At 68.3% G+C, this 54,852-nt stretch carries 62 protein-coding genes, 1 other RNA gene and 3 pseudogenes (2 of these 66 running past the window's edge); 54 read left to right on the top strand and 12 right to left on the bottom strand.

Annotated features, from left to right (window positions below; all coding sequences use genetic code 11):
* The 7 genes and pseudogenes from BEP68_RS08460 to BEP68_RS08430 all read left to right on the top strand — a co-directional run.
* Positions 1 to 224, top strand: the 3' end of a protein-coding gene (locus tag BEP68_RS08460; protein WP_053099140.1) for a sodium-dependent transporter. Its footprint begins 1,414 nt before the window's first position; the window shows 224 of its 1,638 coding nt (coding positions 1,415–1,638); its start codon lies off the left edge, out of view; its stop codon occupies positions 222 to 224.
* The gene (locus BEP68_RS08455; protein WP_072591348.1) at positions 221 to 355 is read left to right on the top strand and encodes a methionine/alanine import family NSS transporter small subunit; all 135 of its coding nucleotides are present in this window, start codon (positions 221 to 223) and stop codon (positions 353 to 355) included. Before BEP68_RS08460 ends, BEP68_RS08455 begins: the two co-directional genes overlap by 4 nt.
* A 100-nt stretch (positions 356 to 455) precedes the next feature.
* Positions 456 to 2,834 (top strand): glycoside hydrolase family 65 protein, encoded by a 2,379-nt coding sequence (locus BEP68_RS08450; protein ID WP_187249710.1) that lies wholly within the window; start codon positions 456 to 458, stop codon positions 2,832 to 2,834.
* Positions 2,835 to 2,907: 73 nt separating this feature from the next.
* A pseudogene (locus BEP68_RS18370) lies at positions 2,908 to 3,479 on the top strand (DUF6766 family protein).
* 204 nt (positions 3,480 to 3,683) lie between these two features.
* Complete coding sequence (locus BEP68_RS08440; RefSeq protein WP_187249709.1) at positions 3,684 to 4,391, top strand: GAF and ANTAR domain-containing protein; 708 nt, start codon at positions 3,684 to 3,686, stop codon at positions 4,389 to 4,391.
* Complete coding sequence (locus BEP68_RS08435; protein WP_187249708.1) at positions 4,388 to 5,116, top strand: GAF and ANTAR domain-containing protein; 729 nt, start codon at positions 4,388 to 4,390, stop codon at positions 5,114 to 5,116. The genes BEP68_RS08440 and BEP68_RS08435 overlap by 4 nt, the downstream gene beginning before the upstream one ends.
* Positions 5,117 to 5,219: 103 nt before the next feature.
* Positions 5,220 to 5,567, top strand: coding sequence for a hypothetical protein (locus tag BEP68_RS08430; protein WP_072591346.1), 348 nt, complete (start codon positions 5,220 to 5,222; stop codon positions 5,565 to 5,567).
* A 22-nt stretch (positions 5,568 to 5,589) separates the two neighbouring features.
* Here BEP68_RS08430 and BEP68_RS08425 read toward each other — a convergent pair whose 3' ends face one another.
* From BEP68_RS08425 to BEP68_RS08405, 5 genes and pseudogenes are all read right to left on the bottom strand, one after another.
* Entirely contained in the window at positions 5,590 to 5,877 is a 288-nt protein-coding gene (locus BEP68_RS08425; protein ID WP_056278844.1) for a DUF6510 family protein, read from the bottom strand.
* Positions 5,877 to 6,602 carry a ferredoxin reductase gene (locus BEP68_RS08420; protein ID WP_056278843.1) on the bottom strand — a complete coding sequence of 242 codons (726 nt, stop codon included), beginning with the start codon at positions 6,600 to 6,602 and terminating at the stop codon, positions 5,877 to 5,879. Before BEP68_RS08420 ends, BEP68_RS08425 begins: the two co-directional genes overlap by 1 nt.
* The gene (locus BEP68_RS08415) at positions 6,599 to 7,189 is read right to left on the bottom strand and encodes a sulfite oxidase-like oxidoreductase (protein WP_053096353.1); all 591 of its coding nucleotides are present in this window, start codon (positions 7,187 to 7,189) and stop codon (positions 6,599 to 6,601) included. Before BEP68_RS08415 ends, BEP68_RS08420 begins: the two co-directional genes overlap by 4 nt.
* Before the next feature lie 170 nt (positions 7,190 to 7,359).
* Positions 7,360 to 7,956: pseudogene (locus BEP68_RS08410) on the bottom strand (alpha/beta hydrolase); the annotation flags it as partial.
* A 49-nt stretch (positions 7,957 to 8,005) separates the two neighbouring features.
* A pseudogene (locus tag BEP68_RS08405) lies at positions 8,006 to 8,176 on the bottom strand (manganese catalase family protein); the annotation flags it as partial.
* Between the two features lie 217 nt (positions 8,177 to 8,393).
* Between BEP68_RS08405 and BEP68_RS08400 the strand changes: the two are divergent.
* The 35 genes from BEP68_RS08400 (at position 8,394) to BEP68_RS08230 (ending at position 36,647) form a co-directional block, all read left to right on the top strand.
* Positions 8,394 to 9,251, top strand: coding sequence for a sigma-70 family RNA polymerase sigma factor (locus BEP68_RS08400; protein WP_261987778.1), 858 nt, complete (start codon positions 8,394 to 8,396; stop codon positions 9,249 to 9,251).
* Between the two features lie 117 nt (positions 9,252 to 9,368).
* The gene (locus BEP68_RS08395) at positions 9,369 to 10,193 is read left to right on the top strand and encodes a flagellin (RefSeq protein WP_053096345.1); all 825 of its coding nucleotides are present in this window, start codon (positions 9,369 to 9,371) and stop codon (positions 10,191 to 10,193) included.
* 102 nt (positions 10,194 to 10,295) lie between these two features.
* Positions 10,296 to 11,657: a flagellar filament capping protein FliD gene (fliD, locus tag BEP68_RS08390; RefSeq protein WP_187249706.1), complete on the top strand. Its 1,362-nt coding sequence runs from the start codon at positions 10,296 to 10,298 to the stop codon at positions 11,655 to 11,657.
* Positions 11,658 to 11,698: 41 nt separating this feature from the next.
* A complete protein-coding gene (fliS, locus tag BEP68_RS08385) occupies positions 11,699 to 12,112 on the top strand; it encodes a flagellar export chaperone FliS (RefSeq protein WP_187249705.1) in 414 nt (137 codons plus the stop codon).
* Between the two features lie 6 nt (positions 12,113 to 12,118).
* On the top strand, positions 12,119 to 12,397 hold the full coding sequence (locus BEP68_RS08380) for a hypothetical protein (RefSeq protein WP_056278839.1): 279 nt from the start codon (positions 12,119 to 12,121) through the stop codon (positions 12,395 to 12,397).
* A gap of 109 nt (positions 12,398 to 12,506) precedes the next feature.
* Positions 12,507 to 12,854 (top strand): flagellar basal body rod protein FlgB, encoded by a 348-nt coding sequence (gene flgB, locus BEP68_RS08375; protein WP_053096341.1) that lies wholly within the window; start codon positions 12,507 to 12,509, stop codon positions 12,852 to 12,854.
* The gene (flgC, locus tag BEP68_RS08370; RefSeq protein ID WP_053096340.1) at positions 12,851 to 13,243 is read left to right on the top strand and encodes a flagellar basal body rod protein FlgC; all 393 of its coding nucleotides are present in this window, start codon (positions 12,851 to 12,853) and stop codon (positions 13,241 to 13,243) included. Before flgB ends, flgC begins: the two co-directional genes overlap by 4 nt.
* Complete coding sequence (gene fliE / locus BEP68_RS08365) at positions 13,243 to 13,560, top strand: flagellar hook-basal body complex protein FliE (protein ID WP_056278838.1); 318 nt, start codon at positions 13,243 to 13,245, stop codon at positions 13,558 to 13,560. Before flgC ends, fliE begins: the two co-directional genes overlap by 1 nt.
* Positions 13,561 to 13,562: 2 nt before the next feature.
* The gene (gene fliF / locus BEP68_RS08360) at positions 13,563 to 15,203 is read left to right on the top strand and encodes a flagellar basal-body MS-ring/collar protein FliF (RefSeq protein ID WP_187249704.1); all 1,641 of its coding nucleotides are present in this window, start codon (positions 13,563 to 13,565) and stop codon (positions 15,201 to 15,203) included.
* Positions 15,200 to 16,282: a flagellar motor switch protein FliG gene (fliG, locus tag BEP68_RS08355; RefSeq protein ID WP_230100771.1), complete on the top strand. Its 1,083-nt coding sequence runs from the start codon at positions 15,200 to 15,202 to the stop codon at positions 16,280 to 16,282. The genes fliF and fliG overlap by 4 nt, the downstream gene beginning before the upstream one ends.
* A gap of 134 nt (positions 16,283 to 16,416) precedes the next feature.
* Positions 16,417 to 17,055 (top strand): FliH/SctL family protein, encoded by a 639-nt coding sequence (locus BEP68_RS08350; protein WP_187249703.1) that lies wholly within the window; start codon positions 16,417 to 16,419, stop codon positions 17,053 to 17,055.
* Positions 17,055 to 18,380 carry a FliI/YscN family ATPase gene (locus tag BEP68_RS08345; protein WP_056279097.1) on the top strand — a complete coding sequence of 442 codons (1,326 nt, stop codon included), beginning with the start codon at positions 17,055 to 17,057 and terminating at the stop codon, positions 18,378 to 18,380. Before BEP68_RS08350 ends, BEP68_RS08345 begins: the two co-directional genes overlap by 1 nt.
* Positions 18,377 to 18,802 carry a hypothetical protein gene (locus tag BEP68_RS08340; RefSeq protein ID WP_072591340.1) on the top strand — a complete coding sequence of 142 codons (426 nt, stop codon included), beginning with the start codon at positions 18,377 to 18,379 and terminating at the stop codon, positions 18,800 to 18,802. The genes BEP68_RS08345 and BEP68_RS08340 overlap by 4 nt, the downstream gene beginning before the upstream one ends.
* The gene (locus tag BEP68_RS08335; protein WP_187249702.1) at positions 18,799 to 19,164 is read left to right on the top strand and encodes a hypothetical protein; all 366 of its coding nucleotides are present in this window, start codon (positions 18,799 to 18,801) and stop codon (positions 19,162 to 19,164) included. The genes BEP68_RS08340 and BEP68_RS08335 overlap by 4 nt, the downstream gene beginning before the upstream one ends.
* Complete coding sequence (locus tag BEP68_RS08330) at positions 19,161 to 20,597, top strand: flagellar hook-length control protein FliK (protein ID WP_187249701.1); 1,437 nt, start codon at positions 19,161 to 19,163, stop codon at positions 20,595 to 20,597. Before BEP68_RS08335 ends, BEP68_RS08330 begins: the two co-directional genes overlap by 4 nt.
* A 12-nt stretch (positions 20,598 to 20,609) precedes the next feature.
* A complete protein-coding gene (locus BEP68_RS08325; protein WP_072591337.1) occupies positions 20,610 to 21,077 on the top strand; it encodes a flagellar hook capping FlgD N-terminal domain-containing protein in 468 nt (155 codons plus the stop codon).
* Positions 21,078 to 21,107: 30 nt separating this feature from the next.
* On the top strand, positions 21,108 to 22,274 hold the full coding sequence (locus BEP68_RS08320) for a flagellar hook protein FlgE (RefSeq protein WP_187249700.1): 1,167 nt from the start codon (positions 21,108 to 21,110) through the stop codon (positions 22,272 to 22,274).
* A 121-nt stretch (positions 22,275 to 22,395) separates the two neighbouring features.
* On the top strand, positions 22,396 to 22,611 hold the full coding sequence (locus BEP68_RS08315) for a flagellar FlbD family protein (protein ID WP_042541095.1): 216 nt from the start codon (positions 22,396 to 22,398) through the stop codon (positions 22,609 to 22,611).
* 2 nt (positions 22,612 to 22,613) lie between these two features.
* A complete protein-coding gene (locus tag BEP68_RS08310) occupies positions 22,614 to 23,411 on the top strand; it encodes a motility protein A (RefSeq protein WP_187249883.1) in 798 nt (265 codons plus the stop codon).
* A complete protein-coding gene (locus tag BEP68_RS08305; RefSeq protein ID WP_053096330.1) occupies positions 23,408 to 24,217 on the top strand; it encodes a flagellar motor protein MotB in 810 nt (269 codons plus the stop codon). The genes BEP68_RS08310 and BEP68_RS08305 overlap by 4 nt, the downstream gene beginning before the upstream one ends.
* Positions 24,218 to 24,250: 33 nt before the next feature.
* Positions 24,251 to 25,144: a flagellar motor switch protein FliM gene (locus tag BEP68_RS08300; protein ID WP_187249699.1), complete on the top strand. Its 894-nt coding sequence runs from the start codon at positions 24,251 to 24,253 to the stop codon at positions 25,142 to 25,144.
* Positions 25,144 to 25,800: a FliM/FliN family flagellar motor switch protein gene (locus tag BEP68_RS08295; protein ID WP_053096328.1), complete on the top strand. Its 657-nt coding sequence runs from the start codon at positions 25,144 to 25,146 to the stop codon at positions 25,798 to 25,800. The genes BEP68_RS08300 and BEP68_RS08295 overlap by 1 nt, the downstream gene beginning before the upstream one ends.
* A 2-nt stretch (positions 25,801 to 25,802) precedes the next feature.
* Complete coding sequence (locus BEP68_RS08290) at positions 25,803 to 26,234, top strand: flagellar biosynthetic protein FliO (protein WP_072591336.1); 432 nt, start codon at positions 25,803 to 25,805, stop codon at positions 26,232 to 26,234.
* A gap of 128 nt (positions 26,235 to 26,362) precedes the next feature.
* Complete coding sequence (gene fliP, locus BEP68_RS08285; RefSeq protein WP_315985292.1) at positions 26,363 to 27,211, top strand: flagellar type III secretion system pore protein FliP; 849 nt, start codon at positions 26,363 to 26,365, stop codon at positions 27,209 to 27,211.
* Entirely contained in the window at positions 27,208 to 27,483 is a 276-nt protein-coding gene (gene fliQ, locus BEP68_RS08280; protein WP_042541106.1) for a flagellar biosynthesis protein FliQ, read from the top strand. Before fliP ends, fliQ begins: the two co-directional genes overlap by 4 nt.
* Entirely contained in the window at positions 27,483 to 28,244 is a 762-nt protein-coding gene (locus tag BEP68_RS08275) for a flagellar biosynthetic protein FliR (protein ID WP_042541108.1), read from the top strand. Before fliQ ends, BEP68_RS08275 begins: the two co-directional genes overlap by 1 nt.
* A complete protein-coding gene (locus BEP68_RS08270; protein WP_187249698.1) occupies positions 28,241 to 29,344 on the top strand; it encodes a flagellar biosynthesis protein FlhB in 1,104 nt (367 codons plus the stop codon). Before BEP68_RS08275 ends, BEP68_RS08270 begins: the two co-directional genes overlap by 4 nt.
* Positions 29,345 to 29,396: 52 nt before the next feature.
* On the top strand, positions 29,397 to 31,463 hold the full coding sequence (locus BEP68_RS08265; RefSeq protein WP_187249697.1) for a flagellar biosynthesis protein FlhA: 2,067 nt from the start codon (positions 29,397 to 29,399) through the stop codon (positions 31,461 to 31,463).
* A gap of 89 nt (positions 31,464 to 31,552) precedes the next feature.
* A complete protein-coding gene (gene csrA, locus BEP68_RS08260) occupies positions 31,553 to 31,801 on the top strand; it encodes a carbon storage regulator CsrA (RefSeq protein WP_053096324.1) in 249 nt (82 codons plus the stop codon).
* Positions 31,802 to 31,942: 141 nt separating this feature from the next.
* Entirely contained in the window at positions 31,943 to 32,404 is a 462-nt protein-coding gene (flgN, locus tag BEP68_RS08255) for a flagellar export chaperone FlgN (protein ID WP_222839304.1), read from the top strand.
* A gap of 7 nt (positions 32,405 to 32,411) precedes the next feature.
* A complete protein-coding gene (gene flgK / locus BEP68_RS08250) occupies positions 32,412 to 33,818 on the top strand; it encodes a flagellar hook-associated protein FlgK (protein WP_056278825.1) in 1,407 nt (468 codons plus the stop codon).
* Between the two features lie 16 nt (positions 33,819 to 33,834).
* Positions 33,835 to 34,722, top strand: coding sequence for a flagellar hook-associated protein FlgL (gene flgL / locus BEP68_RS08245; protein WP_072591334.1), 888 nt, complete (start codon positions 33,835 to 33,837; stop codon positions 34,720 to 34,722).
* A complete protein-coding gene (locus BEP68_RS08240) occupies positions 34,719 to 35,117 on the top strand; it encodes a flagellar assembly protein FliW (RefSeq protein ID WP_056278824.1) in 399 nt (132 codons plus the stop codon). Before flgL ends, BEP68_RS08240 begins: the two co-directional genes overlap by 4 nt.
* Before the next feature lie 241 nt (positions 35,118 to 35,358).
* Positions 35,359 to 35,673 (top strand): HU family DNA-binding protein, encoded by a 315-nt coding sequence (locus BEP68_RS08235; protein ID WP_053096320.1) that lies wholly within the window; start codon positions 35,359 to 35,361, stop codon positions 35,671 to 35,673.
* A gap of 170 nt (positions 35,674 to 35,843) precedes the next feature.
* Positions 35,844 to 36,647, top strand: a complete 804-nt coding sequence (locus tag BEP68_RS08230; protein WP_053096318.1) for a sigma-70 family RNA polymerase sigma factor — start codon at positions 35,844 to 35,846, stop codon at positions 36,645 to 36,647.
* Between the two features lie 33 nt (positions 36,648 to 36,680).
* Here BEP68_RS08230 and BEP68_RS08225 read toward each other — a convergent pair whose 3' ends face one another.
* Positions 36,681 to 37,769: an AAA family ATPase gene (locus tag BEP68_RS08225; protein ID WP_053096315.1), complete on the bottom strand. Its 1,089-nt coding sequence runs from the start codon at positions 37,767 to 37,769 to the stop codon at positions 36,681 to 36,683.
* A gap of 131 nt (positions 37,770 to 37,900) precedes the next feature.
* On the opposite strand from BEP68_RS08225, the gene BEP68_RS08220 reads away from it, so the two are divergent.
* Entirely contained in the window at positions 37,901 to 38,275 is a 375-nt protein-coding gene (locus BEP68_RS08220) for a hypothetical protein (RefSeq protein ID WP_053096313.1), read from the top strand.
* 29 nt (positions 38,276 to 38,304) lie between these two features.
* Here the strand turns inward: BEP68_RS08220 and BEP68_RS08215 are convergent, their stop codons facing one another.
* Positions 38,305 to 39,138 (bottom strand): zinc-ribbon domain-containing protein, encoded by an 834-nt coding sequence (locus BEP68_RS08215; RefSeq protein WP_187249696.1) that lies wholly within the window; start codon positions 39,136 to 39,138, stop codon positions 38,305 to 38,307.
* 101 nt (positions 39,139 to 39,239) lie between these two features.
* Here BEP68_RS08215 and BEP68_RS08210 point away from each other — a divergent pair, with 101 nt between their 5' ends.
* On the top strand, positions 39,240 to 40,130 hold the full coding sequence (locus BEP68_RS08210) for a TIGR01777 family oxidoreductase (protein WP_187249695.1): 891 nt from the start codon (positions 39,240 to 39,242) through the stop codon (positions 40,128 to 40,130).
* Between the two features lie 27 nt (positions 40,131 to 40,157).
* Here BEP68_RS08210 and BEP68_RS08205 read toward each other — a convergent pair whose 3' ends face one another.
* Positions 40,158 to 40,922 (bottom strand): SDR family oxidoreductase, encoded by a 765-nt coding sequence (locus BEP68_RS08205; RefSeq protein WP_187249694.1) that lies wholly within the window; start codon positions 40,920 to 40,922, stop codon positions 40,158 to 40,160.
* A gap of 100 nt (positions 40,923 to 41,022) precedes the next feature.
* Here BEP68_RS08205 and BEP68_RS08200 point away from each other — a divergent pair, with 100 nt between their 5' ends.
* A complete protein-coding gene (locus tag BEP68_RS08200; protein WP_053096305.1) occupies positions 41,023 to 41,859 on the top strand; it encodes a helix-turn-helix transcriptional regulator in 837 nt (278 codons plus the stop codon).
* Between the two features lie 64 nt (positions 41,860 to 41,923).
* Here the strand turns inward: BEP68_RS08200 and BEP68_RS08195 are convergent, their stop codons facing one another.
* The gene (locus BEP68_RS08195) at positions 41,924 to 42,763 is read right to left on the bottom strand and encodes an aldo/keto reductase (RefSeq protein WP_072591328.1); all 840 of its coding nucleotides are present in this window, start codon (positions 42,761 to 42,763) and stop codon (positions 41,924 to 41,926) included.
* A gap of 22 nt (positions 42,764 to 42,785) precedes the next feature.
* Between BEP68_RS08195 and BEP68_RS08190 the strand changes: the two genes are divergently transcribed.
* The 5 genes from BEP68_RS08190 to BEP68_RS08170 all read left to right on the top strand — a co-directional run bounded on the left by BEP68_RS08190 (position 42,786) and on the right by BEP68_RS08170 (position 46,670).
* On the top strand, positions 42,786 to 43,208 hold the full coding sequence (locus tag BEP68_RS08190; RefSeq protein ID WP_053096300.1) for a YchJ family protein: 423 nt from the start codon (positions 42,786 to 42,788) through the stop codon (positions 43,206 to 43,208).
* Positions 43,209 to 43,242: 34 nt separating this feature from the next.
* Entirely contained in the window at positions 43,243 to 43,974 is a 732-nt protein-coding gene (locus BEP68_RS08185) for a zinc ribbon domain-containing protein (protein ID WP_053096298.1), read from the top strand.
* Between the two features lie 25 nt (positions 43,975 to 43,999).
* Positions 44,000 to 45,697 carry a bifunctional 3'-5' exonuclease/DNA polymerase gene (locus BEP68_RS08180; RefSeq protein WP_315985291.1) on the top strand — a complete coding sequence of 566 codons (1,698 nt, stop codon included), beginning with the start codon at positions 44,000 to 44,002 and terminating at the stop codon, positions 45,695 to 45,697.
* A gap of 30 nt (positions 45,698 to 45,727) precedes the next feature.
* Positions 45,728 to 46,084, top strand: an RNA gene (rnpB, locus tag BEP68_RS08175) — RNase P RNA component class A.
* A 61-nt stretch (positions 46,085 to 46,145) separates the two neighbouring features.
* On the top strand, positions 46,146 to 46,670 hold the full coding sequence (locus tag BEP68_RS08170; RefSeq protein ID WP_187249692.1) for a hypothetical protein: 525 nt from the start codon (positions 46,146 to 46,148) through the stop codon (positions 46,668 to 46,670).
* Between the two features lie 196 nt (positions 46,671 to 46,866).
* Here the strand turns inward: BEP68_RS08170 and BEP68_RS08165 are convergent, their stop codons facing one another.
* Together BEP68_RS08165 and ppgK are read right to left on the bottom strand one after the other, a co-directional pair.
* Positions 46,867 to 48,354, bottom strand: coding sequence for an amino acid permease (locus BEP68_RS08165; RefSeq protein WP_187249691.1), 1,488 nt, complete (start codon positions 48,352 to 48,354; stop codon positions 46,867 to 46,869).
* A 178-nt stretch (positions 48,355 to 48,532) separates the two neighbouring features.
* Positions 48,533 to 49,279 (bottom strand): polyphosphate--glucose phosphotransferase, encoded by a 747-nt coding sequence (gene ppgK, locus BEP68_RS08160; RefSeq protein WP_053096292.1) that lies wholly within the window; start codon positions 49,277 to 49,279, stop codon positions 48,533 to 48,535.
* Positions 49,280 to 49,349: 70 nt separating this feature from the next.
* On the opposite strand from ppgK, the gene BEP68_RS08155 reads away from it, so the two are divergent.
* The 4 genes from BEP68_RS08155 to BEP68_RS08140 are packed head-to-tail and all read left to right on the top strand — an operon-like array spanning position 49,350 to position 54,826.
* Positions 49,350 to 49,562: a hypothetical protein gene (locus tag BEP68_RS08155; protein ID WP_053096290.1), complete on the top strand. Its 213-nt coding sequence runs from the start codon at positions 49,350 to 49,352 to the stop codon at positions 49,560 to 49,562.
* A 2-nt stretch (positions 49,563 to 49,564) separates the two neighbouring features.
* On the top strand, positions 49,565 to 50,902 hold the full coding sequence (glnA, locus tag BEP68_RS08150) for a type I glutamate--ammonia ligase (RefSeq protein WP_187249690.1): 1,338 nt from the start codon (positions 49,565 to 49,567) through the stop codon (positions 50,900 to 50,902).
* A 9-nt stretch (positions 50,903 to 50,911) separates the two neighbouring features.
* Positions 50,912 to 53,887 carry a bifunctional [glutamine synthetase] adenylyltransferase/[glutamine synthetase]-adenylyl-L-tyrosine phosphorylase gene (locus BEP68_RS08145; protein WP_187249689.1) on the top strand — a complete coding sequence of 992 codons (2,976 nt, stop codon included), beginning with the start codon at positions 50,912 to 50,914 and terminating at the stop codon, positions 53,885 to 53,887.
* Between the two features lie 9 nt (positions 53,888 to 53,896).
* A complete protein-coding gene (locus BEP68_RS08140) occupies positions 53,897 to 54,826 on the top strand; it encodes a diacylglycerol/lipid kinase family protein (protein ID WP_053096286.1) in 930 nt (309 codons plus the stop codon).
* Here the strand turns inward: BEP68_RS08140 and BEP68_RS08135 are convergent.
* Positions 54,813 to 54,852, bottom strand: the 3' end of a protein-coding gene (locus BEP68_RS08135) for an AI-2E family transporter (RefSeq protein ID WP_187249688.1). 1,115 nt of this gene lie beyond the right edge of the window; only the last 40 of its 1,155 coding nucleotides appear in the window; its start codon lies off the right edge, out of view — the gene reads right to left on this strand; the stop codon is at positions 54,813 to 54,815. The two genes, BEP68_RS08140 and BEP68_RS08135, sit on opposite strands and share 14 nt — an antisense overlap.

The following is a 54,852-nucleotide window of genomic DNA, read 5'->3' as shown; positions in this document are numbered from 1 at the left end:
GATGGTTCCTCGCCGTCTTCGGGTGGGGCATGGTCATCGCACTCGTCGTGATCGCACTGCTGCTCTCGGCGCTGCCATGGAGCGGTCGCTCCCACGCCAAGGATGATCCCGAGTACGACGAGTTCCTCACCGAGGAAGACTACGAACCGGATGCCGAGACCTCGTCGATCCCGCTGATCGCGACCTCGGAACCGCACGCGACGGAGAAGGGAGCGGGCGCATGACCACGACAGCGGTCGTCATGATGATCATCGCGATGGTCACGATCTGGGGCGGCCTCATCGCCGCCGTCGTGAACCTCGCTCGTCACCCCGAGGCAGCGGATTCGGAGCCGGCGCCGCCCGTCGAGCTCTGACCGTCTTACCTGCACGGGGAGCGGGAATCAACCCGCTCCCCACGTTCCTCGATCCTGACTACTTTCTCTTCCAGAAGCACTGTCGACGGAAGAGGAGCCCATGAGCAGGACGCGGCCGAGATTCGATATCGACGAGTGGAGCATCGGTGCCGACGGCATCGACGTCGAGAACCTCGCCCATGAGGAGTCCGTCTTCGGCCTCTCGAACGGTCATGTGGGCTGGCGGGGGAACCTCGACGAAGGCGACCCGCGCGGCGTCGCGGGAAGCTATCTGAACGGCCTCTTCGAAGAGCACCCGATGCCGTATGCCGAAGAGGGATACGGCTACCCCGAGTGCGGGCAGAGTGTGATCAACGCGGCCAACGGCCAGCTCATCCGGCTGATCGTCGGGGACGAGCCGTTCGATGTCCGTCGTGGATCGCTCACGTCGCACACCCGTCGACTCGACTTCCGCGCGGGAACTCTCGAACGCGAGGTCGAGTGGACCAGTCCGACCGGCCAGCGGGTGCGGATCCGGTCGACGAGGATCGTCTCCTTCGCGCACCGCTCCGTCGCAGCGGTGCACTACCGTGTGCAGGCGCTCGGCGGTCCGGCGGACGTCACCGTCATCTCCGAACTGCTGGCGAACGAGCCGCTGCCGATCACGCACGACGACCCCCGGGTGCAGGAGCTGCTGAGCGAGCCGCTCGAGGGGGTGGCCTCGGCCGCCGGCGCGGGTGCCGCCACCCTCGTGCACCGCACGAGGAAGAGCGGGCTCACGACCGCTGTCGCGATGGACCATCGCGTGAGCGGTTCTCCCCGGAACGAGCCGAGCGTCGAGACGGATGTCGATGCGACGGGCGACCGTGCGCGTACCACGGTGCGCGCATCCCTGGCTGCCGGAGAGACGCTCGAGATCGTCAAGCTCGTCGGTCATGAGTTCTCGTCCGACCTCTCGACCGCCGCCCTGCGGGACCGGGCCGAGACGGCGGTCGGCGACGCGCTGCGGGCCGGATGGGACGCACTGGTCGCCGATCAACGGGCACGGCTGGACGACTTCTGGGAGTGCGCCGACGTGCGGGTCGACGGACCGGCACGGCTGCAGCAGGCCGTGCGCTTCGCGCTCTTCCAGGTGTTCCAGGCCTCCACCCGCATGGAATTGCGATCCGTTCCGGGCAAGGGGCTGACCGGCTCCGGATACGAGGGGCACACCTTCTGGGACTTCGAGGCGTTCGTGCTCCCCGTCCTCACCTCGACCCTCCCGCACGCCGCCGAGCAGGCGCTGCGATGGCGACATTCCGTGCTCGACCGCGCTCGTGACAGGGCGGCGCAACTGCATCTGCAGGGTGCCGCGTTGCCGTGGCGAACCATCGACGGCAGAGAGTCGTCGGGGTACTGGCCTGCCAGCACGGCCGCGTTCCACATCAACGCCGATGTGGCCGGAGCGGTTCTGCACTACGTGCGGGCGACGGGCGATGCCGACTTCGAACGGGAGGCCGGCCTCGAGATCCTGGTCGAGACCGCTCGCCTCTGGGCCTCGCTCGGTCGGTGGGACCCGCACGGCGGCTTCCACATCGACGGCGTCACGGGGCCGGACGAGTACTCGGCCATCGCGAACGACAACGTCTTCACGAACCTGGCGGCTCAGAAGAACCTTCGAGGGGCGGCGGCCGCTGCCCGACGGCATCCGGAGGTCGCGTCGGAGCTCGAGGTCGTAGACGACGAGATCGCGAGGTGGGAACTCGCTGCCGCGGCGATGACGGTGCCCTTCGATGACGAACGGGGCGTGCACCCGCAGTCCGCCGGCTACACCGACCTCGAACGGTGGAACTTCGAGTCGACGGCGCCGGACGAATACCTGCTGCACGACCACTTCCCGTACTTCGACCTCTACCGCAAGCAGGTCGTGAAGCAGGCCGATCTGGTGCTCGCCCTGTTCTTCTCGCATGAGTCGTTCACCGCGGAGCAGAAGGAGCGTGCGTTCGAGTATTACGAGGCGATCACCGTGCGGGACTCATCGCTGTCGGCGGCGGCGCAGGCCGTGGTCGCCGCAGAGGTCGGTCACCTGGATCTCGCGCTCGACTACCTCGCCGAGGTCGCGACTCTCGATCTCGACGACCTTCATGGCAACACCGGTCAGGGGCTTCATGTCGCCGCTCTCGCGGGGGTCTGGACGGCCATCACCGCGGGCTTCGGCGGGATGCGCGACAGCGACAGCGGCCTGCGGTTCTGCCCGCGTCTTCCGTCCGAGATCGACGGGCTCGAGTTCGGGGTGCGCATCCACGGCTGCATCCTGCGTGTCGATGTCCGCCAGGCGGAGGCCACCTATCGGCTCGCCTCAGGCGACCCGGTCACCATCACCCACTACGACGAGCATGTGACCCTCGACGCCGGACATCCCGTCACCAGAGGGATTCCACCACTGCAGTCGCGGGGGCCGCAGCCCCGGCAGCCTCGAGGACGAGCGCCCCGACCGGCGCTCGAGGCGTTCAGCGCCTGAGGTGGCAGAGAGAGGAGACAGTCCTGTCGGATCGAACCATCGGTCGCGCATCGATGCGAATCGCGTTCTGGTCATGGACGCTCCTCATCGTGGTCGGGCTGGCGACCATGATCGCCCTGCCTGTGATGGGGAGGTGAACGAGATGCGTCGCTTCGTCAGAAACGGGGGACTCAGCCTCGTCTTTCTCGCGATCTTCGCGCTCAGCCTGATCGGGCAGTCGATCGCGGGACACGCCTACAACAACCAGGAGCTGGCTCGGCACGGTCAGCCGCCCACTCCGTATCTGGAGTTCATCACCTCCTCCGACTTCCTCGTCGATGTGGCGGAGAACTGGCAGTCGGAGTTCCTGCAGTTCTTCCTCTTCATCCTCGCGACCATCTGGTCATCCAGCGAGGATCACCTGAATCCAAGAAGCCGGGCGACGAGGGAGTGGGGTCGGACGCCGATCAACTCGTCGGAGAGCACGCGCATGTCGACTCCCCGCGCTGGGCGAAGGTGCACGGACTGCGCGGGTGGATCTACTCCAACTCGCTTCTGCTCGCGATGGGAACGATCTTCCTGCTCTCGTGGCTCGCCCAGTCGCTCGCCGGCCATGTCGTCGCCAACGAGCAGAACGCGCAGCACCCAGGATCCACGGCGAGATGAACAGGTATCCGGCCAGGACCTCACGCCTGTTGTACGGATCGCGCTGCCGTCGCTGCCGGTGTGCCGTCTTCATGAGAGGAGAAGTTAGACGCGCGGGGTGAAACCGGCCCGGGGCTTGTCACCGACCGGTTGTTGTGCAACTCTCGGACTTCGTAGGTGCCTCCATCGCGCGGCCAGTCCGGTGGCGGTATCGTGAAGAGCACTATGAGTGAGTCATTCGACGATGCGCTGAGTGATCTGGAGCGCTCCGGTCGTCAGCTGGACGCCCTCAGTGTTTTCTTCGTCGATCGGTTCCCGGTCACCGGTGCCGCGGTCTCGACGGTGGGGGACGTGCTCGGGAGCGAGACGATCTCCGCGTCCGACGACGTGGCGGCACGCCTGGATGAGCTCCAGTTCGACCTCGGTGAAGGCCCGTGCTGGGAGGCCATGCGCACCTCTGCCGCTGTCCTCGAGCCCGACTTCCGGCACCGCGGCGTCTCTCGGTGGCCCGCTTTCGCCTCGGCTGTGGAGGACGACGCGGAGGTCGCGTCGATGTTCGCCTTCCCGCTGTCTGTCGGCGAGATCAAGATGGGAGCCGTCGACCTCTACTCGACAGCACCCGTGGCGCTCACTCCGAGCGAGTGCACGCAGGCGCGCGCCATGGCGGATGTGGTGAGCCGGCATGTGCTGAGGGACGCGCTGTCGGACTTCGCGGACAACGACGCGCAGACGGGCATCTACTCTCGACGAACCGTGCACCAGGCGACCGGCATCGTGCTCGCGCAGCTCGACATCGGTCCGGACGACGCGCTGCTCATGCTTCAGGCGCGGGCGTTCTCGACCGGGCAGCGCGTCATGGAGGTCGCGCAGGCGGTGGTGGACGGCTCTCTCCGCTTCTCGCGCACGTCAGGCGGCATCGAGGCGGGCTCATGACGACGCCTACCCGCGAGGCTCGGTTGTTGGAGCTCTTCGCCACCCTCGCCGACACGATGGTCGACGACTACGACGTCGTGGATCTGCTGCAGACACTCGTGGATGCGTGCCAGGAGCTGCTGGATGCGAGCGACGCCGGAATCCTTCTCGCCGACCCCTCCGGTGAACTCGAACTCGTCGCATCCACGAGCGAGGCGACCGAGCTCGTCGAGGTGATCCAGCTCGCCGCAGAGGCGGGACCCTGCATCGAGTGCTTCCTGACGGGGACAGCGGTGTCGGTTCCCGACATCGCCGCCGGTTCAGAGAAGTGGCCGGTCTTCCGCCAGGCGGCGTTGGAGAACGGCTTCGCGTCGATCGAGGCGATACCGATGCGGCTGCGGAACACGACGATCGGCACCCTCAACCTGCTCCGATCCGATACCGGGTCGCCGCCCCCTGAAGACCTCTCCGCGGCGCGAGCGTTCGCCGATGTGGCAACGATCGGGATCCTGCACGAGCGCAGCCTCCGAGAGCAGGAATCGCTGTCGTCGCAACTGCAGACCGCACTGAACAGCCGGGTGATGATCGAGCAGGCCAAGGGTGTTGTCTCGTTCACGGCGGGGGTGCCGATCCCCGATGCCTTCACGCTCATGCGCGCCTTCGCCCGTGATCGCGGCCTGCGTCTGAGCGAGGTGGCTGAACGCATCGTGCGGCGGGACATCAGGCTTGAAACACCTGAATCCTGAAAGCGCAAGGGGGGTCGACCTCGCACACGATCGGGCCTAGCGTGAAATCGCTGCCCCGGCCCCGGTAGCGGAAATGCAACCGTCGAGAGTTCCGGGAGTGATCATGAAGTCCCTCATCACCCAGGTCGGCACCTACCTGACGGGTGACGCGACCGCAGACGCGGTGCTGGAGTACTGGAAGGCGTTGGCGGAGGAGCGGCGCTCGGATGTCGTGGAGATCCCCGTCGTCGGCCCCGCGGGCGGTCGGTCGAGTGTGCGGGTGACGCTCGGTGCCATGCTGCCGATCGCGGTGGCGCACGCGGAGTTGTCGCCGCAGATCGAGGACGATGATGGCGCAGCTGAGGGGATCCGGGCCCGTGCTCTGGCGCTTGTGCCGACGGCGACCACGGCATTCGAGCCTGACGACGTCCGTGAGGTGTTCGACGCCGAATGCGACTCGGGCCCCGTCTGAGCGCCGGTCGCCGACGAGCGAGCTAGTCGCCGTCGGAGGCCCACTCCAGGCGGGACAGAGCCCCGACATCGAGCGAGTACCGCCCGTCGATCTGAATACAGGTCAACAGGGTGTGTCCGCATCCGCGACACAAGAGGATCACGCCGGCCGGATCCAGTTCTGCGACGGCGTCGCCGAGCACGGCCTTGCGATCGCAGCGCGTGCAGGTGGCCCGAGCACCGGTCATGTCCCTGCCGAACACTTCGATCAGGATCCCGCCAGCGGCGTTGCCGTCGACTCTCGTGCGATGGCCGGGGTGGGCAGCGTTCATCAGGCACCTCCGAAACGCTCGGTACGGATGCGGTCGGGCGGATGCCCCGCCGCGACGAGCAGATCGGCGACCGCCTCGACGAAGCCGGTCGGCCCGCAGACGTATACCGAGGGGCGCTGGGCGGCGGGGATGGTCGAGGCCTCGAGCGTCGCGGCATCCACCCTGCCCGCGGGGCGAGCGAAGCCGACCGGTGCCGAGCGGCTGTACGCCCAGTCGACGCTGAAGGCGTCGTCGGCGAGATCGCCCAGTTCGGCCGCGTAGAACGCGTCGTCCGCGGAACGCACCGCGTACAGGAGCCGCATCGGTGCGGAGCTGGCCGAGCGCGCATGCTCCCGGGCCATCGCGAGGAGCGGCACTATCCCTGACCCGCCCGCGATGAGCTGAACGGGCTCGGGCTGGGCAGGGGTCCACACGAAGTAGGCGCCGATCGGACCGCGGACCTCCAGCTCGTCGCCGGGCCGGACATCCTCGACGAGATACGGAGAGACCTCGCCCTCCGGCACCTCGTCGACGGCCAGCTCGAGCACGTCACCCTCTCCGGACGATGCGAGCGAGTACGACCGCACGGCCTGATAGCCGTCCTCAGCGGTCAAACGCACATCGACGTGCTGTCCGGCGAGATTCCCCGGCCACCCGTCGACCCGGAGGGAGAGCACGCGGCCATGGGGTGTGGCTCGTCGGACCTCGATGACACTGGCGACAAGCCACAGCGACGACGAGGTCACCAGTAACGCTCCTCTTTCCACGGATCGCCGTACATGTTGTATCCGTTCTGCTCCCAGAACCCCGGTTCGTCGTTCTCGAGAAGATCCAGGCCGTGGACCCACTTCGCGGATTTCCAGAAGTAGAGGTGGGGGACGAGGAGCCGGGCGGGGCCGCCGTGCTCTGCGGCGAGCGGCTCGCCCTCGAACTCGAATGCGATCCACGCCTTGCCGCCGGTCAGGTCGGCGCGGGGAACATTCGTCGTGTACCCGCCGTAGGAGAAGACCCGCGTGAAGTCGCCGTCTCCGGCATCCTGCAGCAGATGATCGAGCGAGACTCCGCGCCACTGCGTGCCCAGCTTCGACCACCGCGTCACGCAGTGGATGTCGGTGGTGATCGTATCGATCGGCAGTGCCTGCAGCTCATCCCACGACCAGGTGCGGCGAATGCCGTCGAGCCCGACGACCGCGAACTCCCAGGTGTCGGTCGCGACTCGGGGTGTCGGTCCGGCCGAGAGCACCGGGAAGTCCTCGGTGAGGTACTGACCCGGGGGGAGTCGGTCATCCGACTCGCGTCGCCGGGCGCCGAAGCCGCGGGAGATCACAGCCATGATCGCCTTCTTTCGTTGGTCCCACTCATTCCACCCGATTGAACGGGCGGACGCCTCCTGCAGGTGTCGAACGCGGCACGCGCGGGTCGCCCCGATTCTAGGACCGTGGGGCGCGGTGTCGCACCATTCGAGGGCGGAGAGCGCCGGACGGCGTCTCCGCCCTCGAGAGGTCAGACGACCTCGGCAGCCGCCTCGACGATGAACTGGATGACGTCCTGGGGGAGGGCGCGCATCACGAGGTGCGGTGCGTCGAGTTCGATGACGCGACGGAAGTTGCCGCGGGTGTAGCCGAAGCGCTCGACGTCCGGGTTGATGGTGTGGTCGGCAGCGGACACGATGCCGAAGGCAGGCTTGGTCTTCCATGCAGCGACCGGTGCGGCCTCGCTGAACGCAAGGGCTGCGAGGGGGCGCTGTGCCACGGCGAGGACCTCGGAGATGGCGGGGTCGATGCCGGCAGCGAAGACCTGCGGGAAAGCCTCGACCTTGACCGAGACGTCCGTGCCGTCCTCAGCGCCGGGGTTCGGGAACGGAGTGTAGACGAGGTTGGCGGCCAGCTCGGAGTCGGGGAACCCGCCCTGCAGCTGGCCGAGGCTCTCGCCTTCTTCGAGTGCGTAGCCCGAGAGGTAGACCAGCCCCACGACGTTGTCCGCAGCACCGGCGACCGTGATCACTGCGCCACCGTACGAGTGGCCGACCAGGAGGACGGACCCCTCGATCTTCTCGACGACAGAGCGGATGTACGCCGAGTCGCCGAGCAGACTGCGGTTGGGGACGGCGGGGACGACGACCTCATGGCCGAGATCGAGAAGACCGCGAGTCGCGGTACTTGCCGGGGATGTGCATGTTCCACGCCTGGAACTGGTACTGCATGGCGACCGTGATCTCGCCGTACTGGCCGCCCAGGACCTCCTGGAGCTTTCGGGCGTAGACGGCATCCGGGGCTTCGGGGATGGCGGTGAACTGAAGTTCCTGACGAGGGAAGAACATGGCTGCCTTTCTGGTCGGATCGTGATGGGTGCCCATGAGACCGGTTCTCGCTGCGACGGGATAAGGGCTTCACAGACCGCCGGGCGACGGGGATAATCCGCGACCCGGGTCCGGAGAACTGAACGACTCGAGGATCGAGTTCCGCGTTTTTTGCTCATAAACGTGTTGTTCGTGCTAGCTTCACTCGTAAAACAGTTGTTCTAGCCACGGAGTCACATTGCTGAGTAGTTCTGCTGTTTCCGCTGATTCCACTCAGCCCCCGGAAGCCCCCGCTTCGCCCGAGAAACTCGCACGCGACAACATGCCGCTCGCCACCTTCCTGGCTGTGGAGAAGGCGCGGTCGGCGACGCACGTCGATCTGGACGACCTTCTCTCCGCCGCCCGCCTGGGCCTCGCCCGCGCGGCCATGTCGTATGACGCCGCGCGGGGCATTCCTTTCGGTGCGTTCGCGAGCAGCCAGATCAACTGGGCGATGCTGTCGGAGATGCGTCGCGCCGACCCCGCCGGCGAGCGAGGACGCGACAAGATCGAGCGCGTGAGAGTCGCCGCCGAGACGGTGCTCGCCCGCACCGGCCGAGCCGCGAGCACGGCGGAGCTCGCGCGGGAGTCGGGGCTCACCGCCGAGGTCGTCTCGGAGATGATGAAGCTCGACGAGATGGTGCGCACCGCGATCAGCTTCGAGGAGCACTTCGACGCCGAGACCGGCCGGCAGGCGGTCGATCTCACCGACAGCGTCATCCTCCCCGAGCACGCCGTCGAGCAGTCCGAGACGCGAGCGATGATGAACCGAGTGGTCGACGCTCTGCCCACGGCGATGCAGCAGGTCGTGCGCGGCATCTATCTCGAAGACCGCATGGTCAAGGACATCGCCGAAGAGCTCGCCGTCAGTCATGCCTACGTGTCGAAGCTGCGCTCGCGCGGACTCGAACTGATGCGCGAGGCCATGGAGGCCTGGGAGAACGGCACGACGGGTGACCGATCGACCAAAGCCAGGGCTGAGTTCTTCGAGGCGCTCTTCGGGCCCGTCCGCGCCGAGATCCGCGACCGGTCGAGCGAGCTCCTCGCCGCCGTGTGACGCGACCCGTGGAATCTTCCGGATCCGTGGTTACGCCGGCGGCCGATGTCGCGAATATCGGTTGTGCAGGCCCACGGATGGGCCCGCGTCCAGCCCCATAACCACGGAGGAATTCTCATGGGTCTTCAGATCGCAACCAACGTCGGTGCACTCAACGCGTACCGCAACCTCTCTGTCAACCAGAACGACGTCTCGAAGTCGCTCGAGAAGCTCTCGAGCGGTCTGCGCATCAACCGTGCAGCCGATGACGCCGCCGGCCTCGCCATCTCCGAGGGCCTGCGTTCGCAGGTCAACGGTCTGAACGTCGCAGCCCGCAACGCTCAGGACGGCATCTCGGTCATCCAGACCGCAGAAGGCGCGCTCACCGAGGTCCACTCGATCCTGCAGCGTGTCCGCGACCTCGCGGTCCAGGCCGGCAACGACTCGAACAACACCGAGTCGCGCGACGCCATCAAGACCGAGATCGACTCGCTGGGCGAGGAGCTCACCCGCGTCGCCGCCAGCACGAACTTCAACGGGATCAAGCTGCTCGACAGCGCGAACACCCTGACGTTCCAGGTCGGCGCAGGCTCCGAGGCTGCCGAGGACCAGATCGGCGTCACGCTGACCGACTTCTCGGGCCTGGGCGCCACGATCGGCGCTCTGACGGTCGACACCGCGGCCAACGCACTCACCTCGATCGGCGCGATCGATGACGAGATCACCGCCGTCTCGACCGCTCGTGCGGGTCTCGGTGCGGTGCAGAACCGCTTCGAGTCGACGATCAACTCGCTGCAGGTCTCGGCCGAGAACCTCGCCGCAGCGAAGAGCCGCATCGCGGACACCGACATGGCCGCCGAGATGGTCAAGTACACCGCCTCGAACATCCTGCAGCAGGCCGGCACCGCCATGCTCGCTCAGGCGAACCAGTCGGGCCAGGGCGTCCTGCAGCTTCTCCGTTGAGTCGCTGCGCCTGAGGCGCACAGGGCGCCCGGGCGGAGTCACCTCCGCCCGGGCGCCTTCCTGTAGGACACCCTTGACCGCAACGCACGGAAGACGACCGGGATGAAACTCGACGGACTGGTATCAGGGCTCAAGACCGAAGAGCTCATCAAGGCGCTCATGGACGTCTCGGCGATCCCGAAGACGCTCATCACGAACAAGATCACCGACCGCAACTCGGTCATCACCAACCTGCAGTCGCTGAACAAGACGCTGCAGGAGCTCGTCGACAAGGCCAAGACCGCCGCGGGACCCAGCTCTCTGGCATCCTTCACAGCGACCTCGTCGTCCGAGACGGTCACGATCACCGCCGGCAGCAAGGCGACCGCATTCTCGACCGCCATCGTGGTGGATGCCGTCGCCACAGCGCACTCCGTCGTCACCGCTGCCGCAGGAGGAACAGCGTGGGGCGGCACCTTCACCCTCGTGGGATCCGACGGCGAAGCCGTCGAGGTCACTCCGCTGGGCACCGGTCCGCAGGACCTCGCGAAGGCGATCAACGCGTCGAAGGCCGGTGTGAGCGCGACCGTCGTGCCCGCGGGAACGGATGCCGACGGCAAGCCGCTCTCGCGCATCCAGCTCACCTCCGCCGAGACGGGCGCGGCTGGTGCCTTCACCCTGAACCGCGGAACCGCGGCGGAGGTCACCGCCGGAACCGCGGTCGATCTCGGTGCCGCCCCCGGCGCCGCACTGCTCGCCCAGGGCGCGGATGCCCGCATCCGCCTCTTCGCCGGCACCGACGCCGAGCAGACCCTGAACAGCGCGAGCAACACCATCACCGTCGGAGAGGGCATCGAGGTCACCGTCACGAAGGCCAGTGCCGACCCCGTCACCGTGACCGTCGCACGCGATGCGAAGAAGCAGAGCTCGACGGCGGAGGCGTTCGTCAAGGAGATCGCCGCGCTGCTGGTGCGCATCGACAACGGCTCGAAGGCGACCATCGGCGAGGTCGGCGAGACCACGACCCTCGGCGTCTTCACCGGCGACAGCACGGTGCGAAACCTCCGCGGCGCGCTGGCGACCGCCGTGCAACATCCGATCGACGGCATCTCGCCCTCGACGATCGGCATCACCGTCAGCGACAAGGGCGTGCTCTCGTTCGACGCCGAGAAGTTCGCCGCAGCTCTCGCAGAAGACCCGGAGGGCACGCAGGAGCTGTTCTCCGCCGTCTCGGCGCGGGTGCAGGACGTGACGACCCAGTACTCCGACAAGTACGACGGCCTCCTGACCAAGCGCATCACCGGCCAGGAGGACGAGGTCAAGACGCTCAAGACCCAGGTCGAGCGCTGGGACATCCGGCTCGAACAGCGCCGCGCCACCCTCGAACGCACGTACGCGCAGCTCGAGGTGCAGCTCTCGAAGCTGCAGTCGCAATCGTCGTGGCTGACCAGCCAGCTCGCCGGACTCACCCCGTCGGATTCCTGACCTCGTCCTCGTGACATCGCATCGCATCGGAGCACGTACTCATGGCACTCACCTCACTCGACCGGGCCAAGCAGCAGTATCTGGAGCAGCAGGTGGCCTCCGCCACGCCTGAGCGCCTTCTCGTGTTGCTCTACGACCGCCTCCTGGTCGACATCGAGCGCGCGGACGCCTGCCAGGAAGCGGGGGATTGGGCGGCTGCGGGGAACCACCTCGTGCACGCGCAGCAGATCGTCGCCGAGCTCAACGGCTCGCTCACCGATGAGTGGGACGGCTCCGCAGAGCTGCACGGCGTGTACACCTACCTCACGGGACGCCTGATCACCGCCAACATCGCTCGAGACCGCGCGGCCACCGCGGAATGCCGAGCTCTCGTCGTGCCGCTCCGCGAAGCGTGGCATGCGGCGGCTGCGGCGGTCGCGTCGACCGCGCAGACCCCCATCACGGCCCTGGCCTGAGCGACCGTGCCCGACACTCTCTCGGCCTGGCTGACGGTGCTCGACCAGTTCGAGCGCGCCCTCGACGCCGCCGACGAGCACCTCGACGAGCAGTCCTTCGAGGCGCCGGACGGCCCCGTCCCCGAGGAGCTGCGCGAGCGTGCCGAAGCCGTGCTCGCGCGGCAGCAGCTCATGATCGGCGGACTCGTCACGTCGCGCGCCAATGTGGCTCGCGAGATCGCCGCACTGCGGCGCGTGCCGACCTCCACCCAGAATGTGCCGGCATATCTCGACGTCGAGGGTTGAGCACAGCGGTTACATGGATGCCCGGGTGTCGCGATAGTCGGCGCAGAGCACGGATCGCTCGACGATTGGCCAGGGATCGGCCTCTCCACCAACATCCCGGAGTGCCCCCGTGCTCGAATCCGTCACGTCCTCTGCGCTCATCAGCGCGCTCGACGGGCTGGCCCTGCGCCAACGCTCGATCGCCGAGAACATCGCCAACGTCAACACGCCGGGCTACCAGGCCCAGCGCGTGCGGTTCGAGGATGAACTCCGTTCTGCTGTCCAGGGCGGCTCGGGAAGCGTCGCCGCGACGGTCGAGCGCTCGCTCGAGCCGACCAGGCTGAACGGCAACAACGTCAACCTCGACACCGAGACGCTCTCGAACATCGACACCGTGCTGCGTTTCCAGTTCGCGAGTCAGGCGATCGGCGGTCAGGCGGCCTCGATCACCAAGGCGATCGGGCAGGCCTCCGCATGACCTTCGACGCGATCGGCATCGCCGGCACCGGCCTGACCGCGCACCGCAAGTGGCTCGACGCGCTCAGCGACAACATCGCCAACGTGAACACCGCGACACCCGCAGGCCAAGAGGCGTTCCGGGAGAAGTTCGTGACCGTGCAGGCCGGCACCGACAGCCCCGGCGTGTACGTCGCCGGCGTCGTCGAATCCGAGGCCGACGCGAAGCTCGTGTACGACCCCGAGCACCCCTATGCGAACGAGGACGGCTACGTGCAGTACCCGAACGTCGAGCTCGGCGACCAGATGAGCATGCTGATCCTCGCCCAGCGCGGATACGAGGCGAACGCCGCTGTCGTCGACCGGGCGAAGACGACCTACGAGGCAGCGCTGCAGATCGGCCGCAACTGATGTCGGGCATCGAGGCCATCGGCGCCTCCGGTGTCGCGCCGCTCTCGGCGCTCAGCTTCGAGACGGGCCCGGACGCGACCAGCGCTCCTGCCTCCGGCAACGCCTTCGCCACGACGCTCTCGGGGGCGATGGAGAACCTGCAGCAGCTGCAGTCGACGTCGAACGAGCTCGCCGTGCAGGCGGTCACGGGAGACCTGCAGGACATCCATCAGGCGATGATCGCGTCGACGCGCGCCTCGGTGACGCTCGACCTGGTGGTGGCAGTGCGTGACCGCAGCGTCTCGGCGTTCAACGAGATCATGAGGATGCAGGCCTGACGATGCCCAAGATGCTCACGACCTACTACGACCGCGCCAAGCAGGTCGTCTCAGGATTCTCCCTCGCACAGCGCACGATCGCCGTCATCGGTGTCGCGCTGCTCGTGATGGGCGCCATCGCCCTCGGCGCGTGGCTCACCAAGCCGCAGATGAGCCCGCTCTTCACCGGCCTGAGCGCCGGCGACGCGTCGGCCGTCGTCGAGCAGCTGAAGTCGGCTGGCGTGAGCTACGAGCTCGCCGAGGGAGGCGCGACGATCCTCGTGCCCGACGACCAGGTCTATCCGCAGCGTCTCGCGGCGGCATCCGCCGGGCTGCCCGGCGACACCAGCGAGGGCTACACCCTGCTCGACGAGATGGGTGTGACGGCGAGTGAATTCCAGCAGTCGGTGACCTACAAGCGTGCCATCGAGGGCGAGCTGGCCAGCACGATCGGCGCGATGGAGGGCATCTCGACGGCGTCGGTGCAGCTGGCGATCCCGGAGGAGAGCGTCTTCGTCTCGGAGCAGCAGAGCCCGACCGCATCCGTGTTCGTGAAGACCCGCAACGGCTCAGGGCTCAGCGACGAGAAGATCGAGGCGATCGTGCACCTCACGAGCGCCGCCGTGCCGGGGATGACGCCGGAGGACGTCGCGGTGACCGATCAGGACGGCCGCGTGCTCTCGGCGGTCGGCACCGGGCTCACCGGGAACTCCTCGAAGCAGGCGACGGAGCATGAGGCCAAGGTCGCGGCATCCGTCAGCAAGATGCTCGAGACGATCGTCGGGCCGGGCAACGCGACGGTGACGGTATCGGCCGATGTCGCGAACTCCACATCCGAGCGCATGGACGAGACGTACTCGGCCCCCGAGGGCGAGCTGAGCGCATCGGAGCAGACCAAGACCGAGACCTACAACGGCGGCGAGGGCGGAGGTGCCGGCGTGCTCGGCCCCGACAACATCGCGGTTCCCAACGGCGCCGAGGGGACCGGCGCCTATGAGTTCGAGGAGACCTCTCGCAACAACGCCGTCAACAAGTCGACGGAGAAGACCATCACCCCCGCCGGAGAGGTGACGCGGCAGACCGTCAGCATCGCGCTCAACCGCGGGACGGTCACCGGAGTGACGGCGAACCAGATCGAATCGCTCGTGGCATCCGCGGCAGGGATCGATGTCGAGCGCGGCGACGAGATCGCCGTCGAGTTCGTCGAGTTCAACCAGGCGGGTGCGACGGCGGCGCAGACAGCGCTGCAGGCGGCGGAGGCCGAGCGCGACGCGCAGTTCCAGCAGGAGCTACTGCGCTCTGCGATCATCGGCGGCGCGATCCTGCTCGCGGCGATCATCCTGATCGTCTTCCTCGTCGTGCGCCGCAAGATGAAGCGTCGGGTGATGTACACCGAAGACGGACCGATCGAGTACTTCGCGACGGTCACCGAGAGCGAGGAGCAGAAGCTCCGCTCGCTCAGAGGGCTGAAGGAGGCCGAGGCGATCATCGCCCCGGCGCCGACCAAGCTGCTGCCGTCCGCGTCGGCCGATCTCGACGATGAGCCCGAGCCCGACAAGGTGCTGGTCGAGCGCCGTCGCCGGGAGATCGACGACCTCGCCAAGCGCGAACCCGACACGATCGCCAGCGCACTGGCCGACCTGATGGATGAGGCGACCGTATGAGCGCGCTGACCGAGCTGCTGGACGCGCAGGCCGACACGGTCGAGGTGTCGGCCGTCGAGGCGCCGGCACCCGTGGCTGCGCCGGAGATGAGCGGACTGCGCAAGGCCGCGATCGTGCTGATGAACATGGATCGCGCCGCCAGCGCCGAAGTGCTCCGCCACCTCGGCGAGGAGCGGTCCGAGATGCTCGCGGCCGAGCTGACACAGCTCGGGGGAGTGGACGTGGCCTCGACGGCCCGTGCTCTCGGCGAGTTCCGGCGCATCGCCACCGGCGGCTCGGTGCCGTCGCGGGGCGGACAGGAGCTCGCCACCGGACTGCTCGAGACGGCATTCGGCCGCGAGAAGGCGGTCGGGATGGTCGGCCGAGTGATGTCGCAGGGGTCGGTCTCGTTCGACTTCCTCAATGCGGCGGACCCGGCCCAGCTCGCCACGATCATCGAGGGTGAGCTTCCGACCACCGTCGCCGTCGTACTGGCCAATCTCAGAGCCGATCGTGCGGCGGCGGTTCTCGCCGCCCTGCAGGATCCCCTGCGCACGGACGTCGCTCAGGCGATCGCGACGATGGGCACCGCCACGCAGGAGGCGATCTCGATCGTGGCCGACTCGCTGCGCTCGCGCACCGGCGTCTTCGCGATGCGCGACAACCATGAGTCCATCGGAGGCGTGCAGCCTCTCGTCGAGATCATCAACCGCTCGGACACCGCGCTCGAGAAGTCGCTCCTCGCAAGCCTCGAAGGCCGTGATCTCGCCCTGGCCGAGGACATCCGCAGCCGCATGGTCACGTTCGCCGACATCGCGCGCCTCGAGGATCGCGACGTCCAGCGGGTGATGCGCGGTATCGACCTGCGCATGCTCGCCCTCGCGCTGAAGGGCGCGGACGACCAGATCACCGACAAGGTGAAGAGCAACATGACGGAGCGCAACCAGGAGAACCTCGCTGAGGAGACCCGAGTCCTCGGTCCCGTGCGCATGCGTCAGGTCGATGAGGCCAGAGCCGAGATCGTGCGCATCATCCGCGACCTGGAAGCCGCGGAGGAGATCACGATCTCGCGCGAAGACGAGGATGAGCTCATCGAGTGATCCCTCTGACGGCAGGTGAGTCGGCCGATCCGGTTACGGACGCAGCCGGGTGTCGCGATAGTGGGTCTGGAGCACGGATCGCTCGACCTACGGGCCACGGACAGGCCTCGCCCTTCGATTCCGAGGTTTCCGCCGTGCTCGATTCCGCCTTCACGCCACTGGTCGTGCCGCGCGTCGGCGAGACGCCCATAGACCTCCGCGGCGAGGCCGACAGGGCCCGCACCCGTGGCTATGCCGACGGCTTCGCCGAGGGCCGCAGGCTCGCCCTCGACGAGGGAGAGGTGCAGCACGCCGCGCAGCAGCAGCGGATGCACGAACTCCAGGAGCTGTACCTGCATGAGCGCGGCTCGGGTCTGCGCGCGTTGGAGAGCGCGCACGCGGCCCTCGACCGCCGCATCGACGAGCTGAGCATGCTCGCCGCCGATCGCATCGAAGAGCTCGCCGTCGCCCTCGCCACCACGATCCTCGGAGCAGAGCTGTCGGATCCGGCACGTTCGGCGGCGCATGCGCTGCGCCGGGCGCTCACGGAGATGCCGGCGGAGCGCTGGACAGGGGTCGCCTTCAGCGAGCAGGACGTCGCAGTCCTGCAGGACGAGATGTCGTCGATCGACGCGCTGCGCGGCATCCGGATCTCCGCCTCTCCGGCCGTGGACAACGGCGGCGCCATCGTCGAGATCGAGAACGGGGCCGTCGACACGCGCATCACGTCGGCGCTCGCCCGCGCGGCCGCAGCACTCGACGGCGACGAACAGGATGCCGAGGTGATCGTGTGATCACCGCGACGCGGTCGTGGAACCGTGCGCTCCTGGCAGCGCGCCCGGAGCGCTCAGGAACCGTGAAAGCCGTGCGAGGGCTCGGCGTCGAGGTGCTGGGCATCGACGGCGCGGTGGGCGACCGCATCCGCATCGACGCGACCGACGGCCGTGTGGTGGATGCCGAGATCGTCGCCGTCGACGGAGCCGCCGCCCGCTGCATGCCGCTGGGCAGGCTCGACGGGATCACCGCCCGTGCCCGCGTGCGGCACGGGGGAGCGCCGCTGCAGGTGCCGACCGGACGAGCGCTGCTCGGACGCGTGCTCGACGGACTCGGGCGACCGATCGACGGCAAGGGGCCGCTCGACCGGGGTGTCGCTCCCGTCTCGCTCGACCACGATGCGCCGAGCGTCATGGATCGCCAGCGCATCGATCGTCAGCTCGGCCTCGGCGTCCGCGTGCTCGACACGATGACGCCGGTGGGCTCGGGTCAGCGTCTCGGGCTCTTCGCCGGCTCCGGCGTCGGCAAGTCATCGCTGATGTCGATGATCGCCCGTGGCTCCACTGCCGATGTGAACGTCATCGCCCTCGTCGGGGAGCGCGGTCGCGAGGTGCGCGAGTTCCTCGAGGACGACCTGGGCCCCGAGGGTCTGGCGCGGTCGGTGGTGGTCGTCGCGACCTCGGATCAGCCCGCGATGGCGCGCCTGCGCTCGGCATTCGTCGCGACCAGGATCGCCGAGGCGTTCCGCGACGACGGCCTCGACGTGGTGCTGATGATGGACTCCCTCACGCGCGTCGCCATGGCGCAGCGCGAGATCGGGCTCAGCGCAGGCGAACCGCCCGCCACCCGCGGGTATCCGCCATCGACGTTCTCGGTGCTGGCCCGCCTGCTCGAGCGCGCAGGAACCGGACCCGTCGGATCGATCACCGGCCTGTACACGGTGCTCGTCGACGGCGACGACCACAACGAGCCGATCGCGGACGCTGCGAGAGGAATCCTGGACGGCCATGTGGTGCTCGACCGCGCGCTGGCGATCCGCGGACACTTCCCCGCGATCGACGTGCTCGGCTCGGTGTCTCGCGTCGTGTCGAAGATCACCACTCCTGAGCAGCGTCAGGACGCGGTGATGCTGCGCAGCGTGCTGGCGGCTCGTCGCAGCGCGAACGACCTCATCGAGATCGGCGCCTACCGCCAGGGAGCGAACCCGATGGTCGACGCCGCCCTCGCGCACGAAGGCGCGATCTCGCGCTTCCTCACCCAGCGGATGGACGATCTTGCGGCATCCGACGACTCCTGGCAGCGGCTCGCCGCCCTCACCACCGACTTCGGAGGACTCACCCCATGACCTTCCCACTGGCTGGCCTGCTGCGCGTGCGCGGCGCCCAGGAGCGTGTCGCCGCCGAGCAGCTGTCGCGTGCGAGCGCGGAACGGGCGCAGGCCGAGCTCGACGAGCAGACCGCGATCTCGAGCCTCGCCGACATCAGCGCGCAGATCGACGATCCACGAGCGCTGATGGCCATGGCCGCCGCTCGCGCCGCGGGACGCAGCACGCTCAGCGATCTGCAGGCGCTCGTCGAGATGAGGCGCGGCACGGAGTCGGAGGCGAAGTCGGCCCACGTCGAAGCGCGGCGCGACCTGAAGGGACTCGAGCGGCTCGAGAGCACCCACCGCGTGGAGGCGACCAAGGCCGAGCTCGCCGCGGAGCAGTCGGCGCTCGATGAGATCGCTGTGGTCCGCACCGCGCGACGTGAGGGGAGCGCCGCATGACCGGGCTCGCGGCGGTGATCGCCCGCGTCGACGCGATCGAGACGCAGATCGTGTCGCTGGATCCGGCAGGCCGCGCGGCGGCGGCGTCGGCTGCAGCGACCGCGACCGCTGCGACCGCCGAGACATCGGCGGCGAGCGCGACGACGTTCGCTGGAGTCCTCGAAGCGGCGAAGGCGGCGTCGACCCCGGAAGCACCCGCTGCCGGCCAGACCCCCCAGACTGCGGCGGCAGCCGGCACGGGAGCGGGCGGCGACGCGAGCGCTGAGGTCATCTCGGCGCTGCAGACGCTGTTCTCGGCCAATGCCACCGGCGCAGACGGCTCGACGGCGTCGATGCAGAAGATCATCGAGATGCGCCGATGACCGCCGTGGGGCTGCTCGCGACGGTGGCGGGTTCAGGAACCGGCGAAACGGAGACAGGTGGACGATCTTCGGCCGTTTCGGGCTCTCTGTTCGGCGACGCGCTGATCGCCGCTGGCCGGGTGCTCGACGGTGCGACGGATCAGGACGCAGCGACGCTCACGCCGGACGGACAGGACGCGCCGACTGCCGAGGAGACTGCGGCATCCGACGACGCGAGCGGGGCGGAGGCGCCGATCGCGACCATGATGCACCTCACCGCGCAGTTCGCTCCGGCCGTGGCTGCGGCGGCCCCTGCATCCACGTCGACGCCTGCGCAGAGGACGCCGGATGCGACGACGCTCGATGGGACGACGCTCGTGCAGACGGCGCCGGAGGCGTCGGAGGCAGCGGGGAGCGCCCGCAGCGCTCTCCCCGCTCCCGCCGCAGCGTCGGGTGAGGCGCGCCCTGCCGAGCTCCCCACAGGCCCGGCCGCGGCAGCCGTCGAGACGGGCGCGACGGTGACCTCCCCGCCTCTCGGCGTGTCGGCGCCGGAACGGACTCCTGCGCCCGAGATCTCATCGGCATCGGCGTCGGCGTCGGCGAGGGGCGCTGACGGGGCGCCTCCTGTGGCCGGCGCCCGAGTGCGCCCGGAGACCCTGTCGAGCGACGCTCCCCGTGACGCTCGGGTGACGGGTCAGCAGGACCCGGCGGAGGGCGTTGCCGACCCGGCGACATCCTCCGCTGCCGCTGCGGCTCCGCGGTCCGAGTCCCCGCGGAACGCGGCACCGTCGACTCCGATCCCGACCACCGTCGGCGTCTCCGCTGCGTCCGTGACGGGCGGCCAGGCAGAGCCGCTGTCGGCGAGCGACTCCGTCGACCCACTGCCGGGTCCGCAGCCCGGGTCGCCTGCGACGACTCTCGCTGCGGTCGCATCTCCGGCCGCGGCGACGGCCATGCCCGTGTCCTCGCCCGAAGCGGCCGGGTCGACCAACCGGGCCGTCGCCGCGCAGGTCGCACCCGTGGTGGTGAGCATCGCGCAGCGCCCGATGGGCACCCATCAGCTCACGATGACGGTGAACCCGGACAGCCTCGGCCCCGTCACCGTGCGCGCGCACATCAGCGCGGCGGGCGAGGTGCAGGTCGAGCTCAGCGGCGCCACCGATGCAGGGCGCGACGCGCTGCGGACCATGCTCGTCGACCTTCGCCGTGATCTCGCCGCTGTGATGCCGCACGCGACTCTCAACGTCTCCCACGGGGCATCGGCGGACACCGCCGGAGACCGCGGCCAGCAGGGCGCGGGCGATGCGTCACCGGAGCAGGGCTCCGGTGATCGCGACGCGCAGCGCGGACGCTCCGACCAGCGCCGCGGGGCCGAGCAGAGCCCCGATCTTTCCCGCATCATCCCGACGACGTCCTCTGCCGCATCCGGTGCAGGGCTCGACATCTTCGCCTGAGAGGACGACCGAATGACTGTCGACGCAGTGACCGCACCGAGCTCCATCCACACGGGAGGGACGACCGATCCCGCAGCCCGCAAGCAGGTGCTCGACGGCGAGGTGTTCCTCAAGCTGCTGGTGACGCAGCTGACCCATCAGGACCCCTCGAGCCCGATGGATACGAACGAGATGATCTCGCAGACGACCCAGCTCGCGATGATGGAGCAGCTCACCACGCTCGCCGACAACGGCGCCGAGGCCTTCGCCCTGAACATGCGTCAGGCGGCGAGCGCCCTGATCGGACAGGAAGCGAGCTACAAGGACGCCGACGGCAAGACCGTCTCGGGAATCGTGACCAAGGTCTCGTTCGACGGACCGATCCCGCAGGTGACCATCGGCGACAAGACTGTCGCGCTCGACGTCATCACCGGAGTCGCGACCGCACAGACCACCCCCGCACCGACCACCCCCGCTGCGCCCACCCCCGCCGCAGTCTGACCCCGTCTCACCCAGGAAGAGAGAAACCCCATGCTTCGCTCGCTCTACTCCGGAATCTCCGGTCTCCGCTCGCACCAGACCATGCTCGACGTCACGGGCAACAACATCGCCAACGTCAACACGGCAGGGTTCAAGGGCTCGTCCGTGCTGTTCCAGGACTCTCTGTCCCAGCTCATCGGCAACCCGGGCATCCCCGACGACGAGGTCGGCGGTCGCAACCCCGCCCAGGTCGGTCTGGGCGTGCAGGTCGCCGGCGTGCGCACCAACTTCGCTCAGGGCTCGGCCCAGGCGACGGGCCGCGGTGGCGACCTGATGATCTCGGGCGACGGCTTCTTCGCCGTCCGAGCCGGCGGAGAGACCCTCTACACGCGGGCGGGCGGCTTCTCGTTCGACCCCACCGGCAAGATGGTGACCGCCGACGGCTCGATCGTGCAGGGCTGGTCGGCGCAGGACGGCGTGGTGAACACGGGGCAGGCGGCGGGCAACATCGTGCTGCCGCTCGAGGCGGTGTCACCTGCGAAGGCGACGACCTCGGCGACGGTCACCGGCAACCTGCCCTCGACCGCCGCGGTCGGTGATGAGCTGGTGCGCGACGTGACCGTCTACGACGCCCAGGGCACGCCGTCGACCCTCAGCCTGACCTTCACGAAGACGGCGACCGGATGGGACGTGACCGAGCCGACCAGCGGCGCAACGGGGGCGCTGACCTTCACCGACGGCAAGCAGGCCGGCGCAGGCCTCACGCTCGCAGCCGGCGCCGTGAGCGTCGACCTGGGTGCGGTCACGGGCTACGCGAACATGTCGACGGTCGCCGTGACGGAGCAGGACGGATCGGCTGCCGGCACGTTGAAGTCCTACAGCATCACCGGCGACGGATCCATCGTCGGCACGTTCAGCAACGGTGCGACGCAGACGCTCGGCAAGATCGCCATGGCGACGTTCGCGAACCCCGAGGGGCTGGAGAAGGCGGGCGGCACGGCCTACCGCGCATCCGTGAACTCCGGAGCTGTGCGCATCGGGGAGCCGGGCCAGGCCGGCTTCGGCAACCTCGTCTCGGGTGCGCTGGAGATGAGCAACGTCGACCTCTCGCAGGAGTTCACCAACCTCATCGTCGCCCAGCGCGGGTTCCAGGCCAACGCGCGCATCATCACCACGAGCGACGAGGTCCTGCAGGAGCTCACGCAGCTCAAGCGCTGATCGCCTGCGCCGACTCGGTCGGACACGCGCGACGAGGCCCGCCCCTGGTTACCGGGGGCGGGCCTCGTCGCGATAGTCGGAGCAGACTTCCCCCTCTCATCCGAAGCCCGGAGAACCCCCGATGATCATCGTCACCCGCCTCGACCGCACCCGGTTCGCGGTGAACCCCGACCTGATCGAACGCATCCACGCCTCGCCGGACACCACTCTGCACATGGTCGACGGTCATGTGTACGTGGTCGAGGAGGATCTCGACGCCCTGATCGATCTGATCGTCGCGTACCGGGCGCGCGTGCTCGGCGCAGCCCAGGCACTGACCTCGCAGACGGGGGCATGACGGTGGATCCCGCATTCATCATCGGGGTGATCCTGGCGTTCGGCGCGCTGGTGGCGATGATCACGATGGAGGGGGCGAGCTTCGAGGCTCTGCTCATTCCGGCGCCGATGATCCTCGTGCTCGGCTCGACGATCGGCGTCGGCATCGCCAGCCACACCCTCCGCGACACGATCCTCGCTGTGAAGAGCCTCGGGCGCATGGTCAGGGGCCCGAAGATGACGCCGGAGGCGGTCATCCCCTTCCTCGTGGGGTATGCGGAGAAGGCCAGGGGCGAAGGTCTTCTGGCACTGGAGCAGGAGCTCGACTCGGCACCCGATGCCTTCACCCGACAGGCGCTGCAGGCTCTCGCCGACGGAACGGATGCCGAGGATCTGCGCACGGTCATGGATGACGAGATCGCCGCGACGTCGTCGCGCAACCGCGTGGCATCGAAGTTCTTCGGCTCGCTGGGCGGATATGCGCCCACGATCGGGATCGTCGGCACCGTCGTCTCGCTGACGCACGTGCTCGAGAAGCTCGACGAACCCGACCACCTCGGGCCGATGATCGCCGCGGCCTTCGTCGCCACGCTCTGGGGTCTGCTCTCGGCCAACTTCATCTGGAACCCGATCGCCGGTCGCCTCGGACGGATCGGAGCCGTCGAGCTCGAGCGGATGACCCTGGTCTCGGAGGGCATGCTCGCCATCCAGGCCGGAAGCGCACCGCACCTGCTCCAGGAGCGTCTCGAGGCGCTGTCGACCGTGAAGCCCAAGGCCACCAAGAAGAAGCGCGAGCCCGAACGGGCAGAGGGCGTGCAATGAGCACAGCCCGTCGAGCTCGCGGTCGCGGGCATGAAGATGACTCGCACGATGAGCCGGACGAGCGCTGGGCCGTCTCGTACGCCGACATGGTCACGGTTCTGATGTGCCTGTTCATCGTGCTCTTCGCCGTGTCGAACGTCGATAAGACGAAGTTCGAACTGCTCGCGAACAGCCTCGCCACGGGTTTCGGGCAGGAGAGCACCGAGGGCGGTGCCGACACGGCCGAGGGCGTGATCGTGCCGCCTGAACTGCAGGACGATGACGGGGTGGTCGACCTCGCGGCGCGGGCCGAGATCGAGTTCGAGTCGCTCGAGGGACTGCGCGATCGCATGAGCACCTCGCTGGCGGCACAGGGTCTGCAGGACACGGTGCAGTTCGTCATCGACGACCGGGGACTCCAAGTGGGGCTGGTCGGCGCAGAGACGTTCTTCGCCGACAACAGCACCGACCTCTCGGCGAAGGCGGACGCCGTGCTCGACACGATCGGAGACGTGCTCGTCACGGTCGACAACCAGGTGAGTGTCGAGGGGCACGCCGACCACCGCGTCTCCGCCGCGCCCTTCGCCACCAACTGGGAGCTGTCCGGCGGGCGCGCGACCCAGGTGGCGCGGTTCCTCGTCGAGCACGAAGGCGTCGGAGGACCCCGTGTGAAGGCGACGGCGTTCTCGGACACCCGCCCCATCGTGCCGGGCGACACCCCTCAGGCGCTGGCCAGCAACAGACGCGTCGACATCATCGTCGAATCGAACGAAGAAGAGCAGGTGAGAGCGCTGATACCCGCTCTCGCGGCTGCTGCGAACAACTGAGCTCACGTGAACACCACCGTCGAGGAGACCGTCATGACCGCATCCGCCGTGCTCGATGACCCCGCCCTGCGCCATCCGGCGTACGATTTCGGACGCCCCGCCCAGCTCGGACGCGAGAGCACCCGCCATCTCGAAGCGGCCTTCGAGTCGTTCGCCCGGCTGTGGTCGTCCCAGCTCACGGCGAAGATCCGCGTGCGCGCCCACCTCGCACTCGAGACCGTCGAGCTCGTGTCGTACGAGGAGTACGCCGACACCCTGCCCGGGACGACGGCCATGGTCGCCGGCTCGTTCGCCGACCGCGACGAGCCGTGCGTCGTGCAGTTCGGTCTCGACAGCGCCCTGCTGTGGGTGGTGCAGATGATGGGCGGCAGGAGCACATCGCTTCCCGAAGCCCGCACCTTCACGCCGATCGAGCTCGCCCTCGTCCGCAACCTGATGGAGGGCACCTTCGAGCACCTCCACGCCAGCCTCGGCGCTCTGCTCCCTGGTGCACCGCGCTTCCCCGCGGTGCACTACAACCCCCAGTACATGCAGGTCATCTCCGCGACGGCGGCGGTGATCGTCGCCCGATACACCATGCGTCTCGGCGATTCCGAGTCGACCGCGACGGTGATGCTGCCGGCGACCGCGGTCGTCGACCGCCTCGCGGCCACGGGATCGGACGCGGCATCGGCGCATTCGACGGATCAGACTCTGGAGCAGGTGCGCAGCACGCCGTTGGAGCTGACGCTGCGCCTCGCGCCCATCACGATCGGCACCGGAGAGATCCTCGATCTCGCACCGGGCGACCTGCTGCGCCTGCCTCACCCCGAGACCCGGCCGTACGAGCTCATGGCCGGGCAGACCCGGATAGCTCTCGCGACACCGGGCAGCAGAGGCTCGCGCCTCACCTGCAAGATCACGACCACCCATGAGGAGACCCACTGATGAGCACCTTCCACGAGACCGCCATCGCCGCGGCGATCGCCGGCAAGCTGCCGTTCGGCTACCCCGTGATCCCCGCACCGTCCACCGACCCCGGCGCGTCGGGCGACGCGGTGGTCGTCACCTTCACGGGCAGCCCCGGGGCCCGCATCGCGATCCAGGTCATCGACCCGTCGCAGCTCGAGGACGGCTCCAAGAACGCTCAGCTGGCCGATCGCCTGCACCCGATCTTCGAGGCGGCCGCCGCCGTGCTCGGCAGCGGCTCGCTCGGCGACGGAGCCGTGGTCGACGCCGCCGAGGTCTTCACCGATTCGGGGACCCAGGTGTTCGACATGGTCGACGCCGACGGCAGCGTCGTGGCGCGCGCATCCGTGCGCATCGACGGAGCCAGGGCGGCATCCGCGTCGGGTCCGCAGCGGCTCAACCGCATCGCGGGGGTCGAGATGGAGCTCGTGGTCGAGATCGGGCGCACGCGGATGCCGGTGCGCGACGTGCTCTCGCTCGAGCCGGGCCGTGTGGTCGAGCTCGACCGCGCCGCCGGGTCTCCCGCCGACATCAAGCTCAACGGCCGACTGATCGGGCACGGCACGGTCGTCGTCGCCGAGGGCGACTTCGCGATCCGCGTCGAGCGCATCCTCGACAGCGCCGAGACGGTCTGAGCGTGGACGACATCCTCGTCGCGCTCCGCGCGATCGTCGCGCTGGGAGCGGTGCTCGGGCTGCTGCTCTTCCTGAGCCGCCGCCTGCAGAAGTCGCAGGCGAAGGGCGTGAGTCCGCTGGCAGGGCTGATGCCGAAGAAGCTCGCCAAGCTGACCGAGCTCGTGCCGACGCGGCCCGCCGCGGCGCCGCGTGCGCGCCCGGAGAAGATCACCGTGGTGGCGAGGTCGGGCATCGGCGGCAAGGCACAGCTCGTCGTGGCGGAGTTCGGCGGCATCCGCTACGTGCTCGGCGTGACGGAGCACGGGATCAACGTCGTCGACACCCAGGAGGCTCCTCCTCTCGAGCAGGAGGAGGTCGTCTCCTCGGACGTACGATCCGCCTCCGTCGAGATGCCCGATGACATCGTCGACCGCGCGCTGCGCTCGGTCGCCTGACCCGCGGTCAGCGCATCGGTCGACGCGGTTACGTGCACCTCGTGATGTCGCGATAGTCGACTGCGAGCACGGATCGCTCGACCCCCTGGCTACGGATCGGCCACGCCACCCAACTTCGGAGTGCCGCCGTGCCCGCATCCGCCGCAGTCGCCGCGCCGCCGTCTGCGCGCGCACCGCGACTGCCTCGCCGCGTGTGGGTGCTGCTCGCCGCGGTGCTCGTCGTCGTGACGGCACTCGTGCTGCTGCAGGCCACAGGGGCGCACGCAGCGGCGATGCAGGTCCCGACTCAGGTCGGTGACGGCGAGGGCGACGGTGTGACGATCAACGGCATCAACGGGGCGCCGTCCGACAGCATCATGACGTTGCTGGGCATCACCGTGCTCAGCGTCGCTCCGGCGCTGCTGCTGATGATGTCGAGCTTCACCAAGATCTTCGTCGTGCTGGCCCTCACCCGGAACGCGCTCTCGCTGCCGTCGATCCCGCCGAACCAGGTGCTGGCCGGTCTCAGCCTGTTCCTGACGCTGTTCATCATGTGGCCGGTGCTCACCGACATCAACACCGTCGCCGTCGCGCCGTTCACCGACGGCCAGATCGACTTCGGAAGGGCGTTCGAGCTCGCCCAGGAGCCCCTGCGGCAGTGGATGCTCTCGTACACGCGCGAAGAGGACATCGCGCTGATGCATCGGGCAGCGCAGATGGAGAACCCCACCGACGCCGGGAGCATCCCGCTGCAGACGCTCGTCCCGGCCTTCATGATCAGCGAACTGCGCGCGGCGTTCCTGATCGGGTTCATCATCTTCGTGCCGTTCCTCGTCATCGACCTGGTGGTCGCGAGCGCACTCATGTCGATGGGCATGATGATGCTGCCGCCCGTCATGATCTCGTTGCCGTTCAAGATCCTCCTGTTCCTGCTCATCGACGGGTGGGGCATGGTCATCACCGCGCTCGTCCAGTCCTACAACGGGGGTGGCGGGTGAACCCCGAAGCGGTCATCGACATCGGTCAGGCGGCGCTCATCGTCGGTGCGAAGCTCTGCGCGCCCCTGCTCATCACCGCCCTGGTGGTGGGCTTCGCGATCTCGCTGCTGCAGTCCATCACCCAGGTGCAGGAGATGACGATCTCGTTCGTGCCGAAGCTCGTCGCCGTCGGCATCGCGCTCCTCGTCACGGGGCACTGGATGATCGCCGAGATGATCGCGTTCACGAACGAGATGTTCGCGCGGATACCGTCGCTGCTGAACGGCGGCTGATGAACATCCCGATCGATTTCACCTGGCTGGAGGCGACCTCGCTCGCCTGCGTGCGGATCACGGCATTCCTGGTCCTCGCCCCGCCGTTCAGCCACGGCACGATCCCGATGCGGATCCGCGCGATGCTCGGCGTCGGTCTCGCTCTCGCCGTGTCGCCGGTCGTGACCGCAGGATATGAGCGCCTCGACACCGGGGCCTTCATGCTCGCACTGGCAGGGCAGGCCCTCACGGGGGCGCTCCTCGGCTTCCTCGTGATGGTGCTCTTCAGCGCGATCCAGGGCGCCGGCCACCTCGTCGACACCTTCGGCGGGTTCCAGCTGGCTCAGGCCTTCGATCCCGGCATGGCGATCAACGGCGCACAGTTCACCCGACTGTTCCAGATGACCGCGATCATGCTGCTGTTCGCCTCCGACGGATACCAGCTCGTGCTCGGCGGTCTGTTCCGATCGTTCGACGCGGTGCCGGTCACCGGCATGATCGATCTCGCCAAGCCCGCCGAGGCGCTCGTCGGCGCTGCGGGACAGATGATGCTCAGCGCGGTGCAGATCGCGGGACCGCTGCTCATCGTGCTCTTCCTCGCCGACGTCGGACTCGGTCTGGTCAGCCGCGTCGCGCCCGCCCTGAACGCCTTCGCGATGGGCTTCCCGATCAAGATCGGTCTCACCCTCCTGCTCGTCGGATTCGTCTACGCGGCGCTCCCGAGCGTGGTCGCCGTGATCGCCGAGGAGGCTGCGCGACTGCTCCTGGGGGTGACCCGATGAGCGAGACCGACGCCGGCGAACGCACCGAGAAGGCGACCGAGCGTCGCCTGAAGGAAGCGCGGAAGAAGGGCCAGATCGGCCGCAGCCAGGACTTCACGGCCTGGGTCTGCATCGCCGCCGCGGCCGTCATGATGGTGCCGACGATCGCCTCGGGCACGCAGGTGGTCACCGAGCTCTTCCTCGCCGTGACGCCCGTCGCGATGAACCCCACCGACGGCGCCGCCATGGATGTGCTGAGCTCGGCCATCACCTCGCTCGGGGGCATCCTGCTTCCGATGCTGGTGGTGGTGCTGCTCGCCACCACGGCCACCGCGGTCGCGCAGGGCGGCATCCACCTGCGCGGCGTGACCATGCGCACCGAGCAGTTCAACATCGTGTCGGGCGTCAAGCGCGTCTTCGGCCGGCAGGCGCTCTGGGAGGGCGCCAAGGCGCTGCTGAAGACCGTGGCCATCGGGCTCGCACTGTGGATCGTCGTCTCGGGTCTCGTCCCGGTACTGATGGCCAGCGGCAGCCACAACATCACCTGGCTGCTCGAGCAGGCGGCCGGGGGAGCGGTCGCGCTGCTGCAGGTCGCCGTGGCGGTGGGCATCGTGCTCGCAGCGATCGACGTGGCGGTGGTCATGCGGCGCAACCGCAAGCACACGCACATGACGAAGAACGAAGCCAAGGACGAGCACAAGAAGACCGAGGGCGACCCGCTCGTGCGCTCCCAGCGCCGCTCGCGGCAGCTCGCCATGAGCCGCAACAGGATGATCGCCGCGGTGGGCGACAGCGACGTCGTGCTCGTGAACCCCACGCACGTGGCGGTGGCGCTGCGCTACGAGCCGGGCAAGTCGGCGCCACGGGTCGTGGCGAAGGGCGCGGGGATCGTCGCGCAGAAGATCCGCGAGAAGGCGGAGGAGAACGGCGTGCCGATGATCAGGGACATCCCTCTCGCACGCGCGCTGCACTCGGCCTGCGAGATCGGGCGGGAGATCCCCGAAGAGCTCTACACCGCGGTCGCCCAGGTGCTCGCCTTCATCGAGCACCTCAAACGTCGAGGCTCGGCCAGGGGAACGCACACGATGCCCTTCGCCAGCACCAGGGACCGCGGCCTGTGAGTCCGGCCACGAGCACATCAGAACGAGCAGAGAGAATCAGAAGGCGAGACGCATGATCGGTCAGCTGTTGTCCAAGGGGGCTGTTCCCGTCGGTGTGGTGGGGATCATCCTCCTGCTCATCGTGCCCATCCCGACCGGTCTGCTCGACGTGCTCATCGTCCTGAACATCTCGTTCGCGCTGCTGATCCTCCTGACCGCGATGTTCGTGAAGAAGCCTTTGGACTTCTCGGTGTTCCCGAGTCTGCTGCTCGTCGCGACCCTCTTCCGGCTCGGCCTCAACGTCGCGTCGACCCGCCTCGTGCTCAGCGAGGCCCACGCGGGTCAGGTGATCCAGGCGTTCGGTCAGATCACCATCAGCGGCTCACTCGTGATCGGTGCCGTGATCTTCCTCATCCTCACCGTCATCCAGTTCGTCGTGGTCACCAAGGGTGCCGAGCGCGTCGCCGAGGTGGGCGCGCGCTTCACGCTCGACGCCATGCCGGGCAAGCAGATGGCGATCGACGCCGACCTGAACGCCGGTCTGATCACGGATGACGAGGCGCGCAGGCGACGCGCAGAGGTCGCCGCGGAGGCGGACTTCTACGGTGCGATGGACGGTGCGTCGAAGTTCGTCAAGGGAGACGCGATCGCGGGCATCGTGATCGTGGTCATCAACTTCGTCGGCGGCATCATCATCGGCATGGTGCAGCACGGCATGGAGGTGGGCGAGGCGCTCGAGACGTACAGCATCCTCACCATCGGCGACGGGCTGGTGACCCAGATCCCCGCACTGCTCATGGCGGTGTCGACCGGCATGATCGTCACGCGTGAGAACGCGGAGGCCGAGATGGGTCAGGCCGCCGGCCGTCAGCTCATGCAGTCCCGCAACGCCCTGGTGATCACCGGACTCGCCGCCATCGCCATGGGGTTCATCCCCGGGATGCCGCTCGTGATCTTCCTGGCGATCGGAGCGGTCCTGCTGTTCGCGGCATCCCGCGTGAAGGCGAACGAGGACCGCGATGCCGCACGTGAGGCGGATGCCCTGCAGCAGGAGGCCGTCGAGGCCGGCACCGAGGGCCCGGAGGACCTCATGGACCGGATGCGCGTGCACGCCCTCGAGATCTCGCTGTCTCCCGACATCGTCGATCTCGCCTCAGGGGGAGCGGGAGATCTGCTCACCCGGGTGAAGTCCCTCCGCCGCAAGCTCGCCCTCGACATCGGCATCCTCATGCCGCCGGTGCGCACGCGGGACAACATCGAGCTGCCCGCGCAGACGTACTCGATCCTCATCGCCGGGGTCGAGGCCGGACGCGGGTCGGTTCCTCGGGGCCACGTTCTCGCGATCGGCACGGGACTCGAGCAGCTTCCGGGCACGGCCGTGGTCGACCCGGTGTTCGGTCTCGAGGGCAAGTGGGTCCCCGCCGAGATGTCGCACGCCGCCGACATGGCCGGCGCGACGGTGATCGATCGGGCGAGCGTCATCATCACCCACCTCTCCGACATCGTGCAGAGCCAGGCCGACCGCCTGCTCTCCCTCGAAGACGTCCGCCAGCTGACCGAGCACTTGAAGCAGTCCAGCCCCGCGACGGTCGAGGAACTCACCCCGGCCGTGCTGTCGCTCGCCGCGATCCAGCGCGTGCTGGCGGGGCTCCTCTCCGAGCGGGTGCCGATCAACGACCTGGCGCGCATCTACGAGGCGCTCGCACTCCGAGGCAAGGCGTCGACGGAGACGGCGGGTCTCATCGACGCGGCCAGGGCGGCGCTCGGGCCGGCGATCGCCTCGCGCTTCGCCGAGGACGGACGCATCCGGGTCGTCATGTTCGAGCCGATCCTCGAGCAGCAGATGCTCGAGGGCATGCGCGTCGTCGACGGTCACCCGCAGATCGTGCTGACGCCGGAGGCGACGATGCAGGTGCTCGAGAACGTGCGTCGCACTGTCGCCGAACTCGACCAGGTCGGTCCGGAGCCCGTTCTCGTCTGCGCGCCGTCACTGCGACAGGCGGTGCGTCGGATGGTGTCATCGCAGGTCAGCGGCCTTCCGGTGCTCTCCTACGATGAGGCTGCGGCGGGCGGTCTCGCGACCGACGTGGTCGGTGTCGTCCGCATGACGCAGTCGGCTCTTCCCAGCGGCGCGTTGTAGCGTTCGATTCTGCTCATTTATGAGTTGAGTGCGATACGTTTGTGAGCAGAGGGCGCACCGGCGCTCACGCCATGGAAGGCAGACGACGCATGCTGGTACTGACGAGACGCGCCAACGAGAGCATCGTGATCGGCGACGACATCACCGTCACGATCCTCGCCGTGACGCCGAGCGGTGTCCGTGTCGGCATCGACGCCCCTCGCGACAAGCGCATCAACCGCGCCGAGATCGTCATCGCCGTGAGCGATGCGAATCAGGAGGCCGTGCAGACCTCCTCCGACGACTCCGCCGAATCGCTCATTCTCGGCGCCCTGGGCAGAACCACCCCTGCTCCATGATCGGACGCTCGGAGTGTCATCTCCGGGACTCCGAGTTACTGCGTCGAGCGTTGTCGCGATAGTCGTTCATGTGACGGGCGATCCCGTCATGGAAACCGCGACATGACGAGGTGACGAATCGTGGCCGCTCACGACCTGAGCATGCAACTGATGCGAGAGCGCGATCTGCTGGAGGTGCTGCTGTTCAAGCTCGACGAGCAGCAGATGCTGCTCGCGACCGGACGCAACCGGTGGATCCACCATGCGGCGAACGAGATCGAGCGGGTCCTCGCGGCCATGCCGACCGTCGCGCTGTCGCGCGACACGCTGGTCATCGCGGTGGCTGACGAGTGGGGCGTGCCCGAGGCGACGACGCTCCGCGATCTGATCGAGGCTGCGCCGACCGACGCGTGGCGCGAGATCCTGTCGGGTCATCTCGAGGCCATGACCACTCTGGCCGACGAGATCGGCGACATGAAGAAGGTCAACGAGCAGCGTCTGCGCACGGCGATCCGGGTGACGCAGGAGACGATCGCCGGCCTCGGGGTGCCGACCGGCGAATACGACACGCACGGCGACGTCGTCCGCGGCGCGGACGCCCGACTTCTCGACACCAGGGTCTGAGGTAACCATGTCTTCCTTCGCAGGGCTCCGCCTCGCAGAATCCGCGCTCTCGGCCGCACGCGCGGGGATGACCGTCACGGGTCAGAACATCGCCAACCAGACGACTCCGGGCTACACGCGCCAGCGGGTGGAGCAGACCTCGCTCTCGGCGCCGGGGCAGACGGGGCTCTGGCCATCCGGCATCGCCATCGGCGGGGGAGTGGGCGTGACCGGGATCGCGAGGCTCGGCGACGACATTCTCGATGCCCGTGTGCGCGACGCGCTGTCGACCTCCGGCTTCTGGTCGGCTCGTGCGACGGCAGCGAGCCGCGCAGAGGACGTGCTGGCCGAACCCACGAAGGACGGTCTCGCCGCGAACCTCAACAGGTTCTGGTCGGGCTGGTCCGACCTCGCCAACACGCCGGATCCGGCAGCGGCGCAGGTCGTGCTCTCGAATGCCGACGTGCTCATCGGACAGATCGCGGAGGGCTACCAGACCATTGCGGGGCAGTGGAACGACCTGCGCAGTCAGGTCGACGGTCAGCTCGCCGACGTCAACGCCGCTGCGAGCCAGGTGGCCACTCTCAACGGACAGATCAGGGAGGCGCTGCAATCGGGGCGCAACGCCAACGAGCTCATGGACCAGCGCAGCGTCCTCGCCCAGCAGCTCTCGTCGGCCGTCGGTGCGAAGGGCATCGTCGAGCCGGACGGCACACTGACTCTTCGCGTCGACGGCAATGCGCTCGTGTCGGGCGACAGCAGCCGAGCGCTCGTCGCGAGCGGACCGCGTGACATCGCGGACGCAGGTCGGATCACCGTCTCATGGGCGGATCGACCGAACCTCGCGGTGCCGATCACGGGTGGCGTCGTCGGCGGCACGATCAGCGCTCTGGCCCCCGCGTCCGACGGGGGGACGCTCGCCGGCGTCGCGGCCGCCTACAACGAGACGGCGACCGCGCTCGCGACCGCCGTGAACGATGTGCACCGCACCGGCGTCACCTCGTCGGGAGCGGCCGGAGGCGACTTCTTCGCGCTCGACGGTTCGGGTCCGGCGGCGCTGGGACTCCGTGTCGTCCCGACGGGACTCGATCAGCTGGCACTGGCAGCGCCGGGTGCGGGCGCGAAGGACACCACCATCGCCGACCGCATCAGTGCGCTGGGGACATCTGCGGCGGGGCCCAGCAAGACGTGGTCGACGTTCGTCACCGGCTTCGCAGTCGCCGTCGCCGGGGATCTGCAGCGCGCGGACATCGCCGATATGGGCGCGGTCGCGGCGGTCACCGCGCAGCAGTCGAACGCCTCGGTGGACGGCGATGAGGAGACGATCAACCTCCTGACCTACCAGACCGCATACCAGGCGGCGGCTCGCGTTCTGACGGCCGTCGATGAGGCACTGGATCTGTTGATCAACCGCACCGGCCTCGTCGGCCGCTGACTCTGGGGAGAGTGAAATGATCGGTCGAATCACGACCAGCACCATGACGCAGCAGTCGCTGCGCACACTGCAGACCAACCTCGCGGATCGCGCACGGCTGCAGGATCAGGCCGCGTCGCAGCGCGCCTTCCGCTCGCCGAGCGACGATCCGGCCGCCGCGGCCACGGCGCTCGGTGTGCACGGTGATCAGGCGCGCGTCGCTCAGTTCGCCCGCAACCTCAGCGACGGGATGGCGTGGGTGACCACGGTCGACACCGCTCTCGGCGCAAGCGCCGATCTGCTCAACCGCGCGCGTGATCTCACCGCACAGGGAGCGAACTCGGGCGCGCTGAGCCCGACCGCTCGCGAGTCGATCGCCCAGGAGCTCGAGTCCATCAGCGCAGAGCTGCTCGCCAAGGCGAACACGAGGGTGCTCGGCCGCAGCGTCTTCGCGGGAACGAGCGATGCGGGAGCCGCGTTCGATCCCACCACCTTCAGCTTCAACGGCGGCGCGGGCGACGGCGTGCATCGCCGCATCAGCGAGAACGAGACCGTGCGCGTGGACTTCGACGGCGCTCAGGCGTTCGGCGAAGGGGCCGACAGCGCCTTCGCCCTGCTGAACGACATCGCGGCGGAACTGCGCAGCGGTGCCGAGGTCGGCTCGCGTCTCGGCGACATCGATGCGCGGCTGAAGGACGTCACCGCGGCTCGCGGATCCACGGGCGCTCGTCAGGTGCAGATCGAGCGGGCGTCGGCGCAGAATCTCTCCTCGTCGATCGACCTCGAAGCGCGCCGTGCCGAGGTCGAGAACGTCGACAGTCTCGAGGTGCTCGTGCACCTGCAGTCGGCCGAGCTCGTGTTCCAATCCGCCCTGCAGGTGACGGCCCGCTCGCTGCAGACCAATCTGATGGAGTTCCTGCGATGAGCGCACCCACTGACCGGACGACGGCGACGGTCGACGTCGAGTTCGCTTCGCCGATGCCCGGACTCGCTCCGCACACCTCTTTCACCCTCGAGCAGATCGACGGAGCGGAAGGGCTGCACGCGCTGCGCGCGACGGATGCCGACGTGCGCCTGTTCCTCCTCGACCCGCGATCCGGGGACTACGGCTACGAGCCGAGCATCCCCGCAGACGTGCAGTCCGAGATCGGCGCCGCCGACGAGTCGGAGATCCGGGTGTTCGTCGTGGCGAACCCCTCGGCCGACGGCGTGTACATCAACCTGCGTGCGCCGATCCTGATCCACACCGGATCCGGCCGTGCCGCACAGGCGATCCTCGAGGATCAGCGCTACCCGATCCGCGCCCTGCTGGGTGCCTGAGCAGGACGTGACGTTCGACGGCTCTTTCGACATGGTGGACTCCCGGCACGGGGAGAATTCCGAGATTCACCGCATATACCAAGGAAGAGCATCTATCCTCTAAGAGCACAGGCTGGGGTACTGGCGGGATCCCGGCGTCGTCGCAGGAGATCGGGACCTGGGGCACGTCATGGATGCGGTTGGTAGGGGTACAGCGCACGACGCTCGGTGACGAGCGACATTCCATGGGACGGAAGACGACATGAGCACATCAAGGACGCTCGAGACGAATCGGGTGAGCAAGCGGGAGTTCGTGCAGAGATTCGCACGACGCGGTGGCATCTCGGTTCAGGCCGCACAGACGGCGTACAACGCGATGATCGACGAGCTCCTCGACCTCGTGGGCCGCGGGAACACGGTCACACTCACCAACTTCGGCAAGTTCTATCCGCAGACGCACAAGGGGCACCGGGTGCAGTTCGCGAAGGACGACGGAGACGCCGAGGTCAACGACTACACCGTGCTGAAGTTCTCCGCGACGCGCGAGGTGAACCGCCGCGTCAAGGTGAACGATTAGTCATCGTTATCTGAACGTAAACGAGAATCCCCGGAGGTTTTGGCCTCCGGGGATATTTCTTGCCCGTCGCACCCCTAGTCTGTAGTCAGATGTAGTTCTGGCCACTGGGGAGAGGCCGCGCTGTGAGTCGCTGGGGAGGGCTTGCACTTACAGTGAAAGAGGCGAATCCGATGCCTATGCGTGCCCGCAACCAGCTCGTGGTCGATCACCTGCACATCGTCGGTGCGGCGACGGCATATGTGGCGTCTCGACTCACGCATGTCTCCCGTGACGACCTCGCCTCTGCCGGTGCGTTCGCGCTGGTCCGCGCGGCCGAGAAGTTCGACGCGACCCTCGGCGTGCCCTTCGGCGCGTTCGCTCGAGGACGCGTCAACTGGGCGCTGAAAGACGAGCTGCGGTCGATGGACTGGGCGCCTCGAGATGTTCGGGTGCGAGCCAAGCAGACGACGAAGGTCCGACAGACGCTCACGGCCGCCCTCGGTCGCACGCCCACTGTGGCGGAGATCGCGGCAGCCATGGGCGTCGACACGGCCGTCGCGCGCGAAGGGCTCGCCGACGCCGAGCGTCTGCTGACGAGTCTCGATGCGCCGGACGCTCCGGAGATCGTGTGGACCGGCTACCTGCCCGAGGAGCTCGCGATCGCCTCCGAGCGCGACGAGTTCCTGCGGCGCGCCGTCGACGCGCTGCCGGAGCGCAAGCGGGCGATCATCACGGCGATCTATTTCGAGGACCGCACGGTCAAGGATCTCGCGGAGCAGCTCGGCGTCTCCCACGCCGCCGTCTCGCAGCAGCGTGCGGAAGCGGTGCGCATGCTTCGAGATGCGCTGGATCGGCACTACGCCGACACCCCTCAGCGTGAGGCAGCACCGGCAGCGCGGTCCTCCGCGTCGGCGCTGGACGCGTACTTCGAGCGCCTCGCGGCCGGCGGTCAGCGGTTCACGCGCGCGATACTGTCGCACGCGGTCGGCGTCTGATCCGTCGCGCGCACGCGCGTGGCCGCAGGGCCGTCAGAGACCGAAGCCGTAGCTGGGCTGACCCACCAGGATGAGACTGACCGTCGTCGGGTAGACCTCGGGCTCTTCATCCTCATCGTCGAGCAGCTCGAGCTTGTGGATCGGCACGAAGATGCCGCCGTCCGGCTCGAAGATGAGATCCTTCGGCACGAACGAGGCGAAGATCGACCGTGTCGCGTGGCGCAGCTCGAACGTGCGACCGACGTCGCCGCGCTCGAAGAGGTTCATCTCGACCTCATCCGACCACACCTTGCCGTCGGGGAAGCGAGCCTCGATGCGATAGGTGCTCGGTTCGACCGCCTTGATGTTGAGATCCTCCACGACGTCCGCGAACAGTGCGTCCGGCTGCTCGAGTTCGAAGGCGATGGCGCGGAGGTGGTCGTAGTTGAGGCGAGCGCGACGCGAGAACAGTGCGACGTTCTCGATCTCGTCCGGGTCCGCGTGGGGGGCCTGATCGATGAGGTACTGGCGCACCTCGTCGGGACCGGGGTACTCGAATCGCATGTGGTAGTGGAACCTGCCGGGGCGGTTGACGATGTACGTGCTGACGTCGCTGATGTCGTTCACCGTGAGGCAGTAGATGCGCTTCACGGACGAGAGGCCGTCGAACAGGGACAGGAACTGGTTCTGTCGATTGCCTCCCTCTGCGCCCCCGCGGCGGCCAGCGGGGAAGATCTTCTCGAACTCGTCGAAGATGATCAGACACTCGTCGAGGGTGTCCAGGAACTCCACGATGCCGTCGTTGTCCTCTGAGACGATCACGACGGGCAGGCACTGCTCGAGGGCCTCCTCGGCGACCATGCGAAGGAACAGCGTCTTGCCGATCCCCTTGTCGCCGGAGAGCATCACGCCCAGGCTGCGGTCCGAGAGGGCGTAGGACCGGAAGATCTTGTCGACCTTCCTGTCTCGGCCGCCGTAGACGCGCTCGGTGCCGACGGTGAGGTCGTCGATCTTGATCAGGCTGAAGCCCTCTTTCGAGGTGAAGTGCACCCGATAGGTGCCGAGAGGGAACTCATGATGCGTGCGGACGGCGTCGTCGTAGACGCGGACGTGTCCGCCCGTCTCGATGTAGGTGCTGGTCAAGATCCTTCTCCTTCGCTCCCCGTGTTGATATATCGGTTGAGATCGGACTGCCGTAAGGCGTTCGGCGAGATATTTTCGCAGTACCCTGAGCGGACAGCGGGCGTGGGGACGCCCGGGTCAGGGGAACCGCTATGGGGACGAACGCAGGCGAGCAGCCGATCGCGGGGTCGATCGTCATCGTGGTCGAGGCCGCGCCGCAGGGGCTGCTGCAGTACACGCTGGATCCTGACGATCGTCAGCCCGAATGGCAGGTGATCCTCATCGCCCATGACGATGCCGTGATGGGCGCCGCGACGACACCGGAGCAGACGGCGGAGCTGCTGGTGCGCGGCAGCGTCGAGTGCATCAGGCAGAGCATCCCGAGCCTCGAGGTCGGCGGACTCACCATGCGGCCGGAGCTCGGGCCGAACGACAACGCCCAGATCGTCGCCGCCGGCGAGGCCATCTTCCTGCAGTCCGAGTGGGATGCGGTCGTGGAGCAGGCGGGCGATCTCCCCGAGGTCTGAGCGCGAGCGTGCCGCTCCCGGCGGCACCGTCAGCCCGGCGTCAGGAACGCGTCGACGATCAGCGCCCCGCGGATCCCGCGGAGCTCGTCGATGATGCGATCGATTCCCCGCGCGGTCACCGAAGGCATCTGCAGATCGTGGGGTCCCAGTGGTTCGAGCCGTCCGGTGCGAACCCGGATGACCTCCCAGCCGGCGGAGCGCAGCGCGCGATCCTTGCGGAGATCGGTCTGCTCGCGGGTGCCGACATGCTCGAGTCCGTGGCGCCCGACCGTGTCGTACTCGATCGCGACACGGAGCTCCGGCAGCAGGATGTCCGGCCACACCTCGGTATGGCGGAAGAACGGGCGAGAGACTTTGACCGCGTTGACACCGGTCGTGACGGAGATGCGGGCGGCGAGCATCGCGCGGAGTCTGGCCTCGGCGGCGGATGCCGGTGCCGGGGCGCAGACGCTGGAGAAGGCTTCGCCGGAGGGGAGATCGGGCGTCTTGCTGCAGAGGGTGAGCGGGCGTTTCGGCCGCCGGGGGATCGCGCGGGCTTCGCCCAGCACGACCGGCTGGGGCCTGGCGAGCGTCGAGCATTCCGGGCACCACGCCGACTGGCGGCGCACCCGACCGGGGCGTTCGCGCTGCTCAGCGGGGGTGGCGGCGAAACGATGGCCCACTCGGCATTCCCAGCACAACAGCACATCGGCCGCCAACGGCACCTGCGAGAGTGCGATGCCGTGATTGAGTTCGGGGTGGTACTGGCGGATCAGTTCGGGGTAGGCGGCCCACTGCGAACGATAGGTGCCGATCTCGTAGGGCACCTCCCGTCCTCGCGAGAACTGGCGTCTCGCCCACCACGACTGCACGGGTTCGGTCACGTCGGGCAACCTACCGGGCACTCCGGACATCGCCAGGAGGGGCTGGACGTGACAGACTCGCGGAGAGCAATGAGTCCGATGAACGGACAGAGGGAGTCGTCATGCCGCAGCGGATCGTGATCAGTGGCGCATCGGGCCTGATCGGCACGGCGCTCGCCTCGTCGCTGCGGTCGGACGGTGTGGAGGTGACGACCCTCGTGCGTCGCCCTCCGCGTGATCCCTCCGAGGTGCAGTGGATGCCGGGGGAGCGCGAGCTCGACCCCGATGTGCTGGCGGGCGCTGTCGCCGTGGTCGCGCTGGGTGGTGCGAGCGTCGGGCGTCTGCCTTGGACGCGACGGTATCGCCGCGAACTCGTCGAGTCCCGACTGACGGGCACCCGCACGCTCGCGACGGCGGTGCGCACCCTGCGAGACGATGCTCCGGCGTTCGTGTCGGCATCCGCTGTCGGCTACTACGGCTCGGCGCCGGGCGAGGTGCTGACCGAGGCGTCGCTCGCGGGCGACACGTTCCTGGCGCAGCTGTGCGTCCGATGGGAGCAGGAGGCGCTGCGCGCGGGGGAGCAGACGACGGTCGCGCTGCTGCGCACCGCTCCGATCATCCATCGCAAGGGTGTGCTGAAGCCGCTCATCCAGCTCACTCGCTTCGGGGTCGCCGGTCCGATCGGGCCCGGCACCCAGATCTGGCCATGGATCTCTCTCGACGATGAGGTGCGCGGCATCCGACACGTGATCGACCAGCGCCTCGAGGGGCCCGTCAACTTCACCGGGCCGACGCGTGCCTCGGCGAACGACATCGGTCGCGCCCTCGCGAAGAGGATGCGCCGACCGTTCTGGATCCCGGCTCCTGCCTGGGCCCTCCGGCTCGCGCTGAGTCGGTCGGCCGCCGATTCGCTGCTGCTCTCCGATGCGGACGTCAGACCCGGCGCGCTCGAAGGCTCGGGCTTCGAGTTTCGGCACAGGACAGCCCAGCAGGCCGTCGACGCCGCGCTGTGATCGGGCGACGACGACTGCCGTGCAGGCTCAGCGCCCGTGCGGGTCGCGCCGATTGAGTGTCTCGACCACCTGCGCATAGTCTCCCCGTGCTTCGCCGTAGCGCAGGAACTTCACGTTCTCGACCTGGATCTCGGTCGCATCCGGCTGGGTCTCGATCAAGTCGACGACCTCGCTGACGAACTCGTCGAGCGGCATCGCGAACTCGCTGGTCTCCTGCCCCGGCATGAGCGAGGTGCGGACGGAGGGCGGTTCGAGCTCGAGCACGCTCACACTCGTGTCGGCGAGCTGCAGACGCAGAGATTCGCTGAGCATGTGGATGGCCGCTTTCGTCGCGTTGTAGGTGGGCGTCACGCGAAGCGGCGCGAAGGCCAGACCGGACGACACGGTCATGATCGTCGCGTCCGGCATGGTGCGCAGGTGCTCGATGAAGGCCGCGATCAGCCGGATCGGACCCAGGAGGTTGGTGGTGACGGTGGCCTCGGCGTCGTCGAGGAACCCCTCGGGCGACGTCCAGTCCTCGACCCGCATGATCCCGGCCATCGGGATGACCACGTTGAGCGAGGGGTGGGCGGCCATGACCGTCTGCGCGGCCGCCCGGATGCTGTCGGCGTCCGTCGTGTCGATCCGGACGGTGTGGATGCCCGGGTTCGCCGCGGCGATCTCGTCGAGCAGCTCGGCGCGACGCCCGCCCACGATCACGGTGTTGCCCCGATCGCTGAGCCGCAGAGCGAGGGCGAGGCCGATACCGCTCGTGGCACCGGGGATGAAGATGGTGTTTCCGCTGATGTTCATACGTCCACTCTTCGTGCTCTCGCCCAGGCCCTCCAGAGATGGCGCATCCAGGGATCGGGCGTCCCTGGATGCGCGAGGCAGAGCACGAGATACTGCAGAGGTGGACAGAGAAGCACTGGCCGAGTTCCTCGTGCGTCGCAGGGAGCAGCTGAAGCCGTCCGACGTCGGCCTCGGTGCGGGGGCGCGTCGACGCACCCCCGGGCTTCGACGCGAGGAGGTCGCGCAGCTCGCCGCCATGTCGACCGACTACTACGCGCGGCTCGAGCAGCAGCGCGGGCCGCAGCCCAGCGTGCAGATCCTCGGCTCGCTCGCACGGGCGCTGCGTCTGACCCCCGACGAGCGTGACTACCTGCATCGGGTCTGCGGACACAGCGCACCGGACCGCACGATCTTCACCGACTACGTGCATCCGGGGATGCTCCGCGTGCTCGACCGGCTTCACGACACGCCCGCATTCGTCGTCTCCGCGCTCGACGAGGTGCTGATCCAGAATGACGCAGCACGCGCTCTGCTCGGCGACGCGAGCGGTCTGGAGGGGATCGAGCGCAGTGGGATCTATCGCTGGTTCGCGCACCCGGACGACGAGCGCCGGCGGTACCCGGAGGAGGATCATCCGCGTCACAGTCGTGTGCTCGTGGCCTCCCTCCGATCCGCCTATGGCGCCCTGGGCGAGCGGTCTCGCGCCGGCGAGATCGTCCGCGAGCTCGCGTCGCTCAGCCCGGAGTTCGCACAGCTGTGGGAGGTGCACGAGGTCAGGCGGCGCTTCGAGGACCACAAGGTCCTGATCCATCCCGAGATCGGTCCGATCGAAGTCGACTGCCAGGCGCTTTTCACCGAGGACGAATCCCAGGCGCTCATCGTCCTGACAGCGGCGCCGGGCAGCGACGCCGAGAGCAAGCTCGAGCTGCTCAGAGTGCTCGGGACGCAGCGCGTCTGAGAGCCGTGACGCGCCGTCGTCCGAGGCTCTACGACCGAGACGCCTCAGGACGCCTCAGGACGCCTCAGGACTCCTCGTGCGATGCGGGATCCGCGTCGAACAGTCGCCCATCGGGGCGTCCGAGCGCCGTGATCGCCTCGACCTCCGCATCCGACAGCACGATCGCTCCGGCCGCGAGGTTCGACACCTGATGCTCGAGCGACGACGCCTTCGGGATCGCGACGGTCTCGCGTGCCACATGCCAGGCGAGCACGGTCTGCGCGGGGGAGATCCCATGGGCGGCAGCCACCTCGCCGATCACCCTCTCCTCGATGAGTTGCTTCGCCCGACCGAGAGGACTCCATGCTTCGGTGAGGATGCCGTGCTCCCGGTGGTAGGCGAGCTGATCGGTCTGCGGGAAGTACGGGTGCACCTCGATCTGGTTCACGACGGGCCTGACCCCGGTCTCCCGCTCGATGCGCTCGAGGTGCTCCGGCAGGAAGTTCGAGACGCCGATCTGCCTCACGACGCCGCGCCGCTGAGCGTCGACCAGCGCCTCCCAGGCCTGCACGTACTCGTCCTGCTGCGGGTTCGGCCAGTGGATCAGATGCAGATCGATCGCGTCGACCCCGAGCCGCGACCGGCTCTCCTCGATGCTCGTCCGCGCCTTCGCGCGCGGGTGATGGCGTCCGGGCAGCTTGGTCGTGACGATGAGCTCTGCGGCGTCCACGTCGGATGCGCGCACGCCGCGACCGACTGACCCCTCGTTCTCGTAGTTGAAGGCCGAGTCGATCAGGCGGTATCCGGCCCCGATCGCCGTGGTGACCGCATCCGCACCCGCGTCGCCGTCGAGCGCGTATGTTCCGAGTCCGAGAGCCGGAAGAGCGAAGCCGTTGTGTGCCGTGAAGTGAGGAAGAGCCGTCATGGCGCCAGCGTACGCTGGAGCGATGAGCGTGGTGCAGAGGATGGCGTCGGATGACGGTGTCCCCGATAATGCCGAGCGGTGTCCCTGTGGCTCCGGAGATCTCTTCGGCGGATGCTGCGGCCCGCTGCTCGGCGGCGCCGCTGCGCCGACGGCCGAACGCCTGATGCGCTCCCGGTTCACGGCGTTCGCGATCGGGGATGCCGCGTACCTCCTGGCGTCCTGGCATCCGTCGACCCGTCCGACCGACCTCGACCTCGACCTCGACGTGGTGTGGCGGCGGCTCGTGATCATCGATCGGGTCGACGGCGGACCCTTCGACCGAGAGGGCGTGGTCGAGTTCGAGGCGTTCTGGCGGCAGGATGCCGAGCGCGGTTCGCTGCGTGAACGGAGCCGCTTCGTGCGGGAGGAGCGCAGTTGGCTGTACCTCGACGGACAGGTCGGGTGATGGACGGGGCTGGGCAGCGACTAGATTTGAGAGCGTGAACGCCAGCCCAGAACACCAGCGCATCCTGCTCGACGTCGCCGACCTGGACCGGCGCATCGCGCAGGCTGAGCGCGCGCGCACCAAGCCGCCGCAGGCCGCTCGCATCGCCGAGCTCGTCGCCATCCGTCAGGAGCAGCTCCGAGAGCTGACGACTCTGACGGGTGTGCGCGATGACGTTCGCACCGAGCTCACGCGTCTCGAAGCCGATGTGAAGCTCGTCGAACAGCGTCGCGCCCGTGACGCCGATCGACTGGCCACGGCGACGAACTCGAAGGAGGCGCAGGCTCTCGAGCACGAGATCGCCAGTCTCGCCAAGCGCCAGAGCGATCTCGAGGATATCGAGCTCGACGTCATGGGGCGCGTGGAGGACGCAGACGCGGCGGTCGCCGCTCAGCAGGCACTGCTCGGGACGACCACCGCGGAGGGCACCGCGCTCACCGCTCAGGCCAAGGCCGACGTCGCCACTGCGACCGATCTGATCGCGCAGTTGACTCGCGACCGTGAGGCGGTCACGGCGACCCTTCCGGCGCCGCTCCTCGCCGAGTACACGCGTCGCGCTGCGAACAGTGCCGGTGCGGCGCTGCTCACCCGCGGAACGTGCGAGGGATGTCGGATCCTGCTCCCCGGCACCGACCTGAACGACATCCGCAATGCGGCAGACGACCTCGTGGTGTCCTGCCCCGAGTGCGGGTGCATCCTGGTGCGCACCGAGGAATCCGGGCTGTGATCCGCGCGCCGCGAGCGCGACGGCGGTGAGCTCGCGGCTCCAGACCGAACGTCGGATCGCCCTGGTCAAGGGCGCGACCGGTGCATACATCGCCGTGGAGCTCGACTCGGACGATGTCGAAGTCGCGCGCACAGAGCTCTCTCCGACCGAGATGCCGGTGTGGGTGGCCGAGCAGGAACGCGTCGATCCGCCCCGGTGGGTGATCCGCAGCGCCCGGGAGATCTACCCCGTGCTGCTCGCCTCGGGTGTTCTTCTCGGCCGATCGCACGATCTGGTGCTCTGCCACGCGATCCTCCGCGACACCGACACCGTCGCTCGTCCGCTCGCACCGTCCGCATCGTGGGTGCGACGCGAACCCGTCGACGACGCGCCGGCATTGTTCGAGGTCGCCGAGCACAGCGATTCGCACGACCCCGTGGCGGATGCGCTCGATCAGTACCGCGAGCAGCGCCGAGTCCTGCGCGACAGCAAGGACGGGCGGCTGACCCTGCTCACGTCGGCCGAGTCGGCGGGTGGCCTCATCGCCGAGGAGATGCGCGCTGCCGGTCTGCCGTGGAACGAGTCCGTGCACGACGGCATCCTCACCGAGATCCTGGGCACTCGACCGATCGCGGGTGGCCTTCCCAGCCGCATGGTGGCTCAGGGCGAGAGGGTGCGCTCGATCCTCAGCGACCCCACGCTCAACCTCGAGAGCCAGCCGAAGCTGCTGCGCGCTCTGCACCGCGTCGGCGTGCAGGTCGAGTCGACGAGCCGGTGGGAACTCGCCCAGCACAGCCACGCCGTGGTCGAACCGCTCCTCGCCTACAAGAAGCTGTCTCGGCTGCTGAGCGCCAACGGGTGGGCCTGGCTCGCCGAGTGGGTGCACGACGGCCGGTTCCGACCGATCTACATCACGGGCGGCGTCGTGACGGGACGATGGGCATCGGCGGGTGGCGGCGCCCTCCAGCTGCCGCGCAATCTGCGCGCCGCCGTGCGCGCTGACGACGGATGGACGCTCGTCGTCGCGGATGTCGCCCAGCTCGAGCCGCGGATGCTGGCCGGCATGGCCGGTGACCGCGCGATGGCCCGGGCGGCCCAGGGCAAGGACCTCTATGAGGGTGTCGTCGAGTCCGGCGCGGTTGCCACGCGAGAGGAGGCCAAGTACGCCGTCCTCGGGGCGATGTACGGCGCGACCACCGGTGACAGCGGCAGGTTGGTCCCTCGATTGCGCAAGGTGTACCCGCGCGCGATGGCCCTCGTCGACCGCGCCGCCCGTTTCGGAGAGGACGGGGGAGTCGTCTCGACGTGGTTGGGACGATCGTCTCCTCGCCCGTCGACGGAGTGGGAGGCGATGCAGGCTGCGGCTACGGGCGCGGATGCCGACCCTGCCGAGGTCGCCCTCGCCCGGCGTCGGGCCCGCGACTGGGGCCGCTTCACGCGCAACTTCGTGGTGCAGGGGACCGCGGCCGAGTGGTCGTTGATCTGGCTGGCGGAGATCAGGCATCGCCTGCAACTGCTCCCCGTCGCGGAGCGCGAAGCTCCGGCATCCGGGATCTTCGGCTCCCGCGCGCACCTGGCCTTCTTCCTGCACGACGAGGTGATCCTGCATGTCCCGCAGGAGCAGGCGGATGCTGCGGCCGACGCGGTGCGCGAGGCCGCGGCTGTGGCCACCCGCCGCCTCTTCGGCAGCTTTCCGATCGACGTGCCGCTCGATCTCCGCATCGCGGAGTCGGCGGAGAAGTAGCGCAGCCTGGTCGTAGACTGGAGCTGTGAATGGGTCGACTGGACGGCCGCGTGGCGGGCAACCGCACCGAGGAACGTCCGGGCTCCTCAGGGCAGGACGGTGGGTAACGCCCACCCGGAGCAATCCGCGAGAAAGTGCCACAGAGAGCAGACCGCCCCGCAAGGGGTAAGGGTGAAAGGGTGGTGTAAGAGACCACCGGGGGCCATGGTGACATGGCCCGCCAGGTAAACCTCGTCCGGAGCAAGGTCAGACAGAGGATGTTGACGCGGCTCGCCGAGTCCTCGGGTAGACCGCTAGAGTGCCACGGCAACGTGTCGCCGAGAGAGATGGCCGTCGAAGGGGCGAAGAACCCCGGAACAGAACCCGGCGTACAGGTCGGCCCATTCGCACCCACCTCCTGAGCAGGGCCGCGCTGGCTTCCTGGCCGGATGCTCGATAGCGTTCGGGCATGTCGAACCGTCCTACCGCCATGGCGCTCCTCGCGGCTCTGTCACTCGCAGCGCTCAGCGGGTGCACCGCCACGATGCCTGAGGTCGCAGCGACCACGGCAGCCGTTCAGCCCGCGGCTGTGCCGACGCCGAGCGACACGCCCGCGCCGACACCGACCCCACCCGCAGAGGCGAGTCGCTGCACGGTGCTGTCGATGATCTCGATCCCGGGATACAGCGAGGGAGACGAGGAACCCACCTTCTACGCGACATGGAACGGTGTCGCACCGGTGGACAACGGCGAGACCGACTTCGCTCGCGGCACGGTCACGCATACGGCAGACGGGCTCATCTCGACTTACACGGTCGCGGCGGGGGATGCGCCATCCGCCGTGAGGGAGCGGCTGTGCACGGACGTCTATGCGGCGATGACCTACAGCCGTCTGGGTTCGATGCTGTACCCCGGCGATGTGCTCACGCTGGGACCGGGAGCCATGGAGCCGCTCGTGACGGAGCCGTTCGTGACGGAGCCGCAGCGTCAGTGAGAGCGGGGGAGCGTGGCGATCGCAGTTGCATTGCCGAGCAAGTCTTTTGCTTAGCTAGTTATCTTGATATGTTGTGCGCGTGACCGCGACTTCTGGGTCACCTGCCAGCAGGTCCCCAGCATGCTGGCGAGCGCCCCGCGAATTCCCCAGGTTCCCCGGGGCGCTCTTTCTCTCGCTCACGGCATCGGCGTGGTCGTCACGCCAGACGGTCCTGCCCCGGCTGATCCTCCCCATGTGTGGAATCTTCGAGCTTCCTGCGCGCGAGGTTACGTCGCACCAGCGGCCAGAACAGCACGAGCACGCCGGTGGCGACGAGGCTCGTCCAGACCTGGGTGCGACCCGCTTCGCTGAACATCATCACGACGATCACCGCGGCGATGCACGCGATCAGGAGCACGTTCAGCCAGGGGTGCAACCACATCCTGAGTTTCAGGTTCGCTACCTCTTCCGGCGTCATCTTCTGGCGGAGTCGCCACTGTGTGACGGCGATGAAGACGTACACGAACAGTGCGACCAGGCCCGCGGAGTTCATGATGAAGTCGAAGATGCCCGATCCCGGGGTGAAGAAGTTCACGAGCGTTGCGATCAGGCCGCCGCTGGTCGAGGCGAGCAGCGCCATCACCGGGACGCCGCTCTTCGACCGCTTCGCCACGATCTTCGGCGCGAAGCCCTGCTCGGCGAGGGCCGCGAACATGCGCGACGCCGAGTACAGGCCCGAGTTGAGCACCGAGATCACCGCCGTGAAGATGACGAGCTGCATGATGATGCTCGCGCCCGGGATGCCGAACTGCTCGAGGGCGTAGGTGAAGGGCGCGTTGGCGACGTCGGTCGGCACAGGCAGTTCGTTCCAGGGCACCACGGTGACGATGATGAGCACCGAGCCGACGAAGAACAGCAGGATGCGCCAGATGATCGTGCTCGTCGCCTGACGGATGCCCTTGGCGGGATCCTCCGATTCGGCGGAGGCCATGACGGCGATCTCGGTGCCGAAGTACGAGAAGATCACCAGGGCCACACCCGTGAACGCGACTCCGAAGCCGTTCGGGGCGAATCCGCCGTGTTCCCAGAGGTTGGAGATCGACACCTCCGAGTTCGGCCACAGGCCGAAGGCGAACAGCAGACCCGCGCCGAGGAAGACGACGATCGCGAGCACCTTGACGCTGGCGAGCCAGAACTCCACCTCGCCGAACGCGCGCACCGAGATGATGTTCGTGCCGACGAAGATGCCGATGAGGATCAGCGACCAGGCCCATGACGGCACGGCGGGGAACCAGCTCGCCATCGTCTCGCCGCCCAGCACCGCCTCATACGCGAGGACTCCGACCCAGAAGTACCAGTACAGCCATCCCACGAGGTAGGCGGCCCAGTTGCCGAGGCCCACTCGCGCATATTCCATGAACGAGCCGATCGCCGGGCGCGACGCCGCCATCTCGCCCAGCATGCGCATGGCGAGGAAGACGAGCAGGCCGCCGATGAGGTACGACACCACGGCGGCCGGACCCACGGCGCGGATGACGTTCCCGGATCCGACGAACAGGCTCGCGCCGATGATGCCGCCGAGGGTGATCATGGTGACGTGACGCGACCGCAGTTTCTTCGCCTGTGGTCTGTCGACGGGCACCATCCCGGCTGTCGTCTCCGGCGATACCGGCCGGTCCCATGATGATTCGGATGGTTCGTTCATCTCGACGCTGCCTTTCGTTGCCGTCCGGTCTCACCGTCGAGGCGCAGACGGGCGGGGTGCCATGGTGTCACGTCGCCGGGTCGCCGTGCGGGTGATCCGGTGAGACGCGCCGCAATCCCGGACGCGACGAAGGCCCCGCCGGATCGGCAGGGCCTTCGTCGTCTCTGTGGTCGGGGAATCAGTCGCCGGCGAGCGAAGCCGCGCCGATGATGCCGGAGTTGTTGCGGTGGATCGCCGGGACGATCGGTGTCTTGAGGTCGAGAAGCGGGAGGAAGTCACCGGCGTTCTTCGACACTCCGCCGCCGACCACGAACAGGTCGGGGCTGAAGAGGAACTCGATGTGCGAGTAGAACTTCTGCAGACGTTCCGCCCACTCCGCCCAGCTGAGTCCCTCGCGCTCGCGCGCCGAGGTGGCTGCATACGTCTCGACCGACTCGTACTCGCCGAAGTTCAGGTGGCCGAGCTCGGTGTTCGGCAGCAGGACTCCGTCGTACAGGAATGCCGAGCCGATGCCCGTGCCGAGGGTCGTGAGCAGCGTGAAGCCGCGCACATCCCGCGCCGCGCCGTGGCGGGCCTCCGCGACGCCGGCGGCATCCGCATCGTTGACGAAGACGATGTTGCGCCCGAGCCCGTCGCGGAAGAACCGCTCGGCGTCGAAGTCGATCCATTCCTTCGAGACGTTGGCGGCCGAGAGCGTCTTGCCGCGCTTGACGATCGCCGGGAACGCCACGCCGAGGGGAAGAGTCGTGTCCTTGACGTCGAGCGTCTTCAGAACCGTCTGCACGGCCTGCAGGACGTCCTGCGGTGATGCGCCCTCAGGAGTGGGTACGCGTACCCTGTCCGAGGCCATGGTGCCGTGCTCGAGGTCGACCAGACCTGCCTTGATACCCGTGCCGCCGATGTCGACGCCGATCGCTTTTGCCATGCTGGTTAGCTTAGCGACCACGCTCAGCGCCAGTAGGATCGATGACACCACGTGAAGAAGGGGATCGGCCATGTCGAACGGCGATGAGAAGTACTGGTACAACCTGGAGACCGGCCAGGTGGAATTCGGCATGATCTCCGCATCGGCCGACCGCGTCGGCCCCTTCGACACCGAGGCTGAGGCGTCTCGGGCTCCGGAGAAGCTCAAGGAGCGTTCGCGCGCCTGGGCTGAGGAGGAAGCAGCCGAGAGCGGCTGGGACGCCGGTATCGGCAAGGCCGAGTGACCGTGGACAAGCAGAGGGATTTCGTCCTCCGGACGATCGAAGAGCGCGGCGTCAAGTTCGTCCGCCTGTGGTTCACCGATGTCATCGGCACGCTCAAGTCCGTCGCCATCGCGCCGGCCGAGGTCGAGGGCGCGTTCGCCGAGGGCATCGGATTCGACGGCTCGGCCATCGAGGGCCTGACCCGCAGCTACGAGTCCGACCTGCTCGCCCAGCCCGACCCCACCACCTTCCAGACCCTGCCGTGGCGCGGCGAGATCGACCCGACCGCGCGCATGTTCTGCGACATCACGACGCCGGACGGCCGTCCTGCCGTCTCCGACCCCCGCCATGTGCTCAAGCGCACGCTCGCCAAGGCGGCGGATGCCGGATTCACGTTCTACACGCACCCCGAGATCGAGTTCTACCTCCTCAAGTCGTCGTCGTTCGGCCCTGAGGGTCCGGTTCCGGTCGACTCCGCCGGCTACTTCGACAACGTTCCCGGCGGCACGGCACACGACTTCCGCCGCCGTTCCGTGCGGATGCTCGAGGATCTCGGCATCTCCGTCGAGTTCAGCCACCACGAGGGCGGCCCGGGTCAGAACGAGATCGACCTGCGCTACGCGGACGCGTTGACGATGGCCGACAACGTCATGACCTTCCGCACCGTCATCAAAGAGGTCGCGATCGAGCAGGGCGTCTACGCCACCTTCATGCCGAAGCCGCTGAGCGGTCACCCCGGAAGCGGCATGCACACGCACATGTCGCTCTTCGAGGGCGAGCGCAACGCGTTCTATGAAGAGGGCGCCAAGTACCAGCTCTCCAAGACCGGACGACACTTCATCGCCGGCCTGCTGCGACACGCCAACGAGATGGCGGCGGTGACCAACCAGTTCGTGAACTCCTACAAGCGGCTCTGGGGCGGCGACGAGGCTCCGAGCTTCGTCACCTGGGGCCACAACAACCGCTCCGCTCTGGTGCGCGTGCCGATGTACAAGCCCAACAAGGGCGGTTCGTCGCGTGTCGAGTACCGCGCGCTCGACTCGGCAGCCAACCCGTATCTCGCGTACGCCCTCATGCTCGCGGCCGGCCTCAAGGGCATCGAAGAGGAGTACGAGCTGCCTTCCGAGGCCGAGGACAACGTGTGGTCGCTCAGCGACGCAGAGCGCCGCGCGCTCGGCTATTCTGCGCTTCCGGCGAGCCTCGACCACGCGCTCGAGTACATGGAGAGCTCCGAGCTCGTCGCCGAGACCCTCGGCGAATCGGTCTTCAACTACGTGCTGCTCAACAAGCGCAAGGAGTGGGAGGCCTACCGCGGCCAGGTCACTCCGCTGGAGCTGAAGAACAACCTCGAGCTGCTCTGAGCGTCGCCGATGGCCCGTTCGGACGACTCCGTCTCTCTCTCCGCGCTGGCCAGGCTGGGGTTCGCCGAGCTCAGTGAGGCGGCGGCGAATCTCACCGAGCTCGCGACCCTGATCGGAGTCGAGCGCTCACTTCTGCTCAGCGAGGCGGACGCGGCCGACCCCGATGCGGCGGTCGAGGGGATGCTGCGCGTGGCACGGCGCGATGCGGCACCCATCGCCGCCCTGTTCACCGACCAGCGGGCGCGCCGACGTGCGTGGCGAGTGTTCGGGGCGTCGCAGGGCTTCGCCGACTTCTTCCTGCGGCATCCGACCGAGATCTCGGTGCTCGGCGACACGTCCACCGAACTGCCGTCTGCGCACGAGCTGCGCGATCGGATGCTCGAGGCCGTCGGAGCGCGCGACGGATTCGCCGAGTCGGGCGATGACAGCGCGGTGGTCACGCTGCGTGTGGCGTATCGCCGCAACCTCGCTCTGATCGCCGCGATCGACCTGACGGCGCACAATCCTGTGCGCATCGTCGCGGATGTCGCCGCCGCGCTGGCCGATATCGCGGGCGCGGCGCTGGAGGCGTCTCTGGCGATCGCGCGTCGGCGCTTGGTCGACACGATGAGTCGCGAGCAGGTCGCGGCCACGCAGCTGGCGATCATCGGCATGGGCAAGGCGGGTGCACGCGAGCTGAACTACGTCAGCGATGTCGATGTGATCTTCGTCGGCGGAACCGCAGACGAGGACGCCGTCCCGGAGTCGCGCGCGATCGACATCGCGACCCGTCTCGCGAGGGAGACGATGCGAGGACTGAGCGGCATCGAGGTCGAGCCCCCGCTGTGGGAGGTCGACGCCGCGCTCCGTCCCGAAGGCAAGCAGGGCGCGCTCGTCCGGTCGCTCGGCTCGCACCTGGCCTACTACGACCGCTGGGCGAAGAGCTGGGAGTTCCAGGCGCTTCTGAAGGCGCGACCCCTCGCGGGCGATGCGGAGCTCGGCGCCGAGTACATCGCCGCCGTGCAGCCGAAGGTCTTCTCCAGTGCCGCGCGTGAGAACTTCGTCGACAGCGTGCAGCGCATGCGAGAGCGGGTCATGGAGCACATCGACCCCGAGGATGCCCCGTACCAGCTCAAACTCGGCTCGGGCGGCCTGCGGGACATCGAGTTCACCGTGCAGCTGCTGCAGCTCGTGCACGGCCTCACAGACCCCCGTCTGCGCACGCGGGGCACACTCGAGAGCCTCGACGCCCTGGTGGAGGGCGGCTACATCGGCCGGGCCGAGGCTGCGTCTTTCGCCGATGACTACTGCGTGCTGCGGTTGATGGAGCACAGGTTGCAGCTCCGCGAGCTCAGCCGCACCCACCTGATGCCCCGCACACCGGCGGGCCTTCGGGTGCTCGCGCGCAGCACCGGCCTGGGCGAGTCGGGTGAAGCGATCTGGGCGCGCTGGGAGAGCGTGCGGCGGGAGGTGCGCGACATCCACACCCGCCTGTTCTACCGGCCTCTCCTGAGCGCTGTGGCGGCGCTGCCGGAAGAGGAGCGCACGCTCTCCACGGCACAGGCGCACGACCGGCTCATGGCGATCGGCTTCCGCGATCCGGCCGGCGCCCTGCGCCACATCGGTGCACTCACCACCGGATTGAGCCGCAAGGCGACCATCCAGCGGCACCTCATGCCCGTGATGGTGCGCTGGTTCGCCGACGGCAGCGACCCCGACTATGCGTTGATCGCGTTCCGTCGCATCAGCGAACGCCTCGGCGACACTCCCTGGTTCCTCCGGATGCTGCGTGATTCCTCGGGCGCTGCCGAGAGCCTGACGCGCCTCCTCTCGTCGTCGCGCTACGTCGGCGAGCTCATGGAGTGGATCCCCGAGTCCGTCGCCTGGCTCGACAGCAGCGAGCTGCTGCGGCCCCGCAGCGGGGCCGCTCTCGACGAGGAGGCCAGGGCCATCCAGACGCGGCACAGGAACGTCGGCGACGCGCTGCAGGCGGTGCGAGCGCTGCGGCGGCGCGAGCTGCTGCGAACGGCGATGGGCGGCGTCCTCGACGTGCTCTCGATCGAGCAGATCGCGACGTCCCTGACCGAGATCACCGACGCGACGATCCAGGCGGCGCTGCGCGCGGTCCGCCGCGAGATCGTCCCGCTCGACGATGAGGCGCTCGACTTCGCGGTGATCGGCATGGGGCGGTTCGGGGGAGCGGAGCTGGGCTTCGGCTCCGATGCCGACATCCTCTACGTGTACGACGCGAACGGCGTCGATCCGCAACGCGCGCAGACGCTCGCCACGCGCATCGTCGCCGGCCTCCGAGAGCACCTCACCGACCACCGTGTGCCGTTGGACCTCGATGCCGATCTCCGTCCGGAGGGACGCAACGGACCCGTCGTCCGATCGATCGACGCGTATGCGGAGTACTACCGGCGCTGGTCGCTCTCCTGGGAGGCTCAGGCACTCCTGCGGGCGAGAGGCGTGGCGGGCAGCGCGACTCTCATCGAGAAGTTCACCGCCCTCGCCGACAGCATCCGCTACCCCGCCGAGATCGACCTGCAGGGAACCCGCGAGATCAAGCGCATCAAGGCGCGAGTCGAGGGGGAGCGGCTGCCTCAGGGAGTCGATCCGCGTCGACACCTGAAGCTCGGTCCGGGCACGCTGAGCGACGTCGAGTGGCTGGTGCAGCTGCTCCAGCTGCAGCACGCCCATGACGTACCGGCCCTGCGCACCACGTCGACGCTCACGGCGCTCCAGGCGGCCGTCGACGCAGGCCACGTTCCCGCTGAATCCGCCGATCTCCTCCGGGCCGCGTGGCTGCTGTCGAGTCGTCTGCGATCCGCGATCACCCTCTACACGGGCAAGACGAGCGATGTGCTCCCGACGGATCCGCGCGACCTCGACGCCATCGGTCGGCTGCTCGGGTACCCCGACCGTTCGGCGAGCATTCTCGACGACGACTACCTCGGCGTGACCCGGCGTGCGCGCCGGGCATTCGAGCAGCTCTTCTACGGCTAGCCTGGCTCCATGACGATCTCGAAGCTCGGTGTGATCTGGAACCCCTCGAAGGTCGACGGGGACTCGCTGCGCGCAGCCGTCGCCGAGACCTTCGTCTCCGACGGCGTCGGCACTCCTGTCGAGTGGTGGGAGACCAGCATCGAGGACCCGGGGCGGGGAATGGCCGCCGAAGCTGTGGCCGCAGGCTGCGACGTGGTGATCGCCGTCGGCGGCGACGGCACCGTCCGGGCGGTCGCTGAATCGTTGGCGGGCACGGACGCCGCGCTGGGCATCGTGCCGCAGGGCACGGGCAACCTGCTCGCGCGGAACCTCGAGATCCCCCTCAACGACATCCCCGCCGCGTTGGTTCGGGTGCGCGACGGCGAGCCGCAGCGGATCGACATGGGCTGGGTCGACCACGACGGCACCGAGCACGCGTTCGTGGTGATGGTCGGTTTCGGCATCGATGCGCAGATGCTGGTCGAGACCGACGAGGACCTGAAGAACCGAGCCGGATGGATCGCCTACGTCGAGGCGATGGGACGTGCTCTCGCCGGCACCGAGATGACCGACATCACCCTGACGCTCGACGATCAGGAGCCGCAGGGGCTTCGCGGTCACACCATGCTGATCGGCAACTGCGGCATGCTGCAGGGCGGCATCCGTCTCCTGCCGGATGCGGTGCTCGACGACGGACTGCTCGACATGCTGCTCGTGAGCGCCGAAGGGCCCCTCCAGTGGCTCGACACCGTCCGTGCCTTCGTGTGGGAGAACGGCATCCGTCGCATGATGGGCAATGTCGACACCGCTGTGAGCACCGACTCGACGACGCACATCTCCGCGGAGCGGGTGCGCGTGCAGCTCGCGTCACCGCAGATGTTCGAGATCGATGGCGAAGAGGTCGGACACATCTCCGACTTCACCGTCCGGGTCCAGCCCGCCGCCCTCACCGTTCGCTGAGGGTTCCCGGTGGGACGACCTTGCTG

The organism is Microbacterium sp. 4-7, from assembly GCF_014332665.1.
Taxonomy (GTDB): domain Bacteria; phylum Actinomycetota; class Actinomycetes; order Actinomycetales; family Microbacteriaceae; genus Microbacterium.
The sequence above is the reverse complement of the archived record's forward strand: the minus strand, read 5'-3'. Positions and strand labels throughout refer to the sequence as shown.

Excerpts from the sequence above, each read along its gene's own strand:
- BEP68_RS08455 (WP_072591348.1), top strand. The coding sequence starts at position 221 with ATGACCACGACAGCGGTCGTCATGATGATCATCGCGATGGTCACGATC.
- BEP68_RS08450 (WP_187249710.1), top strand. The coding sequence starts at position 456 with ATGAGCAGGACGCGGCCGAGATTCGATATCGACGAGTGGAGCATCGGT.
- BEP68_RS08440 (WP_187249709.1), top strand. The coding sequence starts at position 3,684 with ATGAGTGAGTCATTCGACGATGCGCTGAGTGATCTGGAGCGCTCCGGT.
- BEP68_RS08435 (WP_187249708.1), top strand. The coding sequence starts at position 4,388 with ATGACGACGCCTACCCGCGAGGCTCGGTTGTTGGAGCTCTTCGCCACC.
- BEP68_RS08430 (WP_072591346.1), top strand. The coding sequence starts at position 5,220 with ATGAAGTCCCTCATCACCCAGGTCGGCACCTACCTGACGGGTGACGCG.
- BEP68_RS08425 (WP_056278844.1), bottom strand. The coding sequence starts at position 5,877 with ATGAACGCTGCCCACCCCGGCCATCGCACGAGAGTCGACGGCAACGCC.
- BEP68_RS08415 (WP_053096353.1), bottom strand. The coding sequence starts at position 7,189 with ATGGCTGTGATCTCCCGCGGCTTCGGCGCCCGGCGACGCGAGTCGGAT.
- BEP68_RS08395 (WP_053096345.1), top strand. The coding sequence starts at position 9,369 with ATGGGTCTTCAGATCGCAACCAACGTCGGTGCACTCAACGCGTACCGC.
- fliD (WP_187249706.1), top strand. The coding sequence starts at position 10,296 with ATGAAACTCGACGGACTGGTATCAGGGCTCAAGACCGAAGAGCTCATC.
- fliS (WP_187249705.1), top strand. The coding sequence starts at position 11,699 with ATGGCACTCACCTCACTCGACCGGGCCAAGCAGCAGTATCTGGAGCAG.
- flgC (WP_053096340.1), top strand. The coding sequence starts at position 12,851 with ATGACCTTCGACGCGATCGGCATCGCCGGCACCGGCCTGACCGCGCAC.
- fliE (WP_056278838.1), top strand. The coding sequence starts at position 13,243 with ATGTCGGGCATCGAGGCCATCGGCGCCTCCGGTGTCGCGCCGCTCTCG.
- fliF (WP_187249704.1), top strand. The coding sequence starts at position 13,563 with ATGCCCAAGATGCTCACGACCTACTACGACCGCGCCAAGCAGGTCGTC.
- fliG (WP_230100771.1), top strand. The coding sequence starts at position 15,200 with ATGAGCGCGCTGACCGAGCTGCTGGACGCGCAGGCCGACACGGTCGAG.
- BEP68_RS08340 (WP_072591340.1), top strand. The coding sequence starts at position 18,377 with ATGACCTTCCCACTGGCTGGCCTGCTGCGCGTGCGCGGCGCCCAGGAG.
- BEP68_RS08335 (WP_187249702.1), top strand. The coding sequence starts at position 18,799 with ATGACCGGGCTCGCGGCGGTGATCGCCCGCGTCGACGCGATCGAGACG.
- BEP68_RS08330 (WP_187249701.1), top strand. The coding sequence starts at position 19,161 with ATGACCGCCGTGGGGCTGCTCGCGACGGTGGCGGGTTCAGGAACCGGC.
- BEP68_RS08325 (WP_072591337.1), top strand. The coding sequence starts at position 20,610 with ATGACTGTCGACGCAGTGACCGCACCGAGCTCCATCCACACGGGAGGG.
- BEP68_RS08320 (WP_187249700.1), top strand. The coding sequence starts at position 21,108 with ATGCTTCGCTCGCTCTACTCCGGAATCTCCGGTCTCCGCTCGCACCAG.
- BEP68_RS08315 (WP_042541095.1), top strand. The coding sequence starts at position 22,396 with ATGATCATCGTCACCCGCCTCGACCGCACCCGGTTCGCGGTGAACCCC.
- BEP68_RS08305 (WP_053096330.1), top strand. The coding sequence starts at position 23,408 with ATGAGCACAGCCCGTCGAGCTCGCGGTCGCGGGCATGAAGATGACTCG.
- BEP68_RS08300 (WP_187249699.1), top strand. The coding sequence starts at position 24,251 with ATGACCGCATCCGCCGTGCTCGATGACCCCGCCCTGCGCCATCCGGCG.
- BEP68_RS08295 (WP_053096328.1), top strand. The coding sequence starts at position 25,144 with ATGAGCACCTTCCACGAGACCGCCATCGCCGCGGCGATCGCCGGCAAG.
- BEP68_RS08275 (WP_042541108.1), top strand. The coding sequence starts at position 27,483 with ATGAACATCCCGATCGATTTCACCTGGCTGGAGGCGACCTCGCTCGCC.
- BEP68_RS08270 (WP_187249698.1), top strand. The coding sequence starts at position 28,241 with ATGAGCGAGACCGACGCCGGCGAACGCACCGAGAAGGCGACCGAGCGT.
- BEP68_RS08265 (WP_187249697.1), top strand. The coding sequence starts at position 29,397 with ATGATCGGTCAGCTGTTGTCCAAGGGGGCTGTTCCCGTCGGTGTGGTG.
- csrA (WP_053096324.1), top strand. The coding sequence starts at position 31,553 with ATGCTGGTACTGACGAGACGCGCCAACGAGAGCATCGTGATCGGCGAC.
- flgN (WP_222839304.1), top strand. The coding sequence starts at position 31,943 with ATGCAACTGATGCGAGAGCGCGATCTGCTGGAGGTGCTGCTGTTCAAG.
- flgK (WP_056278825.1), top strand. The coding sequence starts at position 32,412 with ATGTCTTCCTTCGCAGGGCTCCGCCTCGCAGAATCCGCGCTCTCGGCC.
- flgL (WP_072591334.1), top strand. The coding sequence starts at position 33,835 with ATGATCGGTCGAATCACGACCAGCACCATGACGCAGCAGTCGCTGCGC.
- BEP68_RS08240 (WP_056278824.1), top strand. The coding sequence starts at position 34,719 with ATGAGCGCACCCACTGACCGGACGACGGCGACGGTCGACGTCGAGTTC.
- BEP68_RS08235 (WP_053096320.1), top strand. The coding sequence starts at position 35,359 with ATGAGCACATCAAGGACGCTCGAGACGAATCGGGTGAGCAAGCGGGAG.
- BEP68_RS08230 (WP_053096318.1), top strand. The coding sequence starts at position 35,844 with ATGCCTATGCGTGCCCGCAACCAGCTCGTGGTCGATCACCTGCACATC.
- BEP68_RS08220 (WP_053096313.1), top strand. The coding sequence starts at position 37,901 with ATGGGGACGAACGCAGGCGAGCAGCCGATCGCGGGGTCGATCGTCATC.
- BEP68_RS08210 (WP_187249695.1), top strand. The coding sequence starts at position 39,240 with ATGCCGCAGCGGATCGTGATCAGTGGCGCATCGGGCCTGATCGGCACG.
- BEP68_RS08205 (WP_187249694.1), bottom strand. The coding sequence starts at position 40,922 with ATGAACATCAGCGGAAACACCATCTTCATCCCCGGTGCCACGAGCGGT.
- BEP68_RS08195 (WP_072591328.1), bottom strand. The coding sequence starts at position 42,763 with ATGACGGCTCTTCCTCACTTCACGGCACACAACGGCTTCGCTCTTCCG.
- BEP68_RS08190 (WP_053096300.1), top strand. The coding sequence starts at position 42,786 with ATGAGCGTGGTGCAGAGGATGGCGTCGGATGACGGTGTCCCCGATAAT.
- BEP68_RS08170 (WP_187249692.1), top strand. The coding sequence starts at position 46,146 with ATGTCGAACCGTCCTACCGCCATGGCGCTCCTCGCGGCTCTGTCACTC.
- BEP68_RS08165 (WP_187249691.1), bottom strand. The coding sequence starts at position 48,354 with ATGAACGAACCATCCGAATCATCATGGGACCGGCCGGTATCGCCGGAG.
- ppgK (WP_053096292.1), bottom strand. The coding sequence starts at position 49,279 with ATGGCAAAAGCGATCGGCGTCGACATCGGCGGCACGGGTATCAAGGCA.
- BEP68_RS08155 (WP_053096290.1), top strand. The coding sequence starts at position 49,350 with ATGTCGAACGGCGATGAGAAGTACTGGTACAACCTGGAGACCGGCCAG.
- BEP68_RS08145 (WP_187249689.1), top strand. The coding sequence starts at position 50,912 with ATGGCCCGTTCGGACGACTCCGTCTCTCTCTCCGCGCTGGCCAGGCTG.
- BEP68_RS08140 (WP_053096286.1), top strand. The coding sequence starts at position 53,897 with ATGACGATCTCGAAGCTCGGTGTGATCTGGAACCCCTCGAAGGTCGAC.